This is a genomic window from Pectobacterium hainanensis, assembly GCF_046237015.1.
Classification (GTDB): Bacteria; Pseudomonadota; Gammaproteobacteria; order Enterobacterales; family Enterobacteriaceae; genus JBJYIN01.
In genome coordinates this window covers 1-57,671 of record NZ_JBJYIN010000023.1, presented here as the reverse complement: position 1 = coordinate 57,671, position 57,671 = coordinate 1, and the positions used below count along the sequence as shown (strand labels likewise).

General features: G+C 48.2%; 52 protein-coding genes, 1 tRNA gene and 1 pseudogene (1 of these 54 running past the window's edge). 24 read left to right on the top strand and 30 right to left on the bottom strand.

The window, feature by feature from the left end; genetic code table 11:
• A protein-coding gene (locus ACKPVM_RS18860) for a hypothetical protein (protein ID WP_409311339.1) crosses the window boundary here: on the bottom strand, positions 1-16 show its 5' portion. The gene continues 326 nt to the left of window position 1, outside the view; 16 of the gene's 342 nt are visible here — the first part of the coding sequence; its start codon is at positions 14-16; its stop codon lies beyond the left edge, outside the window.
• Positions 17-156: 140 nt separating this feature from the next.
• Here ACKPVM_RS18860 and ACKPVM_RS18855 point away from each other — a divergent pair, with 140 nt between their 5' ends.
• Positions 157-327 (top strand): hypothetical protein, encoded by a 171-nt coding sequence (locus tag ACKPVM_RS18855; protein ID WP_409311338.1) that lies wholly within the window; start codon positions 157-159, stop codon positions 325-327.
• A gap of 141 nt (positions 328-468) precedes the next feature.
• Here ACKPVM_RS18855 and ACKPVM_RS18850 read toward each other — a convergent pair whose 3' ends face one another.
• The 7 genes from ACKPVM_RS18850 to aspA form a co-directional block, all read right to left on the bottom strand.
• Positions 469-1,728, bottom strand: coding sequence for a tyrosine-type recombinase/integrase (locus ACKPVM_RS18850; protein WP_409311337.1), 1,260 nt, complete (start codon positions 1,726-1,728; stop codon positions 469-471).
• Between the two features lie 161 nt (positions 1,729-1,889).
• Positions 1,890-1,965, bottom strand: a tRNA-Phe gene (locus ACKPVM_RS18845).
• Positions 1,966-2,091: 126 nt separating this feature from the next.
• Positions 2,092-2,667, bottom strand: a complete 576-nt coding sequence (locus tag ACKPVM_RS18840; RefSeq protein ID WP_409311336.1) for a transcriptional regulator — start codon at positions 2,665-2,667, stop codon at positions 2,092-2,094.
• Between the two features lie 43 nt (positions 2,668-2,710).
• On the bottom strand, positions 2,711-4,441 hold the full coding sequence (locus ACKPVM_RS18835; RefSeq protein ID WP_409311335.1) for a protein-disulfide reductase DsbD: 1,731 nt from the start codon (positions 4,439-4,441) through the stop codon (positions 2,711-2,713).
• Positions 4,417-4,749 carry a divalent cation tolerance protein CutA gene (gene cutA / locus ACKPVM_RS18830; protein WP_409311334.1) on the bottom strand — a complete coding sequence of 111 codons (333 nt, stop codon included), beginning with the start codon at positions 4,747-4,749 and terminating at the stop codon, positions 4,417-4,419. The genes ACKPVM_RS18835 and cutA overlap by 25 nt, the downstream gene beginning before the upstream one ends.
• A gap of 135 nt (positions 4,750-4,884) precedes the next feature.
• A complete protein-coding gene (locus ACKPVM_RS18825; RefSeq protein WP_409311333.1) occupies positions 4,885-6,186 on the bottom strand; it encodes an anaerobic C4-dicarboxylate transporter in 1,302 nt (433 codons plus the stop codon).
• A 122-nt stretch (positions 6,187-6,308) separates the two neighbouring features.
• Entirely contained in the window at positions 6,309-7,748 is a 1,440-nt protein-coding gene (aspA, locus tag ACKPVM_RS18820; protein ID WP_409311332.1) for an aspartate ammonia-lyase, read from the bottom strand.
• A 404-nt stretch (positions 7,749-8,152) separates the two neighbouring features.
• Between aspA and ACKPVM_RS18815 the strand changes: the two genes are divergently transcribed.
• The 5 genes from ACKPVM_RS18815 (at position 8,153) to ubiA (ending at position 12,601) form a co-directional block, all read left to right on the top strand.
• A complete protein-coding gene (locus ACKPVM_RS18815; protein WP_409311331.1) occupies positions 8,153-8,623 on the top strand; it encodes an FxsA family protein in 471 nt (156 codons plus the stop codon).
• A gap of 220 nt (positions 8,624-8,843) precedes the next feature.
• Positions 8,844-9,137 (top strand): co-chaperone GroES, encoded by a 294-nt coding sequence (locus tag ACKPVM_RS18810; RefSeq protein WP_048636335.1) that lies wholly within the window; start codon positions 8,844-8,846, stop codon positions 9,135-9,137.
• 46 nt (positions 9,138-9,183) lie between these two features.
• Positions 9,184-10,836 (top strand): chaperonin GroEL, encoded by a 1,653-nt coding sequence (gene groL / locus ACKPVM_RS18805; protein WP_409311330.1) that lies wholly within the window; start codon positions 9,184-9,186, stop codon positions 10,834-10,836.
• A 354-nt stretch (positions 10,837-11,190) separates the two neighbouring features.
• Complete coding sequence (ubiC, locus tag ACKPVM_RS18800; protein ID WP_409311329.1) at positions 11,191-11,706, top strand: chorismate lyase; 516 nt, start codon at positions 11,191-11,193, stop codon at positions 11,704-11,706.
• Positions 11,707-11,737: 31 nt separating this feature from the next.
• Positions 11,738-12,601, top strand: a complete 864-nt coding sequence (gene ubiA, locus ACKPVM_RS18795; RefSeq protein ID WP_409311328.1) for a 4-hydroxybenzoate octaprenyltransferase — start codon at positions 11,738-11,740, stop codon at positions 12,599-12,601.
• 76 nt (positions 12,602-12,677) lie between these two features.
• Here ubiA and plsB read toward each other — a convergent pair whose 3' ends face one another.
• Positions 12,678-15,149 carry a glycerol-3-phosphate 1-O-acyltransferase PlsB gene (gene plsB / locus ACKPVM_RS18790; protein WP_409311327.1) on the bottom strand — a complete coding sequence of 824 codons (2,472 nt, stop codon included), beginning with the start codon at positions 15,147-15,149 and terminating at the stop codon, positions 12,678-12,680.
• A 249-nt stretch (positions 15,150-15,398) separates the two neighbouring features.
• Between plsB and ACKPVM_RS18785 the strand changes: the two genes are divergently transcribed.
• Both ACKPVM_RS18785 and lexA read left to right on the top strand, forming a co-directional pair.
• Positions 15,399-15,764, top strand: a complete 366-nt coding sequence (locus ACKPVM_RS18785; RefSeq protein WP_409311326.1) for a diacylglycerol kinase — start codon at positions 15,399-15,401, stop codon at positions 15,762-15,764.
• Positions 15,765-15,873: 109 nt separating this feature from the next.
• Positions 15,874-16,482 carry a transcriptional repressor LexA gene (gene lexA / locus ACKPVM_RS18780; protein ID WP_409311325.1) on the top strand — a complete coding sequence of 203 codons (609 nt, stop codon included), beginning with the start codon at positions 15,874-15,876 and terminating at the stop codon, positions 16,480-16,482.
• Positions 16,483-16,597: 115 nt separating this feature from the next.
• On the opposite strand, the gene zur is transcribed toward lexA, so the two are convergent.
• Both zur and ACKPVM_RS18770 read right to left on the bottom strand, forming a co-directional pair.
• The gene (gene zur, locus ACKPVM_RS18775; protein ID WP_409311348.1) at positions 16,598-17,107 is read right to left on the bottom strand and encodes a zinc uptake transcriptional repressor Zur; all 510 of its coding nucleotides are present in this window, start codon (positions 17,105-17,107) and stop codon (positions 16,598-16,600) included.
• 98 nt (positions 17,108-17,205) lie between these two features.
• Complete coding sequence (locus tag ACKPVM_RS18770; RefSeq protein WP_409311324.1) at positions 17,206-17,904, bottom strand: pirin family protein; 699 nt, start codon at positions 17,902-17,904, stop codon at positions 17,206-17,208.
• A gap of 110 nt (positions 17,905-18,014) precedes the next feature.
• On the opposite strand from ACKPVM_RS18770, the gene ACKPVM_RS18765 reads away from it, so the two are divergent.
• On the top strand, positions 18,015-18,911 hold the full coding sequence (locus ACKPVM_RS18765; RefSeq protein WP_409311323.1) for a LysR family transcriptional regulator: 897 nt from the start codon (positions 18,015-18,017) through the stop codon (positions 18,909-18,911).
• 73 nt (positions 18,912-18,984) lie between these two features.
• Here the strand turns inward: ACKPVM_RS18765 and ACKPVM_RS18760 are convergent, their stop codons facing one another.
• The 10 genes from ACKPVM_RS18760 to ACKPVM_RS18715 all read right to left on the bottom strand — a co-directional run bounded on the left by ACKPVM_RS18760 (position 18,985) and on the right by ACKPVM_RS18715 (position 26,437).
• Positions 18,985-19,974: a glutathione S-transferase family protein gene (locus ACKPVM_RS18760; RefSeq protein ID WP_409311322.1), complete on the bottom strand. Its 990-nt coding sequence runs from the start codon at positions 19,972-19,974 to the stop codon at positions 18,985-18,987.
• Positions 19,975-20,076: 102 nt separating this feature from the next.
• Complete coding sequence (locus ACKPVM_RS18755; protein WP_409311347.1) at positions 20,077-20,472, bottom strand: DoxX family protein; 396 nt, start codon at positions 20,470-20,472, stop codon at positions 20,077-20,079.
• 558 nt (positions 20,473-21,030) lie between these two features.
• Positions 21,031-21,315: a YqjK-like family protein gene (locus ACKPVM_RS18750; protein WP_409311321.1), complete on the bottom strand. Its 285-nt coding sequence runs from the start codon at positions 21,313-21,315 to the stop codon at positions 21,031-21,033.
• Entirely contained in the window at positions 21,312-21,707 is a 396-nt protein-coding gene (locus ACKPVM_RS18745) for a phage holin family protein (protein ID WP_409311320.1), read from the bottom strand. Before ACKPVM_RS18745 ends, ACKPVM_RS18750 begins: the two co-directional genes overlap by 4 nt.
• 13 nt (positions 21,708-21,720) lie before the next feature.
• The gene (locus ACKPVM_RS18740; RefSeq protein ID WP_409311319.1) at positions 21,721-22,026 is read right to left on the bottom strand and encodes an ElaB/YgaM/YqjD family protein; all 306 of its coding nucleotides are present in this window, start codon (positions 22,024-22,026) and stop codon (positions 21,721-21,723) included.
• Between the two features lie 187 nt (positions 22,027-22,213).
• A complete protein-coding gene (locus ACKPVM_RS18735; protein WP_409311318.1) occupies positions 22,214-22,591 on the bottom strand; it encodes a DUF1090 domain-containing protein in 378 nt (125 codons plus the stop codon).
• Between the two features lie 4 nt (positions 22,592-22,595).
• On the bottom strand, positions 22,596-23,006 hold the full coding sequence (mzrA, locus tag ACKPVM_RS18730; RefSeq protein ID WP_409311346.1) for an EnvZ/OmpR regulon moderator MzrA: 411 nt from the start codon (positions 23,004-23,006) through the stop codon (positions 22,596-22,598).
• A gap of 32 nt (positions 23,007-23,038) precedes the next feature.
• Positions 23,039-23,713 carry a DedA family protein gene (locus tag ACKPVM_RS18725; RefSeq protein ID WP_409311317.1) on the bottom strand — a complete coding sequence of 225 codons (675 nt, stop codon included), beginning with the start codon at positions 23,711-23,713 and terminating at the stop codon, positions 23,039-23,041.
• Between the two features lie 432 nt (positions 23,714-24,145).
• A complete protein-coding gene (gene exuR / locus ACKPVM_RS18720; protein WP_409311316.1) occupies positions 24,146-24,922 on the bottom strand; it encodes a transcriptional regulator ExuR in 777 nt (258 codons plus the stop codon).
• A gap of 210 nt (positions 24,923-25,132) precedes the next feature.
• Positions 25,133-26,437 (bottom strand): MFS transporter, encoded by a 1,305-nt coding sequence (locus ACKPVM_RS18715; RefSeq protein ID WP_409311315.1) that lies wholly within the window; start codon positions 26,435-26,437, stop codon positions 25,133-25,135.
• A gap of 545 nt (positions 26,438-26,982) precedes the next feature.
• Here ACKPVM_RS18715 and uxaC point away from each other — a divergent pair.
• From uxaC to ACKPVM_RS18695, 4 genes are all read left to right on the top strand, one after another.
• The gene (gene uxaC, locus ACKPVM_RS18710) at positions 26,983-28,392 is read left to right on the top strand and encodes a glucuronate isomerase (RefSeq protein ID WP_409311314.1); all 1,410 of its coding nucleotides are present in this window, start codon (positions 26,983-26,985) and stop codon (positions 28,390-28,392) included.
• A 117-nt stretch (positions 28,393-28,509) separates the two neighbouring features.
• Positions 28,510-29,961, top strand: coding sequence for a tagaturonate reductase (locus ACKPVM_RS18705; RefSeq protein WP_409311313.1), 1,452 nt, complete (start codon positions 28,510-28,512; stop codon positions 29,959-29,961).
• Between the two features lie 19 nt (positions 29,962-29,980).
• Complete coding sequence (locus ACKPVM_RS18700) at positions 29,981-31,471, top strand: UxaA family hydrolase (protein WP_409311312.1); 1,491 nt, start codon at positions 29,981-29,983, stop codon at positions 31,469-31,471.
• Between the two features lie 88 nt (positions 31,472-31,559).
• The gene (locus ACKPVM_RS18695) at positions 31,560-32,099 is read left to right on the top strand and encodes a YgjV family protein (RefSeq protein ID WP_409311311.1); all 540 of its coding nucleotides are present in this window, start codon (positions 31,560-31,562) and stop codon (positions 32,097-32,099) included.
• 73 nt (positions 32,100-32,172) lie between these two features.
• Here ACKPVM_RS18695 and sstT read toward each other — a convergent pair whose 3' ends face one another.
• The 3 genes from sstT to ACKPVM_RS18680 all read right to left on the bottom strand — a co-directional run bounded on the left by sstT (position 32,173) and on the right by ACKPVM_RS18680 (position 35,884).
• A complete protein-coding gene (gene sstT, locus ACKPVM_RS18690) occupies positions 32,173-33,420 on the bottom strand; it encodes a serine/threonine transporter SstT (protein WP_409311310.1) in 1,248 nt (415 codons plus the stop codon).
• A gap of 241 nt (positions 33,421-33,661) precedes the next feature.
• The gene (locus ACKPVM_RS18685) at positions 33,662-34,615 is read right to left on the bottom strand and encodes a TerC family protein (protein WP_409311309.1); all 954 of its coding nucleotides are present in this window, start codon (positions 34,613-34,615) and stop codon (positions 33,662-33,664) included.
• A 270-nt stretch (positions 34,616-34,885) separates the two neighbouring features.
• Entirely contained in the window at positions 34,886-35,884 is a 999-nt protein-coding gene (locus ACKPVM_RS18680; RefSeq protein WP_409311308.1) for a Gfo/Idh/MocA family protein, read from the bottom strand.
• Between the two features lie 185 nt (positions 35,885-36,069).
• On the opposite strand from ACKPVM_RS18680, the gene rlmG reads away from it, so the two are divergent.
• Positions 36,070-37,209 carry a 23S rRNA (guanine(1835)-N(2))-methyltransferase RlmG gene (gene rlmG / locus ACKPVM_RS18675; protein WP_409311307.1) on the top strand — a complete coding sequence of 380 codons (1,140 nt, stop codon included), beginning with the start codon at positions 36,070-36,072 and terminating at the stop codon, positions 37,207-37,209.
• A gap of 1 nt (position 37,210) precedes the next feature.
• Here the strand turns inward: rlmG and ACKPVM_RS18670 are convergent, their stop codons facing one another.
• On the bottom strand, positions 37,211-39,214 hold the full coding sequence (locus ACKPVM_RS18670) for an oxidoreductase (RefSeq protein ID WP_409311306.1): 2,004 nt from the start codon (positions 39,212-39,214) through the stop codon (positions 37,211-37,213).
• Positions 39,215-39,448: 234 nt separating this feature from the next.
• Here ACKPVM_RS18670 and ACKPVM_RS18665 point away from each other — a divergent pair, with 234 nt between their 5' ends.
• From ACKPVM_RS18665 to ACKPVM_RS18625, 9 genes are all read left to right on the top strand, one after another.
• Positions 39,449-39,745: a hypothetical protein gene (locus ACKPVM_RS18665; RefSeq protein WP_409311305.1), complete on the top strand. Its 297-nt coding sequence runs from the start codon at positions 39,449-39,451 to the stop codon at positions 39,743-39,745.
• Between the two features lie 230 nt (positions 39,746-39,975).
• Entirely contained in the window at positions 39,976-40,458 is a 483-nt protein-coding gene (gene spy / locus ACKPVM_RS18660) for an ATP-independent periplasmic protein-refolding chaperone Spy (RefSeq protein WP_409311304.1), read from the top strand.
• A 360-nt stretch (positions 40,459-40,818) separates the two neighbouring features.
• A complete protein-coding gene (locus ACKPVM_RS18655) occupies positions 40,819-42,732 on the top strand; it encodes a beta-glucoside-specific PTS transporter subunit IIABC (RefSeq protein ID WP_409311303.1) in 1,914 nt (637 codons plus the stop codon).
• A 159-nt stretch (positions 42,733-42,891) separates the two neighbouring features.
• Positions 42,892-43,734, top strand: a complete 843-nt coding sequence (gene licT, locus ACKPVM_RS18650) for a BglG family transcription antiterminator LicT (RefSeq protein WP_409311302.1) — start codon at positions 42,892-42,894, stop codon at positions 43,732-43,734.
• Positions 43,735-43,792: 58 nt separating this feature from the next.
• The gene (locus tag ACKPVM_RS18645; protein ID WP_409311301.1) at positions 43,793-45,523 is read left to right on the top strand and encodes a sulfatase family protein; all 1,731 of its coding nucleotides are present in this window, start codon (positions 43,793-43,795) and stop codon (positions 45,521-45,523) included.
• A 224-nt stretch (positions 45,524-45,747) separates the two neighbouring features.
• Positions 45,748-47,211 carry a sulfatase-like hydrolase/transferase gene (locus ACKPVM_RS18640; RefSeq protein WP_409311300.1) on the top strand — a complete coding sequence of 488 codons (1,464 nt, stop codon included), beginning with the start codon at positions 45,748-45,750 and terminating at the stop codon, positions 47,209-47,211.
• A gap of 84 nt (positions 47,212-47,295) precedes the next feature.
• A complete protein-coding gene (locus tag ACKPVM_RS18635) occupies positions 47,296-48,519 on the top strand; it encodes an anaerobic sulfatase maturase (protein WP_409311299.1) in 1,224 nt (407 codons plus the stop codon).
• 169 nt (positions 48,520-48,688) lie between these two features.
• On the top strand, positions 48,689-49,771 hold the full coding sequence (locus ACKPVM_RS18630; RefSeq protein WP_409311298.1) for a porin: 1,083 nt from the start codon (positions 48,689-48,691) through the stop codon (positions 49,769-49,771).
• 83 nt (positions 49,772-49,854) lie between these two features.
• On the top strand, positions 49,855-51,534 hold the full coding sequence (locus ACKPVM_RS18625) for a sulfatase family protein (RefSeq protein ID WP_409311297.1): 1,680 nt from the start codon (positions 49,855-49,857) through the stop codon (positions 51,532-51,534).
• A 59-nt stretch (positions 51,535-51,593) separates the two neighbouring features.
• On the opposite strand, the gene ACKPVM_RS18620 is transcribed toward ACKPVM_RS18625, so the two are convergent.
• Positions 51,594-52,982: a glycoside hydrolase family 1 protein gene (locus tag ACKPVM_RS18620; protein WP_409311296.1), complete on the bottom strand. Its 1,389-nt coding sequence runs from the start codon at positions 52,980-52,982 to the stop codon at positions 51,594-51,596.
• A gap of 324 nt (positions 52,983-53,306) precedes the next feature.
• Positions 53,307-54,071, bottom strand: a complete 765-nt coding sequence (locus tag ACKPVM_RS18615) for a type 1 glutamine amidotransferase domain-containing protein (RefSeq protein ID WP_409311295.1) — start codon at positions 54,069-54,071, stop codon at positions 53,307-53,309.
• Positions 54,072-54,246: 175 nt separating this feature from the next.
• On the opposite strand from ACKPVM_RS18615, the gene ACKPVM_RS18610 reads away from it, so the two are divergent.
• The gene (locus ACKPVM_RS18610; RefSeq protein ID WP_409311294.1) at positions 54,247-55,149 is read left to right on the top strand and encodes a LysR family transcriptional regulator; all 903 of its coding nucleotides are present in this window, start codon (positions 54,247-54,249) and stop codon (positions 55,147-55,149) included.
• A gap of 61 nt (positions 55,150-55,210) precedes the next feature.
• Here ACKPVM_RS18610 and ACKPVM_RS18605 read toward each other — a convergent pair whose 3' ends face one another.
• The 3 genes and pseudogenes from ACKPVM_RS18605 to ACKPVM_RS18595 all read right to left on the bottom strand — a co-directional run.
• Positions 55,211-55,576 (bottom strand): protease inhibitor I42 family protein, encoded by a 366-nt coding sequence (locus ACKPVM_RS18605; RefSeq protein WP_409311293.1) that lies wholly within the window; start codon positions 55,574-55,576, stop codon positions 55,211-55,213.
• Positions 55,577-55,943: 367 nt separating this feature from the next.
• Entirely contained in the window at positions 55,944-56,978 is a 1,035-nt protein-coding gene (locus tag ACKPVM_RS18600; RefSeq protein ID WP_409311292.1) for a phage integrase, read from the bottom strand.
• Positions 56,968-57,671: pseudogene (locus tag ACKPVM_RS18595) on the bottom strand (hypothetical protein); the annotation flags it as partial. The pseudogene ACKPVM_RS18595 and the gene ACKPVM_RS18600, both read right to left, overlap by 11 nt.

Below are 57,671 nucleotides of genomic sequence, written 5' to 3'. Positions count from 1 at the left end.
TATTGGTGTCAGCCATAGCATTAGTCCTCATAATGTTGTGGTCAGAGGCCCGGTTAGTGTTCCTAGCACTGCCGGGCTTCGTTCTTTACTGTTGCAAAACACCATGTAATTGCGGTGTAATTACAACTATACCATGCTATGGAATTTGTAATTACAATGTCAAGCGAAAAATCAAAAACAGACCAGTATCAAATTCGGCTGTCCCACGAGTTTCGTGCGCAGTTAGAAGAACAAGCCCATAAGGATGGCGATAAGACATTGGCGACGTGGATCAAGCGTGTTCTGCGTAAGGAAATCCAGACTCGCGGTATTGAACCAAAAGGCTGAACGGTGGTTTGAGCCAGTCGATGTAGCAAATCCTAACGTGTAAGAGACGTTTGGCCGAATGCCCGAATGATTTTACGACAACGCTCCTGACGGGTTTTCTATCACATAGAAAGCCCGTCAGGAGCCAACAAGCGCAGCGCGTTAGCCTGCTGAATGACTCCGCGCATAAATATACGGTGCGACGTAGCCGTCGCGGTTAACGTCCAGATAATCCGACCACCACTGCATCATTTCGATTCTGGCTTCCAGATGCTCCGCTTTATGCACATAGGCAGCCCGCACGCCGTTGCGCTCTTTGTGGCTCATCTGCCGCTCAATGGCATCCTTTGACCAGCGTCCGGACTCGTTCAGGGCGCTACAGGCCATGGTTCTGAAGCCGTGGCCGCAGATTTCGGTTTTGGTGTCATAGCCAATCACGCGCAATGCTTTGTTGATGGTGTTTTCACTCATCGGCTTGTTCAGGGTATGTGCGCCGGGAAAAACGAAGACCGATTCGCCAGAAATCGCCTGAATCTGTTTCAGCAGGGCGACTGCCTGCCGTGACAGCGGCACCAGATGTTCATCCTTCATTTTTGCGCCACGCTCTGAGAATCGCACGCCGTTTACCGCTTCACGTTGGGCGGGCACGCTCCAGATATGCGCTTTCAGGTTAAATTCATCCCAGCGGGCAAAGCGGAGTTCACTGGAACGCAGAAACACATGCAGATTCAGCTCCAGCGCCAGACGGGTCAGCATCCGGCCTTTGTAGTTCTCCATCTTCCCCAGCAGTTCAGGCAGGCGTTTCAGCGGTAGGGCGGGGTGATGTTGGGTCGTAACCGGGGTCACGACGCCATCTAAATCGTAAGCCGGATTGTATTTGATGGCGCCCTGCTGCACGGCGTGGCGCATGATTTTGGTCAGGTGCTGGCGTACCCGTCCGGCGACGTCATGCACGCCTTTATCGTCAATCGCCTTAACCAATTGCGCAAGATGGCGGGTTTCAACCTGCGCGATATCCATCGCGCCAATCATGGGGAAAACGTAGCGTTTCAGACAGGTGAGAATTTTATCGGCGTGCGCGTCCGACCAGAGCTTGAGGCAACTGCTGTGCCACGCCATTGTGACAGACTGAAAGGTGCGGGATTCATCAACGGCGGGGTTGTTCGCCTTGCGAAGCTGAGAAGGGCTGATGCCGGATGCCAATAGCTTACGTGCCGCATCGCGCTTTTCGCGGGCCTCTGCCAGCGTGGTTTGAGGGTAGGGGCCAAAGGCCAGACGGCTTTCTTTACCGCCGAAACGATAGCGGAAATACCATAGCTTAGCGCCGCTGGTGGATACCGTGAGGTACAGGCCTTGCGAGTCAGTGAGTTTGTAAGATTTTGCGAGAGGTTTCGCGGATCGGATTTTGCTGTCAGTTAACATGTGAGGGTCACTCCCGTTCATCGAACTGAATGACCCGCAATCTGACCCACAAATTCCCCGATACGAAGGGATAAATCAAAACGCATCGGAAAAGATTTTTACGCCAACTTATTGAATCGCAATAACATAGGGATTGATAAGGAAGCATAAAAAAGGAAAGGTGGTGCCCGGACTCGGAATCGAACCAAGGACACGAGGATTTTCAATCCTCTGCTCTACCGACTGAGCTATCCGGGCAACGGGGCGCATTAAACCGTATTGGCCGCGTGGCGTCAACGGGTTTATCAACGAAAGCGCGGAAAACCCTGCTGACTGCTGACTTTTCAGCCAAACTACGGGCTTTACCGCATTTTGTGTCTGAAATCAGGTGAGTGCGCCGTTTTTACGACACAGCGCAAAGCGTAATACATCTTCTGCCAGCCGTTGGGCGGTAGCGATGCTGGTGGCTTGATGCTTGACCAGCAGGTTGCTCAGGCAGCCTTCCAGAATCAATTCCATCTGCTGTGCCACCATTTCAGGATCGTCCGTTTCCAGCTCTTCCAGCAAATCGCGGGTATAGCGGTAAGACGCCAGCTTTTGCTGTTCCGCAATCTGGTGGATAGGGTGATTGATATCAGGAAAGAAGCTGCATGCCGCAATAAACAAGCAGCCTGGATAGCGCTGTTTATTCACCGACTCATGCAACACCTGATAGCGCGCCAGCAGTTTCTGCTCGATGGTTTTCTCGTCGTCTAAGAGAAGCTGACGCCGCCAGGTATCGACCTGCTGACTGTGGTGACGCAGGCCGTCGTACAGCAGCGCCTCCCGATCCGGCCAGAATGGCGTCAGTTCTTCTACTGGAACCCCCAGCCTCTCCGCCAGCATATCCAGTGTCGTCATGGCAAAACCGTGCTGCTCCAGTAGCGTAAGCGCATGTTCAAGTACGTCTTCCCGTTGCATTAGGTCTCCTCCAGAAGCACAACAAGCGAATTGAAAGTGTCGTTTATGGGCGGAACGTCTGCAAATGTGCCTGAAATTGTTCAGCGTTCATAAAACCGGTGACGCGCGAACCGGGGATCTCTTTCCCCTGTGCGTCAAAAAAGACGATAGTCGGTAGCCCTAAAACCTGTAGTTTTTTCAGCAGTGCGTTTTGTTCATCGCGGTTGGCGGTGACATCTGCCTGTAACAGCGTGATGCGTGACAGATGGGTTTGCACCGCTGGGTCGCTGAACGTATATTTCTCGAACTCTTTACAGGCCACACACCAGTCAGCGTAAAGATCGAGCATAACAGGCTGATGACTGTTTGCCAGCGCGTTGTTGAGATCGGCAATATTGGCGACAGGGGCAAAATTTAGTGCTGAAGTATGAGTTTGCGCCACGCTTGTTGGGGGGAATACCCAGTCTTGCAGCGGTTTGGCGCTGATCACCACACCTGCCAGCAGCAATAGCTGTACGCCGCGCATCCAGCCTTTGCTACTGCGCAGCGTCAGCATGAGAGCCCAGCCGAAGAAGGCGATACCTAGGGCGCTCCACAGGCGTATTCCCCAAGTCTCGCCGAGAATGCGCTCCAGCAGAAAAACGGGCAGTGCCAGAATAATGAAACCAAACGCTTCCTTAACGTACTGCATCCACGGGCCGCTGCGCGGTAGCAGTTTGTTGCCGAACAGCGTGACCAGAATGAGCGGTAAACCCATTCCGAGCGCGTAGAGATAGAGCGTGCCGCCACCTGCCAGCATGTTGCCACTCTGGGCGATATAAAGCAGGATGGCACTAAGCGGAGCGGTGGTGCAGGGGGAACAAATTAGCCCAGCCAATGCGCCCATGCAGAATACGCCAGTGACGGAGCCGCCTTGCTGACGGTTGCTCCATTCTGTCAGTCGGGTTTGTACCGATGACGGGAGCTGGAGTGTATACAGGCCAAACATGGACAGCGCCAGCGCAGCAAACATCACCGACAGGCCAATCAGAATGTACGGATGCTGGAGCGCGGCCTGAAAGCGTAATCCGGCGGCAGCGACAACCAACCCGAGCAGCGTGTAGGTCAGCGCCATGCCCTGAACGTAGGTCATCGACAGCAGCAGCGTGCGGCGCGGCGTCAGTTGTTCTTTTCTACCCAGCACCAAGCTGGCAATCAGCGGGTACATCGGCAGGACGCAGGGGGTAAAGGCGACGCCAATACCAATTAACAGCGCCCACCACGGGGAGAAAGGCATCGGTGTGCTCTGCGGCGTTGCCGTCTGGGCTGACGCGGTATTCGATGTATCTGTGCCCGCGTTAGCCAGCACCTGACTGAGAGGAACGATGCGCGTTTCCGGCGGATAGCAGAAACCCGCATCGGCGCAGCCTTGATAGGTGACTTTAACCGTCGCGCCGTTTTCGGCCTGTTGAATGGGAACCGTTAGCGCCAGCCGATCCCGCAGGATAAAGACTTGACCGAAGAACTCGTCGTTATGGCTTTCGCCCTGCGGCAGCTCCACCTTGCCAAGCGTGGCGCCGTTGCCTTCGATCTTGATTTGCGCACGGTACAGGTAGTAATCCGGATGGATATTCCAACGCAGGTTGAGTTGGTTCTCCTGCTGCTGAAACTCAAAAGCGAAAGCACCATCTACCGGCAAAAAGCGTGATGTCGTGCTGTTACCAAATAACTTTTGGCCGAAAGAAGAGGCGGCCACACTGGGGGGGCTAAAAGCCGTCCATAACAGGAAAATCAGCGTAAAGATGCGTTGAGCCATGTCAGATAATCGCTATCGCCCGCCACTACTGGCAATACCAGAAGCTCTGGGGTGTCATAAGGGTGGTGGTATTTCAGGTGTTCCAACAGGGATTGTTGGTGTGAAATGTCGCTTTTGATCAGCATCTGGACTTCAGACTGCTGCTCAAGTTTTCCTTCCCAAAAATAGAGTGACCTTGCGCCGGGCAATAATGTTACACAAGCAGCAAGCTGTGCTTCCAGTAGTTGTTTGGCAAGATGTTGCGCACAATCTTCGTCAGGTGCGGTACATAGTATGACGACGGCTTCGCAAGCAGAACGGTCAGACATCGTATCCTCAGGTGTCAGGTAAACAAAATTTCGAACGTACAGAAAAGACACTATACCTTGCTTTGCGATGTTAGGGGAATGATACGGTTCGCCCCAATGGCGCGAACCGTAAGGTGACCTCAGCTGATACCGTACCTATAGCAGAATATTGCCAAGGAGGAAGCCGAAAGTGACTGACAAAACAATGGCTAACACGCCGGGGATCAGGAAAGAGTGGTTGAAGACGAATTTGCCGATTCGGGTTGAGCCAGTGTCATCCATTTCTACCGCAGCCAACAGTGTTGGATAGGTAGGCAGAACGAACAAGGCAGAAACAGCGGCGAACGAAGCAACGGCGGTGACGGGTGACACGCCCAGTAGTAGTGCCGCCGGCATTAGCGCTTTTGCCGTGGCTGCCTGAGAGTAAAGCAGCGTAGCGGCAAAGAACAGTACCACAGCCAGCATCCACGGGTAATTCTGCAATAACGCCCCTGCTGTCCCCTGAATATCGGCGATATGGGCTTTAACAAACGTATCACCTAACCACGCCACACCCATGACGCACACGCAGGCACTCATACCGGATTTGAACGTGCTGGCGGAAAGTATTTGCGCGGTATCCAGTTTACAGGTGATACAGATGAGCGTCGCAATGGTCAGCATGAATACCACGATGGCTTCGTTACGTGGCAGAACCGGGTTTGAAATCAATCCGACGGTGTCACTAATTGCGGTGGCATAGAGTACGACGGCAACGATACCAACCAGAAACAGTGTTACTGAACGTTTGGCACCCGGTTTGATGTCCAGTTTTGTATTACCGCGTAGCAACGTTTCACCTTTTTTCAGACGCTCCTGATAAATTTCGTCATCTTTTAGCTCTTTGCCCAGAAAGTTGGTGACGATAGCGGTGAGCAATACTGCCGCCAGGGTGGTGGGAATGCAAATTCCCAATAGCATCAGGTAGCTGACACCGTGAGGCTCAAGAATGCCCGCTACGAAGACCACGGCGGCAGAAATTGGAGAGGCGGTGATCGCGATTTGCGAAGCCACGACGGCGATGGAAAGGGGACGTGAGGGACGAATCCCCTGTTCTTTTGCGACTTCAGCGATCACCGGGAGGGTAGAAAACGCCGTATGACCGGTTCCCGCAAGGATTGTCATGAAATAAGTGACCAATGGCGCAAGGAAAGTCACGTATTTCGGCTGTCGACGTAATAGTTTTTCTGCAAGACTGACCAGATAATCCATTCCGCCGGCAACCTGCATGGCGGCGATAGCGGCGATAACCGCCATGATGATTTCAATAACATCAAACGGGATAGCGCCGGGTTTTATCTGAAATCCTAGTGTGAGGATCAGTACACCCAGCCCACCGGCAAAACCAATGCCGATACCTCCGAGCCGTGCCCCCAGATAAATGGCAAGCAGGACGATGATTAGCTCAATGACGACCATAACAATGCTCCTTTTTAATAAAAAAATCAGGTATCAGTTTTTCTTATCTCTGTGCGAAGCATAAAACAAAGGCACGCTGTTCTTTAGAAACGGGCGTGCCTGATAAGGATGAGATCGTGAACTTAGGGCGTCTCGTTCTCATCGGTGTAACGTTTGGCCTTGTATGCCGGATGCATCAGGTTCTGGATAGAGAAAATGTCATCCAGCTCCGCTTCCGTCAGTAGACCACGCTCCAGTACGACTTCTCGTACGCTCTTGCCGGTTTCGGCACAGATCCTGCCGACAATATCGCCGTTGTGATGGCCGATAAATGGGTTCAGATAGGTGACGATACCGATAGAATTAAAGACGTAAGCCTCACAGACTTCTTTGTTGGCAGTGATGCCGTTGACACATTTTTCCAGCAGGTTGTAACAGGCGTTGGTCAGAATGTGGGTTGATTCAAACATCGCCTGACCGATAACCGGTTCCATCACGTTTAACTGTAGTTGCCCGGCCTCCGATGCCATCGTGACGCAGGTGTCATTACCGATGACTTTAAAACACACTTGATTGACAACTTCCGGCACGACTGGATTGACTTTGGCCGGCATGATTGAAGAACCTGCCTGTAATTCAGGCAAATTAATTTCATTCAAGCCCGCACGAGGTCCGGAAGAGAGCAAACGCAGGTCGTTACAGATTTTAGATAATTTCACCGCCAGGCGTTTCAGTGACGAATGCACCATCACATAAGCACCGCAGTCTGAGGTGGCTTCAATGAGATCTTCTGCCGGAATACAGGGCAAACCGCTCACCTCTGCTAATCGCTGTACCGCAAGCTGTTGGTAACCATCCGGCGTATTCAGCCGGGTGCCGATTGCGGTCGCGCCCAGATTCACTTCAAGTAGCAATTCTGCCGTGCGTAGCAGGTTTTTGTTTTCTTCTTTCAGTAACACGTTAAAAGCATGGAATTCCTGGCCCAGCGTCATCGGGACGGCGTCCTGGAGCTGGGTTCGGCCCATCTTCAAGACGAGCTCAAACTCTTTAGCTTTACGTTCAAATCCATCACCTAGCTGTGTCAGAGCATCAATTAACTTTAGAATTGATGCATAGACGGCAATACGAAAGCCAGTTGGGTAAGCGTCGTTCGTTGATTGACATTTATTCAGGTGGTCATTCGGATTTAAATATTGATATTCCCCTTTTGCATGCCCCATCAGTTCCAGACCAATATTGGCTAGCACCTCATTGGTGTTCATGTTCACTGAGGTGCCCGCACCGCCTTGATAAACATCGATCGGGAATTGATCCATGCATCTGCCGTTATTCAATACCTCATCGCAGGCTTGAATGATAACGTCAGCGATTTTCCGAGGAATGGTTTGCAGCTCTTTATTTGCCAGTGCCGCCGCTTTTTTCACCATAACCATGCCGCGAACAAATTCAGGAATGTCGCTTATCTTGTTGTTGCTAATGTAAAAATTCTCGATAGCCCGCAGGGTATGAATACCGTAATAAGCGTCGGCGGGAACTTCCCGTGTACCTAACAGGTCTTCTTCAATACGAATATTATCTGACATGAAAGCCTTCTCTTGTTTGGCTGCTGACGAGAGTTTGGTTTAACCGATTATATTACCACGAGCAACAGCTACAGAATGTTTGACCATGACTGCATCTGTTGCCGTGATGATATTCTGACCAGAAAACAAAAAATAGTAGCCTGGATCACTATCTGATCGTTCCATACGGTCTGGGTAAATGAACTGTGATAACCATCACGCGCAACTATTTTGAAACAATAAACCGTAGGGGTACTGCTTGAAAATGTGGCTCTGCGCTACCATCTCAGTAAATTATAATGTGTTATTCCGCCACGTGTGGTCATGTTTTTTTTAATAACACATTGGTTTTAAAGAAAATATTAAAAAATCAATCATTATTCCTGTTTTCAACAGGATGCGTTTTCAAAACACAGGAGAGCCGGGTGCGCTGGTTACCGTTAGTCTTAATCTTTCTTTTCACTTATGTGGAGATTTCTCTGTTTATCCAGGTGGCAGAGGTGCTTGGTGTTGCGATAACGCTATTACTGGTGGTGTTTACATCTTGTGTTGGCGTGTCGTTAGTGCGCAATCAGGGAATGAAAACCATCCTTCAAATGCAACAGAAAATGGCAGCCGGGGAAAGCCCGGCTGCGGAAATGGTGAAAAGTGTGTCATTAGTGCTGGCGGGTTTTTTACTGCTGGTGCCGGGCTTTTTTACTGATTTTCTCGGCCTGTTGCTGTTATTACCGCCGGTTCAAAAGCATCTGACACTAAAACTCATGCCGCATTTGCACATTTGGCGTCCGGGTTCTGGCTCGACATCTTCAGATGGAAATACTTTTGAAGGCGAATATCAACGTAAAGACGACACTCGCGGGAATATCGAACATCGAGATGAAAAAGACGATCGTTGACGACAAGATTGCGCCTACGGTGTAAATGTCTATCTCATTGATAAATTTTGTTTTTTAGTTTTAAATGTGCGAAAAGAAGAGACTTAACGCAAAAAAAATGTCTTCCTTCCCTTGAAGGGGTTGGAAATGTCCCCACTTAGAAGACCACAAGGCCGGATATAATGATGTGTCTGGCGTTTATCCTAAAACTGATGTGGACTTTCTCAAAGGAGAGCTATCAATGAAAATTCGTCCATTGCATGACCGCGTGATCGTCAAGCGCAAAGAAGTTGAGTCCAAATCTGCTGGCGGTATCGTTCTGACCGGCTCCGCTGCAGGTAAATCTACCCGTGGTGAAGTGCTGGCCATCGGGCATGGTCGCATCCTGGAAAATGGTGAAGTGAAACCGCTGGATGTGAAAGTAGGCGATATCGTTATTTTCAATGATGGCTATGGCGTGAAAGCGGAAAAGATCGACAACGAAGAAGTGTTGATCATGTCCGAAAGCGACATTCTGGCAATTGTTGAAGCGTAATTACGCGTAATCATTTGAACTGAACGAATTTAAGGGAAATACACCAATGGCAGCTAAAGACGTAAAATTCGGTAATGACGCTCGCGTAAAAATGTTGCGTGGCGTGAATGTACTGGCTGATGCAGTGAAGGTTACCCTGGGGCCTAAAGGCCGTAACGTTGTACTGGATAAATCCTTCGGTGCACCGACCATTACTAAAGATGGTGTTTCTGTTGCACGTGAAATCGAATTGGAAGATAAATTCGAAAACATGGGCGCACAGATGGTGAAAGAAGTTGCCTCTAAAGCGAACGACGCAGCAGGCGACGGCACCACGACAGCAACCGTACTGGCTCAGTCCATCATCACTGAAGGTTTGAAAGCCGTTGCTGCTGGCATGAACCCGATGGATCTGAAACGCGGTATCGATAAAGCAGTTATCGCTGCTGTTGAAGAATTGAAGAAACAATCTGTGCCTTGCTCTGATTTCAAAGCGATCGCTCAGGTTGGTACCATCTCTGCAAACTCAGATGACACCGTAGGTAAACTGATTGCAGAAGCGATGGAAAAAGTGGGCAAAGAAGGCGTTATTACTGTTGAGGAAGGCACTGGCCTGCAAGACGAACTTGACGTTGTTGAAGGTATGCAGTTTGACCGTGGCTACCTGTCCCCTTACTTCATCAACAAACCTGAAACGGGTTCTGTTGAATTAGAAAGCCCATTCATCCTGTTGGCCGATAAGAAAATCTCCAACATCCGCGAGTTGCTGCCTGTGTTGGAAGCAGTAGCCAAAGCCGGTAAACCACTGCTGATTATTGCAGAAGATGTTGAAGGCGAAGCGCTGGCAACGCTGGTTGTTAACACCATGCGTGGTATTGTTAAAGTGGCTGCGGTAAAAGCGCCGGGCTTCGGCGATCGCCGTAAAGCTATGCTGCAAGATATTGCGACGCTGACTGCGGGCACAGTAATTTCGGAAGAAATCGGTCTGGAACTGGAAAAAGCGACGCTGGAAGATCTGGGTCAGGCTAAACGCGTTGTTATCAATAAAGACACCACGACTATCATTGATGGCGTGGGCGATGAAGGCGCTATTCAGGGTCGTGTTACCCAGATTCGTCAGCAGATTGAAGATGCAACGTCAGACTACGACAAAGAAAAACTGCAAGAGCGTGTGGCTAAACTGGCTGGCGGCGTAGCCGTTATCAAAGTTGGCGCAGCAACTGAAGTTGAAATGAAAGAGAAGAAAGCACGTGTTGAAGATGCTCTGCATGCAACCCGCGCTGCCGTAGAAGAAGGTGTGGTTGCCGGTGGTGGTGTAGCGCTGATCCGTGCAGCAGCTTCTATTTCTGTTTCTGGCCTGAAAGGCGACAACGAAGATCAGAACGTGGGTATCAAAGTTGCGCTACGCGCAATGGAATCTCCGCTGCGCCAGATCGTCGTTAACGCTGGTGAAGAAGCATCTGTTATTGCCAACAACGTGAAAGATGGTGAAGGCAACTACGGTTACAATGCTGCAACGGAAGAATACGGTAATATGCTGGACTTCGGTATTCTGGATCCAACCAAAGTTACCCGTTCTGCTCTGCAATATGCCGCATCTATCGCTGGCCTGATGATCACCACCGAATGTATGGTGACCGATCTGCCTAAAGACGATAAAGCTGACTTAGGTGCTGCTGGTGGTATGGGCGGCATGGGCGGTATGGGTGGAATGATGTAAGGCAGCATTTTGTCATCGGATATCCCGATGGCAGTTTGATGCGTTTTGCATTTATTGATTTGTTGTTGAAAAAGCACTGTCTGGCTACCTATTGCTGGACGGTGCTTTTCTTTTTGACCTGTTCATTGTTTTCCCCTGTTTCTATGCTTTTTTACTTAATATTGTCTGTGTCTTTTTATCCTGTTGTTTTCTATTTTTCCTTTAAAATTAATGATGCTTTACCTCCGGCAAAGACCAATAAAAAGCTGAGATATTGGGGGCAATGGGTGCATAACGTGTTATTGCCAACCCATTCTGCGCTACAATGTGGGTCGTTTACTTTATTTACGAAACAACCCTGAGCGGAGTAGGGAAATGTCTGATGACGCGCCGACGCTTCTGCGCTCCATTGAATGGTTTACTGAACCACCTTTAGCCTTGCCTGAGCATATTGGAAGTTGGCTGATGGAAACAGGGTCGATGACGAAACGCTTGGAAAGCTATTGCACTCAACTGACGGTGATGTTGTGCACAGAGCGTTTTGTTACGCCGTATGAGCTCGGCGATGAATGCGATCATTTGCCCCTAAGCGAGCATTACTGGCTACGCGAGGTGGTGCTTTATGGTGACAAGCAGCCTTGGTTGTTTGGCCGAACACTTATCCCCCGACAAACGTTGGATGGTGCTGGCTCTGCTTTGAAGGATATTGGCACTGAGCCTTTAGGTCGTTACCTGTTTCGGTATGAAGGGTTAACGCGGGATTATATTCATACCGGATGCGGCGGTGGCCTGTGGGCACGGCGTTCTCGTTTGCGCCTTTCCGGTAGTCCGTTTTTGTTGACTGAACTTTTTTTACCAGGATCACCGCTTTATTCTACGGTTAGCCTGTGAAGGCTAATCGGTAATTGAGGAGATAAGTCCGTTGGAAAGAAGTATAACGACGGGAAAATGGCTGGCTTACTGTCGTTTGATGCGTATTGATAAGCCGATAGGCTCCCTGTTGCTGCTATGGCCAACGTTATGGGCCTTATGGATGGCGGGCCGTGGTATACCCGGACCGTGGATCCTGTTTGTGTTCGTCGCAGGCGTGTTTTTAATGCGAGCGGCCGGTTGTGTGATCAATGATTATGCTGACCGCCATTTTGATGGGCATGTGAAACGTACCGCTTTGCGGCCTTTGCCCAGTGGTGCAGTCAGCGAACAATCGGCCAAAGTGCTATTTGTCATTCTGGTTTTGCTAGCATTTGGTCTGGTGTTGACGTTAAACAGGATGACTATCTGGCTTTCCGTTGCCGGGCTGGCGTTAGCCTGGATATACCCTTTTATGAAGCGCGTGAGCCATTTGCCACAGTTTGTCTTAGGCGCGGCGTTTGGATGGTCCATCCCCATGGCCTATGCCGCCGTTAGTGGTGCATTACCGCTAACCTGTTGGCTGATGTTCTTGGCCTATATTTGCTGGACGGTGGCGTACGATACCCAATATGCCATGGTTGATCGAGATGACGATCTCAAGATCGGGATTAAGTCGACAGCAATTCTGTTTGGTCGATTTGATACGTTAATCATCGGCTTATTACAATTAAGTATGCTGTTACTGATGGCGGCATTGGGGTATATCACCGCATTGGGTAGCGCTTTTTATATTTCGTTATTGGTTGCCGCTGGCTTGTTTATTTACCAGCAAATATTGACCGCAGGACGGGAGCGTGAAGCCTGTTTTAAAGCTTTCCATAACAATAACTATGTTGGTATTGCGCTATTTGCTGGCGTAGTCTTCGGGTTATAAGGTGGGGTATTTCTCAATAAAACGGCGGATAAACCGCCGTTTTTGTGTGAGTAGCTGTTTTTTCGTGCCGATGCCGTTACTGCGTATCGTCTTCCACTGCTAACAATATTGGCTCGTTTTCTATCACCGCTGGTGAACTGGCGCTTTCAATGGTTAACCGGACTTCTGGCGTGATCAAATCGCCCAGAATAGTATAGATTTCCAAAATATCCCTCTGTGCCGCTTCAACGCTATCGGTGATGTAGCCTTCGTTGCGTAACGTCGCGACCAGCGTTGAGAAAACCGCTTTATCAAAGAACTCTGGTGCATTAATGCCGTGTAGCACGGATAGGCGTTGCGCCATATTCCGGCTTTCCTTCTCCAGGGTTCCCCGATTAATCTCAGGGTTCGCTCCCAGCAATGACAGGGTAATAGCGTATCGTTGCAGCGTTTCTCGCACGCCAGCGGCTAAAAGTTGTAGTGTACGGATTCGAGCTGGATTGATGACCAATGCGCCTTCCTTCGTGCACAATAACTGTTGCCGGGTTAGCTCGGATACTAAGGTGGAGATAACTTCTGGCAGTTGTTCCTTCGTGTAATGCAAAAACAGCTCAGCCTGAAGGAGCGGATATATCAGCGTGACTTGGCGAACGACTTCCTCAAGCGTGATACGGCGATGATGAATCGCCATACTGGCAATCAATGACGGCAATATCAGCAGATGCTGAATATTATTGCGGTAATAAGTCATTAGAACAGCCTGTTCACGCGGCAGAATAATGATATCGCCGATACTGTCTTTCTCGACTTCAAACTTATTCATATCCAGCGCGTGTTCCAGCAATTCATCAGCCGTTTTCTTCGGTGCGGTGATGTCTTTGTGGTAAGGAACATTACGCAATAGTTGTAGATAACAATCCAATTGCTCCTGCATTTGTTCTCTGGTCAGAGAACGCTGACGCGATGCCAGTAATGCTGTGGAACAAAGGTTCATTGCGTTTGCCGCTGCCGAATTATTGATACGAACCATAATATCGGTGGCGATGTTTTGCACTGTAGGCGTCAGCCAACTGGGGCGCTGTGCTTCAATCGGATCGATAGCATCACGCCATTGCGGCACATGCTGATTCAGATACGTCGTCAAGGGGAGCGGTTCGCCGAAGTTTACATAGCCCTGGCCCAGATTGCGTAATTTACGTAGCCCGCGAACCATCTGCATAAAGCCTTCTTTCTCTTTGGTCGCACCACGCAGTTCTTTTGCGTATGTCCCGACTTCCATGACGTGTTCATAGCCGACATAGATAGGGACTAACGTAATAGGGCGTGTACCGCCGCGTAACATGGCCTGAATGGTCATGGCCAACGTACCGGTTTTTGGCTCCAGCAAGCGACCAGTACGTGAACGACCACCTTCAACAAAATATTCTACCGAGTAACCTCGGGCAAACAGCTCGCCAAGATACTCGCGGAAAATGGTGGAATACAGTTTGTTGCCTTTGAACGTGCGGCGAATAAAAAATGCGCCAAGGCGACGGAAAATCGGCCCGGCGGGCCAGAAATTAAGGTTGATACCTGCCGCGATGTGCGGTGGAACCAGGCCCTGATGGTAGAGGACATAGGATAGCAGCAGGTAGTCCATGTGACTGCGGTGGCAGGGGACATAAACGATTTCATGTCCATCCTGCGCCAATTGGCGCACGCGTTCGGCATTATGGACGTTGATGCCTTGATAAAGACGATTCCACGTCCAACTTAATACACGATCCGATAGACGAACGGCTTCATAAGAGAAGTCTGCCGCGATCTCTTCCATTAAGGCAATGGCGTTTTGCTGTGCTCTTTCGTGGGAGACTTTTTTGCTGCGCGCTTCGTCATCCACGGCTTTTTTGATTGCCTTGGAATCAAGTAATTTATTAAACAGTTCCTGGCGTACCGGCAGACGAGGCCCTACCGCCGCTAACCGCTGACGAGAGAAATGCATTCGTGCGACGCGTGCCAGCTTATGGGCGATGGTTTTGTCGGTGCCGTGTTCTGTCGCCATATAGCGTAATGACACTGGGCTGGAGAAACGGACAAGGCTGTCGCGCCCCAGCCACAGAACGGCAAAAAATTTCTCGATACCGTTGAGCAACCGTAAATGCGGCGTGGCCTGATTTTGCCCCTCACGACCGGGTGAGCGTCCAAACATGACAGAGACCGGCACCATTTGCACGTCCAGATCGGGATTTGCGCGGTGCAGGTCCAGATAATCGTGGAACAGCTTTACCGATTCCTGTTTGGGGATGTAGTAGCGGAAAACCCGAGGGCCGTCATTGATGAATACATGACTAGGTAAGGCCACATCACCAATGATTACCGGTTGCAGAGGGTCTGGCAAACCTAGCGCCTGACACTTTGTCTGCAACGTCAGCAAATCTGCCTGAGAATTGTAAGGTAATACATAGAGAATCGGTCGTAACGGGTCTAAACCCAGTTCGGTTTCGGGATCTATGGGTATGACTTTACTTTTCACTAACAGCCTGAGCGGGAAACTCAATAATTTATAGTAAATTTTACGCCAACCTGACATAACAACTTAAAGCCTCTTGTTAGCAATGCGCCGCAAGGATACCAGAAACTACGCTGGAGATCTGTGGTGATGAGACAACGGTTAAGCGTTAAAATGCGAGCGATCTCTTATACTCGTTATCTTTCCGGTTTTGAGTGTGTTGGCTGTATGTCCTGGGCCAACATTCCGAGGCGTTCAAAATGACAATGTTTTGCCTGGCAACCCGAAGCCGATCAGGTATCTATACTATTTTTAGCAATTGGAGGATGAATGAATAAAGCAACGGGGATGACCCGGATTATCAAGGCGACCGGTTATTCTCTTAAGGGGCTTCAGCAAGCGTGGCAACATGAAGCCGCTTTTCGTCAGGAAACGGTACTGACGATCGTTGGCGTCGTTGCCGCCTGCCTGCTGCCCGTCTCTCTGGTTGAGAAACTGCTGCTTATTGGCTCAGTTGTGTTAATCATGCTGTTTGAGCTAGCAAATAGTGCGATTGAAGCGGTCGTCGATCGCATCGGTATGGAGCACCATGAGTTATCTGGTCGGGCAAAAGATATCGGTTCTGCGGCGGTATTTGTGGCCATTTTATTGGCGGCTGTCGTCTGGATCAGCATTATCTGGCAGAATTTTGCGTGAAGGTTTGCAGAAACTAATAAAAAACTGAGGTTTACCCATCTCCTGGTTCCCAAGCGAGCATGACCTGTATATACTCACAGAAAGACTGTATAAACAACCAGGGGGCGGAATGAAAGTACTAACAGCCAGACAGCAGCAGGTCTATGACCTGATCCGCGATCATATTGCGCAGACCGGTATGCCGCCTACGCGTGCGGAAATTGCCCAACAGCTAGGATTTCGTTCACCGAATGCCGCTGAAGAGCATTTAAAAGCATTAGCGCGTAAAGGTGTGATTGAAATTGTCTCTGGCGCCTCTCGCGGTATCCGCTTACTGATGGAGGACGAAACCGGTATTCCGTTGATTGGTCGTGTTGCGGCTGGTGAGCCGCTCTTAGCGCAACAGCATATAGAATGTCACTATCAGGTTGATCCCTCGATGTTCAAGCCCAGAGCGGATTTTTTGCTACGTGTGAATGGGATGTCGATGAAAGATATCGGCATTATGGATGGTGATTTACTTGCCGTACATAAGACGCAGGATGTTCATAATGGACAGGTCGTCGTCGCTCGTATCGAAGATGAAGTCACGGTAAAACGCCTGAAAAAACAGGGCAGTGTGGTGCATTTGCTGGCTGAGAATGACGCGTTTTCTCCCATCGTGGTAGATCTACGTGAACAGAGTTTTTCGATTGAAGGTTTGGCTGTCGGCGTTATTCGTAACGGTGACTGGAGCTGATTTTTCTGCTGTGAGACGCGCTAGAACGGGTTGTTTTAGTATTTGCGCGTTTTGATTCGAGGCATTTTTTGACGTTTTATGGGCACATGTCAATGTGCCCGATAGCCTTGCAGGGCTAGCGTTTCTTGATTGGAATACTATGGTCGTGATCGCACTGATCTGTCTGTTTGCATGCCGCCACTTCCTGGCAACCTTCGCAAAGACCATGAGCTTCAATAACGCTGTGGCGTAAAGTAAAGCCAGCTTGTTGCGCTAAATCACGCAGATTTTCCTCTACACCTTCGGTTTGACGTTCGGCTACCTGACCACACCGATCGCAAATGAAGAGAGCAGAGGTATGGCTATGATCTTCAATATGGTGACAAAGTACATAGCTGTTGTTTGACTCAACACGATGAATAAATCCCTGTTCCAGCAAAAAATCAAGGGCACGATAGACCGTCGGTGGTTTGGCCTGAGGTTCTGATATCCGCAGAAGATCGAGCAGATCATAGGCACTGATAGCACCAGTCTGCTCCGCCATTAAGCGTAACACTTCCAGTCGTTGTGGCGTCAGACGAACACCGCGCTGCTGACAAATCTGTTCAGCCTGGGCAAGCAGGTTGTCCTGAGTGGTTGAATGCATTGTCATATCACCCTGACGGATAGAGGAACAAGCTCATATCTTATCATGGCTGAAGAAAAACGCCGAGATAGTGAGGCGGATTGGATAAATCCTCGATATCAGGCAACCAAATCGATAAGCAAGGCTTGTAATGCGGTTTCTGCCTTTAAATTTAGTACCGTTTCCTGTTGGATAAAGGCTCCATCGCCACAGCATAGCGCCTGACGGCCCGATGATTCGTAGAGGCTCATTGAACCATTAATCGATTGTAGATAGGCCTGATTGCCTTGTAGCTTAATGGTTTTTTGCTCATTTTCTTGCAATTCTAAATGATGGATCCACACTTGCTGACGGAGTTGTAAACTACCTTGATCACCTTCTGGTGAGGCTAATAAGTGATGGCCTGTTTTATTGAGCGTGAGTCGTTGTAGCGAGCTGTTTTCCCGCGTTGGGCACGCATCCAGCCACAGTTGCATTCGAGTGAGTGGTTTACAGTTGCTGGTGTTATGTTCGCTATAGCTGACATTCGGTTGCGTTGCGAATAGCAGCACTTCCCCTTCTTTGGCGTGGACATGATGGCCATTACTATCGCGGTACTCGGCCTCGCCCTGGAGAATGATGTTTAAAATATCCACGCTGGGGTAGGTACGCGGCTGGAACGATGCTCCGGGCGTCAGGACTTCCTGATTGAGCACTCGTAACGATGCGTAACCAAGCAGCTGTGGGTCAAAATAGTGGCCGAATGAGAACGTATAGCGTGCCTGCAACCAGCCATAGTCAGCTTGACCGCATTGTTCCGCTGCTCTTTTGATGATCATGGTAATGGCCCTGAGTATTTATTTCTTAAACAAATAGTAATTGTGTGGACGCTGGATTGTTAGCTAGTTAATCTGGTGGGCATATTCAAAATTCCTGAATGAGTACGAAAATGGCTAAAGAACGAGCACTGACGCTGGAAGCCTTACGCGTTATGGACGCAATTGATCGTCGGGGAAGTTTTGCCGCTGCGGCAGATGAGTTAGGGCGAGTGCCCTCTGCTCTCAGCTATACCATGCAAAAGTTGGAAGAAGAGTTAGATGTTGTCTTATTTGATCGCTCTGGGCATCGAACGAAATTTACGAATGTTGGCCGGATGCTACTTGAGCGCGGGCGTATTTTGCTTGAAGCCGCGGATAAGCTCACTACGGATGCAGAAGCGCTGGCGCGTGGTTGGGAAACTCACCTAACGATTGTGACAGAAGCATTGATTCCCAGTCAGCGCCTATTCCCACTGCTCGATAAGTTGTCTTTAAAAGCGAATACCCAGGTGTCTATTTTGACCGAGGTGTTAGCCGGAGCCTGGGAACGTCTGGAGCAAGGGCGAGCGGATATTGTCATTGCGCCGGATATGCATTTTCGTGCCTCTTCTGAAATCAATACGCGTAAGCTGTACACCATGAAGAATATCTATGTCGCCAGCCCGGATCATCCCATCCATCAGGAAGCCGAGCCACTATCAGATGTGACACGGGTAAAATACCGCGGGATTGCTGTTGCCGATACTGCGCGGGAACGTCCAGTCTTAACAGTACAGTTATTGGATAAGCAACAGCGTCTGACTGTGAGCTCTCTGGAAGATAAACGACGTGCTTTATTAGCAGGATTGGGCGTTGCGACAATGCCATATCCCATGGTCGCCCAGGATATTGCTGAGGGGAGATTGCGTGTTGTCAGCCCAGAATATTCATTGGAAAGTCAGATTATTATGGCCTGGCGGCGAGATAGCATGGGAGAGGCTAAGTCTTGGTGTTTGCGGGAAATCCCTAAGTTGCTTAATCAGGCTTAAGGTTTGAGTGACTCGTGTTGTCGGTATTAAGGGGAAAAAGGCATGATGACTCATACCTTTTTATCCTACGAGGTTAAATCGTAAAGGTTTTATCACGCCCATGCGGGGCGGTGAGGTTTTGTTCCGGGCCGAGCGATATTATGCCGTGTGGATTGATCGTTCCGTGGCTTCGATAATAGTGGTGACGGATATGCGCCATATTGACCGTATCAGCGATGCTGGGCATCTGATAGATATCACGTAAAAAGCCGAACAGGTTTGGGTAATCGCTTAAGCGGTATTTGTCGCATTTAAAATGGGTGTGATAAACCGGATCAAAACGGATTAGCGTAGTCCACAGACGTAGATCGGCTTCTGTTAACTGTGAGCCAGTGAGGTAACGCTGTTGGGAGAGTATGGCTTCCAACCGGTTTAGTGCATCAAATACTTTCGTAGCGGCTTCATCATACGCAGATTGACTGGTCGCAAAACCTGATTTGTAGACGCCGTTATTCACGTCGTCATAAATCCAACGGTTTAGTTCATCAATCTGCGAACGTAATGCCAGCGGGTAGTAATCACCTGCTTTAGCGCCAATTTGATCAAATGCGCTGTTGAACATACGAATAATATCGGCGGATTCGTTACTGACAATGGTGTGTTGCTCGGTATCCCATAATACCGGGACGGTCACCCGCCCGCTGTAGTCAGGCTCGGCATGAAGATAGAGTTGATAGAGAAACTCGTGTTGGTAAAGGGAATCGCCAGTTGCGCCGGGAAAATCGATACCAAAGGTCCAACCCTGATCCAGCATCAAGGGATGTACGATAGAAATGGCAATATGGTTTTCCAACCCTTTCAACTGCCGCATAAGCAAGGCACGATGTGCCCAGGGACAGGCAAGGGAAACATAAAGATGATAACGGCCTGATTCAGCCTGAAAACCGCTGGTTCCTGTGCTACCGGGCTGACCATCCGCAGTGACCCAATTGCGAAAGCGTGATTCTGAACGTTTGAAATGCCCACCGGTAGATTTTGTTTCGTACCAGGTATCGTGCCATACGCCGTCAACCAGTTGCCCCATAAATCCTCCCGTTAATGAAACAATGACAGAACGACGGCAAATTTTTATTGCCGCCGTTTGTGTTTGATTATTAAGTGTAGTGCACACCGAGCATGCGCAGAGTTACCACTTTTTATTCAGTATCCGGTCAAGACTGAATGCGCCAGGGCCAGTCACTGCCAGTAGAATATAGCCACCTGCAATTGTCAGGTTTTTCATGAACATCAACTGATTTGCGCCTTCAGCGAAGTTAGTATGGAAAAGCAGTGCTGTGAGTAGCGTAAATCCTGCGGTAAACACGGCAACTGTGCGCGTTAATAAACCAAACAGAACCGCCAGCCCACCACCTAACTCCAATAAAATGGTTAAGGGAAGCAGGAAGGTGGGGACACCCATTGCCTGCATATATTGTTGTGTGCCTGCATAAGCGTCACCTAATTTTCCGTATCCTGCAAAGATAAACAGAATTGGCATTAAGATACGTGCAATCAGTAGTGCGGTGCTTTCTAAATTTTTCATCATGTCTCCAATCAATCTTGTGTATACCCGTCATACTTCAAGTTGCATGTGCGTTGGCTGCGCTACTCGGCCCGTCGTGGGCCTCGCCCTAAAGGGCCGCTGCAAGCAGCGTTCAAACCTGCCTCTGGCAGATTTGTCAGTCACCCGAATCACTTACTCAAGTAAGCTCATCGGGATTCCTTCTCTTGCCGCGTTATTCGGCCTTATGGCCTCACCCCTTCGGGGTCAGCGCAAGCGCTGTTCAAAAACGTTTTGCCGTTTTTGTCCTGAAACTTGAATTATTTTGGGTATAGAACCTTAATGACTCGTTATGTTTTGGTGATTGAGTTATGGGTGGTCTTTACCCATCCATCAACTTATGGGGGGATAATATCGTGGCGTAATATGGCGTGCCAGCGAGTATAATTGTCGGTTTCTTTCAGAAAAATTGATGTTTTTGCTGTGGCGCACACGATACCGGTCAACAACGTTGAAATACTCAAGTGATGATGTGGATTATGGTCAGAAAGAATAATAGTCAGCGCCGTATTGTTATTGCTGGTAGGCGAGTGTGTTAGGTCAACGTCGAGGGAATGTTTTGCGGAAAAGCCTAATCGTCCCCCATAGCCCCATTGCGCGTTTGCCCCAGCGAAACAAGCGGCTTGGATGACGTGCGCCGTAAAGTGCAATGAGGCTGGAACCAATGACCCAATATTTGCGCCATTGCACTAAATTGTGCCAATAACGATCGTAATGGGCGGTTGAATCCATCCACTCATGTTTTCCTGCGGAAAGATCCAACCGCTGCTGTTGTATCGTGCGTAGCAATTGTGCCTTTTCTTTGCTGCGCTGCTGTTGGCTCATTTAGATTCGTCCTCCAGCAAAGCACGATCGGTTTCCAGTTCCTTACGGGTTGCTTTAAGTAGGGTAGAACGCCGAACCTTTATGAGTGTCCAGACGCCGATAATGAGCGCAAGGCCAAGTAATAGGGTGGTAATGCATCCGAGAGCGAATAATCGATGTTGAGCATCAATCCCCAAAATAATTAACGCAATCAGTGTCATTAGACCAAACGTGGCGAAAATCAGCGTTAGCCCAGCCATGATCAACAGTTGAATCAGGTTGGTTTTTTCTTCTTCCAACTCAATAACGGCCAAACGTACACGAGTTTCCACCATACTGACAAGAATGGAAATAATACGTTGTGCAGATGCTATGGCCCCGCTTGCGGGGCCTTGTCGTTGTTTATCTGTCATGATTGCGGACTAATTAACGGCGAGAGAGCAGAACACCGAGTACAACACCCACTGCTGCACCGATACCAACACCGGTCCATGGGTTTTCACGGACATAGTCATCTGCACATCCCACGGCTTCGCGCGTCTGGTTAGCAATGCGCTCACCGGTGTCGCTCAGGCGAGATCGGGTTTCTTTCAGGGCGTTTTCTGCTTTGCTGCGTAGTTTATCCAACTCCGCTTTGGATTTATCGCTGGAGGTACTTAATACTTCTTCGAGCGTATCCGCCAATGATTTTAATTCGGCGCGTAAATATTCTGAATTTTGATCTTTAGCCATATTAAATAACCCTTAAAGTTATAACCGGAGTTTTAACTATAGCTGAGGTTTTAATTTTTGCTCATAAAATAGGGTACAGATGATTCTGATAACGTGCTGTAAATTTTGGTGATTTATCTTCACCTTCATCAGTCGTGGCGAGGCCACAAAATCATGGCGTGATTTGAGCGGCGAAAATGTTACTTTGTTATTTCCTTTCTAGTTGACGTAGTTCTTGCTCCGCTTCTGCCAGTTTTTTCTCACGCTTCAGGATCTTGTCAGCATCATCCTTTTGCCGACTCTCATTCAGTTCCTGACGGCGTTCAGCCACTTCTTGTCGCTGTTTTGCGATATTATCCTGATGTTTGGCGGCCAATCCTTCGTCGGTGCAATGGTTTTTCACTTCAGCTAATGCCCGTTCTAAGCCAGCCACGCGAGCACTGTTCCCGTGTTGACGAGCATTATCAATCTGACGTTGAATATCCTGCTCTTTTTGCAGACAGGTTCCTGGGAGGCTTTCTGCATGGGCAAGTGACATGCCAAGAATGCCGCAGGATAAAGCGATAGCCACTATTGGTGTTTTCATATCGTCACCCTAACTTGGATTGTTTTTGCGTGAGTTTTTGCTGCCAGAACGGTGTGGGCTGAACCACCTGTTGTGTGGTTATGTTGGCCTTGGGCAGTGACAGGCGCAAGACATCTCTGGCTGCAACGGTTTGTTCCGGAGAGGCAAGCCGAACAACCAGGCTATCTCTGGCTGGCGTAATGCTTTTTATCGCAATACCGCGTTCATTGAGACGCTGGTAAATATAAAACCCATCTGGTAATGCGCCCCCTTGATAGAGCGGTTTGATATGCAGCATCGCATCGTCTTGATAACGATGCGGTGATTGCGAGATCACCAGAATCGGTAATATGACTAATAACGGTAGCCGCCATATTATTTTATGGCAGAGGGGGCGTGGACGGCCATCTTGTGATTTTGAAAAACGCCCCAGCATCTTTTTAGATTTTAACCAATTGATTAGCACGGTTAATTCCCTTTTTCTGCGTTAGCCGTTCGTTTTTTACGCCACAGCACGAATAATGAGCCAAAAAGGCCGATAAAAAGCAGAACTAATGGCAACATCATGAGGAAAAACATGAGTTCGTCTTCGTATTTCAGAAATACGGGAGTTTTTCCTAAGGCAAAACCCATTGAAACCAGAATTAATACCCATAGCAATGCGCTCATCCAATTAAAGAACTGGAAACGCGCATTGTCCAGGCCTGACAAACCGGCAATGGTTGGCAGTAGCGTGCGCACAAATGCCAGAAAACGCCCAATTAATAAGGCGGATAGGCCATGACGATGGAACAATTGATGTGCGCGTTGATGATAGTGGGCGGGTAAGTGTGATAACCAGCCTTGTACGACTCGGGTATTCCCTAGCCATTTTCCCTGAATGTAGCTGACCCAACATCCCAGACTCGCTGCCGTCGTCAATAATACGATGGTAAAGGGGAAATTCATGGTGCCTTTGGCAACCAACACGCCAACCAGAATGAGTAAGCTATCGCCGGGTAGGAACGCTGCGGGTAAAAGCCCGTTTTCTAAAAAGAGAATCAAAAACAGCAATATATAAATGGTCCAGACCAATTTGGGGTCGGCTAAGATATCGAAATTCTGATGCCAGAGTGCGTTCAATAATTCTTTAATAATATCCATCCGGTATCCTAATACTACTGTATTTCATTAAATCCGGTCTGAAACGCGCCCGGTCATGATAAGGGTGAAGAATGCACTTCACCAGGTGGTACATCCCGGCGTATTGTTATGATTATTAGAGGTTATCCGAGATCTGTTCCCAAACGATATCCGCGTTAGTTTCACCGTGGATAAAACCGTTCACTGACGAATTGCTCGTTGTTAATGTGTTTTCCTATCCGAACCGATGAATTAAACGTAAGAAAAACGTGCTAACTGTAACAAAATCGGTGTGGCTGAGACAGAAAAATATCACAGCAAGGCGGTGAATTTAAGGCGGTTTAGCGGGGGAACATTGATCTTTCTGTCATATTTTACACTCACTGACAGAAATCGACGCTTTTTGACTTTTTTGCCCCTGTTTGGCGTGTCAGGGGCGATATGGTCTCGAAGTTACAGCTTGTTGGCATTGATCTGGTCGAGATGTACGACGGGATTTTCGGCAAACATATAGCGATCCACATTAAATTCAAAATCATCTGTGGTGGCTCGAAACAGCATTTGTTTCGTGTTTTCCAAATGTTGCCACATGGCCAGTTTGGCTGCGTAAGGATCTTTCCGAATCAGTGCCTTAAGGATTTGATCGTGATCTTCGCACCAGCTTTCGATCGATTTATCATCAATATGTTCGTGTAGTTTACGCCAGTACGGATTATGGATACGTTGGCTCCACATCTTTTCAACGATGGTCGCCATGGCGGAGTTTTGTGTCGCGAGGGCAACCTGCACATGAAATTTCAGATCCCACTGTGAATCACGAAAACGATCTTCCTGACGGGCAAATTCCTGAATTTCCATTAATTGCACAATATCCTGCCGGGTGACCTGCGTGGCGGCAAATTCAGCAATATTACTTTCGATAAGCTGGCGAGCCTGAAGCAGTTCAAATGGACCGGTGGTGGCGAACTCAATATCCCCACTGGGCATTAACAGATTTTTCTGCTGATTTGAAATGACATGAATGCCTGAACCTTTGCGGACTTCGACGTATCCTTCAACTTCTAGCATGATGATCGCTTCGCGCACGACGGTGCGGCTGACGCTCATTTCCTCAGAAATATAACGTTCTGCCGGTAATTTCTCGCCGACCTGATAGATGCCGCTTTCGATACGCTGCTTTAATTCTGCGGCTAACTGCTGATATAGCCGGCGGGTTTCTGTAAGTGCCATGATGCCTGCCCTTAGATAGATGACGGTCCATGTGCTATGTCAGGGCCTCAAGGTCTATCTTGTTAATCTCTGGGGGAATGATTTGTTATACCACTTAATATTAACTGCAACTCATGTCGGGGTCACAGTTATTTGTTGTGACGGTGATGACAGTGATGCGGAAGGGAATCACCCGGTGACAGATGGCACCGGGTGAAAAAGGGAAATAAATCAGTGTTGTTGTGCTTCTTTCAATGTGTCTTGGTCTGGTGGTGTGAGGTCAGCGGCCGGGCGGTCTTGCAGAACGGTCCAGATCACCACTGCGCCTAACAAATCGAAGACAGCCAGTGCAGCAAACAGCGGGCTGAAGCCCATCGTATCCGCCAACGCACCGACAACCAGAGCAAACATCGTACTTGCCATCCATGCAGCCATACCGGTTAAGCCGTTGGCGGTAGCAACTTCATTACGTCCGAATACGTCAGAAGACAGCGTGATTAATGCACCGGACAGTGACTGGTGAGCAAATCCACCAACGCACAGAAGGGCGATTGCGATATAAGGGCTAGTAAACAGACCGATCATACCTGGGCCAATCATCAGAACTGCCCCCATAGTGACGACCAACTTACGAGAAACGATCAGATTAACCTTGAAGTATTTCTGAAACAGCATCGGCATATAGCCACCCAGAATACAGCCCAGATCGGCGAACAGCATGGGCATCCAGGCAAACATGGCGATCTCTTTCAGATTAAAGCCATAAGCTTTAAACATGAACAGCGGGATCCAGGCATTGAAGGTTCCCCATGCCGGTTCTGCTAAAAAGCGCGGCAGGGCAATGCCCCAGAACTGACGATTGCGCAAGATCTGCCAGGCTGACATTTTCTTCGCATTGTTCGTTTGGTGCTGTGCTTCCTGACCATTGAGGATGTAATCACGCTCTTCATCCGTTAGCTTTTTCTGGTCTTTGGGATGTTTGTAAAAGAACAACCAGCATAGCGCCCAGATCAAGCTTAAGGCGCCGGTAATGACAAAAGCCAACTCCCAGCTATGGATCATTATGGCCCAAACTACCAGCGGCGGAGCTACCATGGCACCAATAGAAGAGCCCACGTTGAAATATCCGACGGCCACAGAACGTTCTTTGGCTGGGAACCATTCACTACTCGCTTTCAAGCCCGCAGGGATCATGGCGGCTTCGGCCATACCCACCGCGCCACGCGCTACCGCTAAACCGCCCCAACTGCTGGCTAGCGCCGTGCCCATGCAGAATACTGCCCACATGATGGCAAACATCGCATAACCGATTTTGGTACCCAACATATCAAGTACGTAACCGGCGATAGGTTGCATAATGGTATAACAAGCTGAGTAAGCCGCGATAATGTAAGAGTATTGCTGAGTGGTGATATGCAGCTGATCTTGCAGCGTTGGTGCGGCAACGGCAATCGCATTACGTGTCAGGTATCCCAGTACGGTGCCAATGGTCACCAAACCGATCATATACCAGCGTAATCCTTTGATTTTACGCATTCTAATTCTCTCCGAGTCAATAAAAACACGGCGATGCCACGATTAATGGCGTCATCGTGTGGGTAAACACGCCTGAGATGGCGGGGGAATCAGAGGTTTCTATCAAATCATTCAATGAACAATGAAACTCGTAATATCAATTGATTACGTTTTTATTGTCTATCAAGTCGGCCTGTTTTTTGATGGGCCAATCTATGGTGTGACTTCATGGACACACGCTTTTTTGTCCTGAAACAGGAAAAACCTTTCTATTTGTAAGATAGAGATTGAATCCCTGTTTAAGGCAGCGCTACAATAATTTGTCATACAACTTTAAAAGTTGAGTGATATCACAAAACCACTATTTTTATGTGGAATCGACGAACTTTCCTCATAAAGAAGCATTGGGTGGGATGTAATAGCAGAAATGCTGCGATATTGTACTGCTTGTTATATTTTTGCGATCATGACCTCACTAATGATGTGAGATATAGAACATAATTGGTGTGATATCTTTAAGTAATCAACCAATATGGTGCACAAGAAGCACGGTAAGGAAGAAAAACATGCCTCAGTTTCTCAGTGAAGATTTTCTGTTAGACAGTGAGTTTGCCCGTCGGTTGTATCATGAGTACGCCGTAGACCAGCCGATATTTGACTACCATTGCCATTTACCGCCAGAACAGATTGCGGAAAACTATCGCTTTAAGAATTTGTATGACATCTGGTTGAAGGGTGATCACTATAAGTGGCGCGCGATGCGTACCAATGGGGTACCGGAACGTCTTTGCACAGGTGATGCAAGCGATTGGCAAAAATTTGAGGCATGGGCAGCAACCGTTCCCCATACTATTGGTAATCCGTTGTATCACTGGACGCATTTGGAATTACGTCGTCCATTTGGGATCACCGGTACGCTGCTGTCTCCGTCAACGGCCAAAAACATTTGGGATCGTGGTAATGCTCTGCTGGAGCGTGATGACTTCACCGCACGTGGCATCATGCAACAGATGAACGTGAAAATGGTTGGCACGACGGACGATCCGATTGACGATCTGCGCCATCATAAAGCTATCGCACAGGATGGAAGCTTTAGCATCAAAGTGCTGCCTAGCTGGCGTCCGGATAAGGCGTTCAATATTGAATTGGAGACCTTTAACGATTATATGGCGAAACTGGGCGAGGTGTCTGATACGGACATTCGTCGTTTCAGCGATCTACAGGCTGCGTTGACCAAGCGCCTCGATCATTTTGCCGCCCACGGTTGTAAGGTTTCCGACCATGCGCTGGATGTCGTGCTTTTTGCGGAAGCCGATGAATCTACGCTGGATAGCATTCTGTCTCGTCGCCTGTCCGGTGCAGAGCTGAGCGAACATGAAGTTGCCCAGTTCAAAACAGCCGTGCTGGTCTGGTTGGGCGCGGAATATGCGCGTCGTGGTTGGGTTCAGCAGTACCATATCGGTGCGCTGCGCAACAACAACCTGCGTCAGTTCAAACTGCTGGGGCCGGATGTTGGCTTTGATTCTATCAACGATCGCCCTCTGGCGCAGGAATTGTCTCGCCTGCTCAGCAAACAGAACGAAGAAAACCTGCTGCCGAAAACCATCCTTTACTGCCTGAATCCACGCGATAACGAAGTGATTGGAACCATGGTGGGTAACTTCCAGGGTGAAGGTATGCCGGGCAAGATGCAGTTTGGTTCTGGCTGGTGGTTCAACGATCAGAAAGATGGCATGCAACGTCAGATGACGCAGCTTGCGCAGCTTGGCTTGTTAAGCCGTTTCGTTGGTATGTTGACCGATAGCCGTAGTTTCTTGTCCTACACCCGCCATGAATATTTCCGTCGCATCCTGTGCCAGATGATTGGCCGTTGGGTGGAAGATGGAGACGCGCCTGCCGATCTTCCGCTGCTGGGCGAAATGGTGAAAAACATCTGTTTTGATAACGCTAAAAACTATTTTGCCATTGAGCTGTAATACCCGTTGGCGAACCCCTCGTTGGGGTTCGCCGTGTTGATAATTTGGGGCAGGAAGGAAGGTGATCTTGTATCAACCGTGCCCGAATTGTGATCTTTGTCCTGAGGTAGCCTGTTAATGCAAACGTTAAATCGTCGTAATTTCCCCGGTCGTCAGCATCCAGATCGTGTCATTCAGTTCGGTGAAGGTAATTTTTTACGTGCTTTTATTGACTGGCAGTTGGACCTGTTAAATGAGCACACCGATTTGGATGCCGGTATTGTGGTCGTGCGCCCAATTGATACGGATTTCCCGCCTGCACTGGATACTCAGGACGGTTTGTATACCACGGTTATTCGCGGTCTGAACGAACATGGCGAAGCGGTGCGTGAGCCGCGTCTGATTCGTTCTGTGAACCGTGAAGTCAATGTTTATCGCCAGTTTGATGACTATCTGGCATTGGCTCGCGATCCTAATATTCGCTTTGTCTTTTCTAACACGACGGAAGCTGGCATTAGCTACCACGCTGAAGATAATTTTAACGATGCCCCTCCAGTCAGTTTCCCTGCGAAGCTGACCCGTCTGCTGTATGAACGTTTTAGCCATTTTGACGGCGCTGCCGACAAAGGCTGGGTCCTGTTACCTTGTGAACTGATCGATTACAACGGTGTTGCGTTAAAAGAACTGGTGCTGCGCTATGCCCAACAGTGGAAACTGACGCCAACCTTTACCACCTGGCTGAATGAGAACAATACATTTTGTTCAACGCTGGTTGACCGTATTGTTACCGGTTATCCACGCGCGGAAGTCGACGAACTGCAACAAGAGCTGGGCTATCAAGATACATTCCTGGATACCGCGGAATATTTCTACCTGTTTGTGATTCAGGGGCCACAGTGGTTAGCAGAAGAATTACGCCTGAACAAACTGGACCTGAATGTCCGCATCGTTGATGACATCAAGCCGTATAAAGAACGTAAAGTTGCCATTCTGAACGGTGCGCACACTGCGCTGGTACCTGTCGCGTTTCTGGCTGGGCTGGATACCGTCGGCGAGTCAATGAACGATGCACAGATTGGTCAATTTGTCGAAAAAACGATCGCTGAAGAGATCGTCCCGGTACTCGATTTGCCGCACGATGAGTTGATGTCTTTCGCTCAGGCGGTATTGAGCCGTTTCCGTAACCCCTTTATTCAACACCAACTGCTGTCTATTGCGCTGAATGGTATGACGAAATTCCGTACCCGCATTCTGCCGCAGTTGCTGGCCTATCGTGAACGTCAGGGAACGTTGCCGCCGCGTTTAACATTCGCGCTGGCTGCGTTAATTACGTTCTATCGTGGTGAACGCGATGGTAAGAACTATCCGTTGCAGGACGATGCACATTGGCTGGAACGTTATTCCTCGCTCTGGAGTGGCGTGAAAGATAACACGGTCAGCCTGGCTGAACTCGTGAATACCGTGTTAAGCGATTCTGAGCACTGGGAACAGGATCTTACACAGGTTCCGGGGCTGGCTGCACAGGTAACACAACAGGTGCAAACTATCGTTGAGCGCGGCATGCGATCGGCGGTGGAAGGTTATTGCTAACAGCAAAAAAGGTTTATCCATGCAAAGCATCATAAAAATTCATTCTTTGGACAATGTGGCTGTCGCGCTACGCGATTTGGAACAGGGTGAAACGGTGGCAGTGGAAGGCCATTCGATCACGCTTGTGCAGCCAGTGGCCCGTGGGCATAAATTTGCTCTGGAAGCCATCGCTCCGGGGGAGATGATTACCAAGTACGGTCTGCCAATTGGTCATGCTTTGGTTTCTATCTCATCCGGTGAGCACATCCATTCACAGAATGCGAAAACCAATCTGAGCGATCTGGATGAATATCAGTACCAGCCTGAGTTTCTTGAACTGCCGCAGCAAATGCAGGATCGGGAAGTACAACTGTATCGTCGTAAGAATGGTGATGTCGGTATCCGTAATGAGCTGTGGATCTTGCCGACGGTGGGCTGTGTTAATGGTATTGCCCGTCAAATTCAGCAGCGTTTCCTGAAAGAGACACAGGATGCGCAGGACATTGATGGTGTTTACCTGTTTAGTCACCCATTCGGCTGTTCTCAGTTAGGGCAGGATCATGAGAATACCCGTACGATGTTGCAAAATATGGTACGTCACCCCAATGCAGGGGCGGTGTTGGTCATCGGTTTGGGGTGTGAGAATAATCAGGTTGATGCTTTCCGTACCACGCTGGGAGAATATGATGCTGAGCGTGTCACCTTTATGATTTGTCAGCAGCAGGACGATGAAGTAGAGGCCGGTCTGGCGCGACTGCACGAACTTTATGATGCCATGCGTCATGACAAACGTGTGCCGGGTAAGCTGAGCGAACTGAAATTCGGTCTGGAATGTGGTGGTTCGGATGGCTTGTCGGGGATCACGGCGAATCCGTTACTGGGTCGCTTCTCCGATTACCTGATCGCTAACGGCGGGACGACGGTTCTGACCGAAGTACCGGAAATGTTTGGTGCGGAGCGTATCCTGATGAGTCGTTGCCATGATGAAGAAACGTTTGAGAAAACGGTGCACATGGTGAATGACTTCAAACAGTATTTCATCGCCCACGATCAGCCGATCTATGAGAATCCATCACCGGGTAATAAAGCCGGTGGGATTACGACTCTGGAAGAGAAATCTCTAGGTTGTACGCAAAAAGCCGGACAGAGCAAGGTCATGGATGTTCTGAAATATGGTGAGCGCTTACATACCCCAGGTCTCAATCTGCTTAGTGCGCCCGGTAATGACGCTGTCGCCACCAGTGCATTGGCGGGGGCGGGATGTCACATGGTGTTGTTCAGTACCGGTCGCGGTACGCCTTACGGCGGGTTTGTTCCGACGGTGAAGTTGGCAACGAACAGTGAGCTGGCGAAAAAGAAACCGCATTGGATCGATTTTGATGCGGGCCGTCTGATTCATGGTATGCCGATGGATGAACTATTGACGCAATTTGTCGATTTGATCGTCGATATTGCCGGTGGAAAACAGGCTAAAAATGAAGCTAATGATTTCCGAGAGTTGGCAATATTTAAAAGTGGCGTAACATTGTAAATCTTCGTCAGTAGAATTAACATAAAACGGCGTTTCATTTGAATGAACGCCGTTTTTTTATCATCGCCGTTTTCTAAGGTTAAAGGTCATGACAGCATATTGGTTTGCTCAGTCGGTGGGCGTACTGGCTTTTCTGGTCGGTATTACCATGTTTTTTAATCGTGACGATCGCAAATTCAAAGTACAGCTTTCGGCCTATAGCACCGTCATTGGGATACACTTTTTTCTGATGGGGGCAAACTCCGCAGGGGCAAGTGCTCTACTCAATTCGAGTCGCACACTGATCTCGCTGAAAACACATAATATTGCCGTGATGTTTGTGTTTATCGCGCTGACTCTGCTTTTCGGCTTATCCAATCTGAAACATGCCGTCGAGTTGCTGCCAATATTCGGAACGGTGATCAGTACCTGGGCATTATTCCGTACTTCTGGATTAACCACTCGCTGCATTATGTGGTGTGCTACCGCCTGTTGGGTGGTACACAATATTTGGCTGGGATCGATCGGCGGATCGTTGATTGAAGGCAGTTTTTTGCTGATGAACGGTTTTAACATCATTCGATTCCGACGAATGCAAAAACGAGGAATCGATCCTTTTAAAATCGAAAAGAAGCAAGCAAGTAAGTAAGAGGGTAGAAGGTAGAAGAAAGGATTCACCTTGGCAAAGGCGAAGGATAGCCCGAAGGCTATCCCATAAGCGATTACAGCATATTCAAACGTTCTTTTTCCGCCAGTTTGGCATCTTCGGCTTCACAAACCGCCGCAATAAAGATCACGTCCGTTGAGGAGTTGACCGCCGTTTCTGCGGAATCCTGCAATACACCGATAATGAAACCAACCGCAACCACCTGCATGGCGATATCGTTTGAGATACCAAACATGCTGCATGCCAGTGGGATCAGCAGCAATGAACCACCTGCCACGCCAGAGGCACCACAAGCGCAGATTGATGCCACCACGCTAAGTAGCAACGCAGTCAGTAAGTCGACATGGATACCTAGCGTGTGGGCAGCGGCTAAAGTTAACACTGTGATAGTGATGGCCGCACCTGCCATATTAATGGTTGCGCCCAATGGAATAGCGACGGAATAAGTATCCTCATCCAGATTCAATTTACGGCACAGTTCCATATTCACCGGAATATTGGCGGCGGAACTGCGGGTAAAGAAGGCGGTTACACCACTTTCTCGTAGGCAGCGTAATACCAATGGGTAAGGGTTTTTACGGGTTTTCCAATAAACAATCAGTGGGTTGACGACAAGGGCAACCAGCAGCATACCGCCGATCAATACCATCAATAGGTGCGCATATCCCCATAAAGCATCAAAGCCAGTTTCGGCTAGAGTCGAGGCGACCAGACCGAAAATCCCCAGCGGTGCAAAACGGATGACGACGCGAACAATAAAGGTTACGGCATGGGCTGCATCGGTAATTAAATTCTTAGAGGTTGCCGAACCGTGGCGAAACGCAATACCTAAGCCAACCGCCCAAGCAAGAATGCCGATATAGTTAGCATTGATGAGGGCATGAATAGGGTTAGCGACAATATTCATGAGCAACCCTTTTAACACCTCGATAATACCTGATGGCGGTGTAATGTCTGTTGCCTGCGCATTAAGTACCAGAATCGAAGGGAAAAGAATGCTTAGCACCACCGCGACGAAGGCAGCGGAAAAAGTACCGATAATATAGAGCAGTAGTATCGAACGAATATTGGTTTTTTGGCCTTGCTGATGATTGGCGATGGACGCCATGACTAACATAAGCACCAGTAGCGGCGCAACCGCTTTCAGTGCGCCAACGAACAGCGTCCCTAACAGTCCGACGGCGATAGCCGCCGGTGTGGAGATTGAGGCCAGAATGATACCGGCAACAAGCCCCAGAAGGATCTGTTGAACCAGGCTACCTTGAGTAATGTATTGCAAAAAACGTGACTTATTCTTTTCCATAAATTTGACGGTATAACCGTTTCCGCTGAGTGGTTGTGTATTACGAATGCATAACCTCTGGCATAACCGATCGCCGGGTTTTGTTCTATTCCGTAACGAAGTGTGTTTGAGCGTATCAGTATATGAAAATTTAATTATTGGAAAAGAGCTGATGGCATTTTTTATGCTTTAGCGTGGCATTTATGCAGTAAATACCACGCTGTACCGACTGAATGCGGTGCGGCGTGGTAGAAAAGACGTGTTATTGTGCGGCGCGGCGGTTAACCCAAACGTTAATCAACAAGGTAAGGATCAAAATACTGGCAACGATACCGAGCGAAATAGCGATAGGAATGTGGAAAATATCGATTAACAGCATCTTGATACCGATAAAGACCAAAATAACCGCCAGCCCATATTTCAACAGAGAGAAACGCTCAGCCACACCAGCCAGCAGGAAGTACATGGCGCGCAAACCCAAAATGGCAAAGAGGTTGGAGGTTAAAACAATAAAGGGATCGGTCGTCACGGCAAAAATGGCTGGGATACTGTCAACGGCAAAAATCACGTCACTGATTTCCACCAGAATCAGAACCAGAAAAAGCGGTGTCGCGTACAACAGCCCGTTACGACGAACAAAAAATTTGTCGTTTTCAATATTGTCGGTCATACGCAGGTGCCCACGTAGCCAACGGACCATCGGTTTATCGCCAATGGTGCTGTCATCTTCTTTTGCCAGCGCCATTTTTATACCGGTAAACAGCAGGAATGCACCGAAGACATACAGTAACCACTGGAATTGGGTAACCAGCCAACTGCCACCGAACACCATAAGCGTTCTTAGTACAATCGCACCCAGCACGCCGTAAACCAGTACGCGCCGTTGATACTGTGGTGGAACGGAAAAATAGCTGAAGAGCATTAGCCAGACAAAAACATTATCAACAGCGAGTGCTTTCTCGATCAGATAACCCGTCAGGAAAGCCAGAGATTGGGCATTGGCGACTTCACGCCCCATCGTCCCATCCAGATACCACCAAAAACCTGCGTTGAACAATAAAGAAAGCGTCACCCAAACAAGAGACCAGCCTGCTGCCTGTTTGAATGTCATCACCGTCGACCCTTTTTTCCCCTGATAGAGTAGGTCGATGGCAAGCATCACGATAACAATGATGGCAAAGCTGCCCCATAACCACGGCGTACCAATGGTGTGCATAGCAATATCCTTTGAATGAAAACGAAAACGGCCAACATCGGAAGACGTTGGCCGCTTTATCATCAAGCTGCAAATGAACCTCGCCTTCCGGCAAGGTCTCACTTACAACTTAATGTTCAAATTCATTAAGTTGCCCGGTAACCGGATGCGTTATGCACCGTAATGACGATTAACCGGCGGAAAGTTACTCCCCTTTGCTCAACAAAAGATAGGTGAAAACCTGATCCAGGTCAAATAATTATCGCCATGGTATCGTGTTCACCTTACTCGTCACTCGGCATGCCCCGACGCAATCGCATCCGCGGGGAAAACAACCCCGGTTTGTCGGCGTATTTCGGTCAGTAATTTTGCCACTGTCCGCGAACGTGTGATTGCCGCATCGTCGACATGGTTATCGGCCACGAGCGCGGCAAAACGCGCGGCTTCATACAACATGCTATTGATATGCTGTGGTTGGCTCAGATCCAACGATTTTCCGTCTCGTGGAATAAAGGTGACTTGTTGGCATTCAGACAGTTTCTCAATGACTAGCGATCCCTCTTCCCCTTGGATCTCACTGGCAATAGCAGAATTGCTGACTTTAGAGTGTATGACTGTCACGTCAAAATCACCGTAATTCATGACGAACGTACCGTGTGCGTCAACGCCGCTCTCCAGCAGGGTGGCACTGGCCTGCACCGTATCCGGCTCTCCCCATAACGCAACGGCAAAAGAGAGGCAGTAATAGCCGATATCCATAACGGAGCCGTTGGAGAACGCAGGATTGAAGGTATTCGGATTTTCTCCAGCCAGATATTTCGGATAGCGGGAGGAATATTGGCAATAGTTCAGAACCACTTTGCGCAATTTACCGACTTTGGGCAGCGCCTGCTGTACGACATTGAAATTGGGCAGGCTGGCTGTTTTGAATGCTTCAAAAAGCACGACCTGGTTTTCTCTGGCACAGGCAAACATCTGTTCAACTTCATCGCGATGGGAGGCCAGCGGTTTTTCACAGATAACATGCTTGCCATGGCTCAGGAATAGCAGCGATTGTTCGCAATGCAATGAATTAGGGCTGGCAATATAAACGGCGTCGATAAGTGTGGATTTCGCCATGTCTTCCAGCGAACTGAATAGCGTATCAACATGGTAATCGATTTGATATTGCTGCGATTTTTCTGGTGAACGTGAGTAGATGGCGGTCAATTTCATTTTGCCGGTTTCATGGGCGGCATCGACAAACTGACGGGTGATCCAACTGGTTCCTATAATAGCAAAGCGAATCATAGCGTTTGGTATCCTGCTGACATCCATGCGGGGTGATCAGATTACCATGGTGAAATAACAAGGCAACGGTGCCGTTATCTCGAACCTGAACGTGCTTTTTTCCCGTAGGCAGAGAAAAGCATTTACTGGCGTTCGATTTTAAGGGATAAACAGCGCAAATTTTATGATTCAGGAGAGGCGAACGAATGAGCCAACTCGAATTGGAAACCCGTAACCTGACGCTAGTACGTTACCCTCAGGTGGCCGACAACTCGACCTTACAGGCATGGGAAGCCGCGGATGAGTTTTTGCTGCGTGAACTGGCAGTAATGGAAACCGCCCCCGGCCCATGTCTGATTTTTAACGATGCGTTTGGTGCGCTGGCCTGTGGTTTACAGGCTCAGTCTCCGGTCAGTATCAGCGATTCTTACATGAGCCAACTGGCGACACGACACAATCTGGCATTGAACGGTTTTGACGATGCGTCAGTAGCATTACTAAGCAGCCTGGAACCCTTGCCTGCTGCGCCTGCTCTAGTGGTGATGAAAATACCCAAGACCATGGCGCTGTTAGAACACCAATTGCGTATGTTGCGTGAGGTGGTGACGCCACAGACTCGAATCATTGCCGGTGCAAAAGCGCGCGATATCCACACCTCAACACTACAGCTATTTGAGCGTATTCTGGGGCCAACAAAAACCTCCCTTGCCTGGAAAAAAGCGCGTTTAATTCACTGTGAATTCGCGGAGTTAACGGTAAGTGAACAACCACTTACAACCTCATGGAATATGGATGAGTACGGTTATCGTATCCATAATTACGCGAATGTTTTTTCTCGTAACGGGCTGGACATTGGTGCCCGCTTTTTCATGCAGCATTTGCCACAACAGATACAAGGGAAAATCGTTGATTTAGGTTGTGGGAATGGTGTTATTGGGTTGGCGGCATTAGCGGCAAATCCCGAGGCGAGCGTGAGTTTCTTTGATGAATCCTACATGGCGGTCGCATCCAGTGAAATGAACGTGGATGTTAACTGCCCACAGGACAAAGATCGCTGTGGATTTGTGGTGAATCACGGGCTGACACGCGTTGGGCGAGATACGCTACAGGCGGTATTGTGTAATCCTCCCTTTCATCAGCAACAGGCGGTAACCGATGAAATTGCCTGGCAAATGTTTGTGGATGCCCGTCGTTGCTTGACTGTCGGCGGTGAATTACGTGTTGTCGGAAATCGTCATCTGGATTACTTCCACAAATTGAAGCGCCTGTTTGGTAACTGTGAGACGATTGCCAGTAATACTAAATTTGTAGTGCTGAGAGCGGTGAAATCGTCGGCATCCCGCTAGGTTATATCGCTAACGCCAGCCGGGTGGCTTGCTCAATTGCCCGGCGTGCGTCCAACTCTTGTGCAACATCTGCTCCGCCGATCAGATGAACCTGACAACCGGCCTGTTGCAGCGGCTGGTAGAGATCGCGGCGAGGCTCCTGGCCTGCACAGACAATGATGTTGTCCACGGGAAGGCATTGAGTGGCCTGCTGATGCACAATATGCAATCCATCATCGTCAATATGCTCATAACGCACGCCACCGAGCAACGTCACGCCATGTCGAAGCAGGTTGGTTCGGTGGATCCAGCCCGTCGTTTTCCCCAAGCCTTCTCCCGGCTTACCCGCTTTGCGTTGTAACAGTATGATTTCTCGATCGCTGTGAAGAGGCTGGGATCGCGGATTTAGCAAACCACCACGATGCCTCAGTTGGCGATCGATGCCCCATTCTTCGTAAAAATCAGCCTGTTTGGGCTGGCTGAGATAATGCGCGGTATCAAATCCAATCCCACCGGCACCAATAATGGCGACTCGTTTCCCAACGGGCTTTTTATCCCGTAGTACATCCAGATAGCTCAGGACCATTGGGTGACAAATGCCTTCAATCTCTGGCGTGCGTGGCACAATACCGCATGCCAGAATGATTTCATCAAAGCCGATGAGATCGGCCACTGTCGCGGGCGTGCCTAATTTTATGGTGACGCCGAGTAAATCCAATTGGCGACGATAATACCGTAGCGTTTCATTAAACTCGTCTTTCCCTGGGATCTGGCGGGCAATATTGAATTGTCCGCCGATTTGCGAGGCAGATTCAAATAGTGTGATCTGATGTCCGCGCGTGGCGGCATTCACGGCGAATGCCATACCGGCTGGCCCTGCGCCAACAACAGCAAGCCGTTTTATCGATATTGCAGGCGTGATGGGATATTCAGTTTCATGACAGGCTCGTGGGTTCACCAGACAGGAAGTCAACTTTCCGACAAAGATCTGATCCAGACAGGCCTGATTACAACCGATGCAGGTATTGATTTCATCAGCCCGACCTTCTGCTGCCTTTTGCAATAGTGCCGAGTCGGCCAGAAAAGGGCGTGCCATCGATACCATATCGGCACAGCCGTCGAGTAACAGTTGTTCCGCGACAGCGGGATCGTTGATACGGTTGGTGGCGATGAGTGGAATCCCCACTTTTCCCATTAGTCGTTGGGTGACCCAGCCAAACGCGCCACGTGGCACGAGCGTGGCAATCGTCGGAATACGCGCTTCGTGCCAGCCGATACCTGTGTTAATGAGGGTTGCGCCCGCTTGTTCTACCGCCTGAGCCAACTGTTCAATTTCCTGCCAGCTTGAACCCTTTTCGATCAGATCGAGCATAGAAAGACGGTAAATGATGATGAATTCAGGTCCGGTTGCTTTTCTGACTGCCCGAACGATCGCTAAGGCGAAACGGCTACGGCGCTGAAAATTTCCGCCCCATTCATCGTCCCGTTGATTGGTTTGTGCCGCAAGAAATTGGTTAATCAGGTAGCCTTCCGAGCCCATAATTTCCACGCCATCATAGTCAGCTTGCTGAGCCAGTGCCGCACATTGGGCAAAATCATCAATTGTCTGTTCGATGTCTGCTGACGTCATCGCCACTGGCATAAAAGGGGTGATGGGAGCTTGTAATGCAGAGGGGGCGACAGGTTCTGGCTGGTAGCTATAGCGTCCGGCATGAAGGATCTGTAGGGCGATCTTACCGCCAGCGTCGTGAACGGCCTGAGTGATGACCTGATGATGCGGTAACTGTGACGCAGCATGTAATGTCGCACCGCCTTTTACCACCGCGCCTTTCGCATTGGGGGCAATGCCGCCCGTGACGATAAGGCCTACTCCACCGATAACTCTTTCCCGATAAAACGCCGCCAGTCTTTCCGCTCCGTTGGCATGTTCTTCCAGACCTGTATGCATTGAGCCCATCACCACTCGATTTTTTAAGGTGGTAAAGCCGAGATCGAGCGGTGAAAACAGATGAGGATAGGTTGTCATTGTTATCTCCAGCAGCAGGTGAAAAGCAGATGTTTGGCGAACTGGTCTGATGAGTAATAGCGTAAACTTAGCGTTAGTGCATGCTAATGTGAATTTTTTGTTTCGTGATTGTGATGAATATCATTTCCAATCGTGTGGAAAAATAATGGATAAAGGTAAGGATGAGTCAGATTGTTTGTTGTTGAGGCCGTGTGTCATTATAATTTGCCGAATGGTTAATCGAAGGTACCGTTCATGTGGGTTGAAGAGTTGGAAGTGCGGTTGGAAGAAGCCTTGCAGGCGTTGGAGAAAAGCGTGCAACAGCAGCAATATCAGTGGCAGAGAGAGCGGCAACAGTTGCAACAACAGCTTATTTTAGCGAATCAACGTGAGGCACAGCTTTCCTCTCAGGTTGGGCAGTTGGTCGCCCAATTGAATGCAATGGACAGTTCACCAGATCGTAACCCTCTGCTACAGAAGGTGAAAATTATCAGTGCCCATCTGGATGCGCTCGCCAAAGACGCGTCGGCTTTTAATCGCTCTCTTTCGTAAAAAACCCTTTTGTATGACGAGCCTGATGTGACGTAAAGCATCACCGATTTAACATACTCCTTTCTTTTCTTACACAATCCCATCGTACTCTCCACAATTGGTGCAAATGTGAAGTTGTTCCTTGCAGAGATTTACCCTTGTTCTAATTAACTGAAATTGCCAGACCTATACTATTCCTCGTTAGCACGACAACCGTCGTCAATCAGTTAAACCTAAATGAGGGACATATCATGCGTAAATTGACCGCAATGTTGGTGGCTTCTTCCCTGGCGTTAAGTGCTGTGGGGATCGCCCATGCGAATGAAGCACCGAAAGGCCCGGCGCCGGAACATAGAATGATGAAAGACGGTGGATTTCATCACGGCATGGGGAATGGGGCCGGTATGGAAATGATGTTCAACGGATTGAATCTGACAGAGGCGCAAAAGCAGCAGATTAAAGGTATTAAAGATGCTGCTCATGAGAACATGCGGAAAACCAGATTAGACGAGCGTCGTGAGATGCATGGGCTGATCACGGCAGATACCTTTGATGCCGCAAAAGTGCAATCCCAGTTAGATAAAGCGGATGAGGCTCGTAAAGCTCGATTCCTGAGTATGCTGGAAACGCAGAATAAGATTTATAACATTCTGACGCCTGAGCAAAAGAAACAATACAATGAAAACTTTGAAAAACACCTGACTCAGCAGCCAAAACGTGGGCCTGCGCGGTAAGTGCCTCTCTTTACCGAAGATCGTCGAACTTCCTCACGGTTTAGCGTTAAAGTGGGGAAGTTCGATGGCTTCTGCCGTTATATTGAAACCATCAACGTGAAGTGATTGGCGCGGTTATCTGAAAAATATAGTGATACTTTTCACAAAATAAAATTCATCTGTAGCTTTCTTAGCGTTGACTTGCTAAAAAGCGCGTAGAGGACGTCACCAGATTTTTCTGGGCGAGACCTGGATAAAACAGTGTTTTAGCACACTGCTTTATCCAGGTTTTTTTTTGCTTTTTTTCCAGCTGGCCAGCGGACACAAGCAAGACAGGTTGTATAAGGCAGTGCCGCCATTTACGAAACGGGAAGTGTCACTATGAATAGCAAAGTGCTAGCAGAAAGTATTCTAAGGTTGGTCGGGGGAGAGGCAAACGTTTCTACTCTGGTTCATTGTGCAACACGCTTGCGCTTTAAGATCGTTGATAATGCGAAAGTGGATCTGGCCGCATTGGAGGCATTAGACGGTGTGATTACAGTCGTCAATGGTTCCGGGCAATTACAGGTCGTAATCGGGAATCGCGTTCCTGAAGTGTATCGGGCTTTTGGGCCAATTTCTGGATTATTAGAGGAAAAGGGAAATACACAACGGTCCGCGGCAGAATCTGATAAAAACGTTTCAGTTATGGGACGGTTGATCGATTTAGTGGCAGGCATTTTTACCCCGTTATTAGGGGCAATGGCAGCAGCTGGGGTGTTAAAAGGTGTATTGGCAATTGTCATTGCGCTCGGATGGTTGAATACAAAAGAAAGTACCTACGTCATTTTACATGCCGCGTCCGACAGTCTGTTTTACTTTCTGCCAATGTTGCTGGCCATTACTTCCGCTCGTAAATTTGAAACCAATATTTTTGTCGCGGTGTCGATTGCTGGGGCGTTGGTTTACCCCACCATACAAGGGTTGTTTGATGCTGGTCAGCCTGTGACGTTCTTTGGCTTGCCTGTTGTGATGATGAAATACACAACCTCAGTGATTCCGATTATTTTCAGCGTATGGCTGATGTCGTATCTCGAACGTTTTCTGAATCGTTATATCCATGAGAGTGTGCGTAATATCCTGACGCCGTTTTTCCTTTTGGTGGTCATGGTACCGCTAACGCTGATGACTATCGGGCCTGTGGGTATTTCGGCCAGTAAGCTTATCGCGTCTTTGTTTGTCAGCATCTATGACTTTAACCCGATTATCGCGGGTGCGCTGATGGCAGCGTCATGGCAGATTTTGGTGATCTTTGGTATTCACTGGGGGTTTGTAACGGTCTTTATCAACGATCTTTCTGTGATGGGACACAGCTATCTCAAAGCGGCTTCCAGTCCGTCGATTTTCGCCCAATCCGGTGCATTACTGGGTGTGATGTTGCGCACTAAAGATAAGAAACTCAAAGCATTGGCGGGAAGTACATTTATTGCCTCGTTGTTTGGTATCACTGAACCGGGTGTGTATGGTGTGACGTTGAAGCTGAAAAAACCGTTCGTTTGTGCGGTGATAGCGGCAGCAATGGGTGGCGCGGTGGCGGGGTATGCGAAAAGCTCAGCTATCTCTATGGGCATGCCAGGGCTACTGACGCTGCCGATTTTCTACGGCGAAGGCTTTATCGGGTTCCTTATTGGGTGTGCGATCGCCTTCGTGGTCAGCCTGATATTAACCATGATTGTTGGGTTTGATGAGCCGACATCGCCTGCTGAAAAAGCATCCGTTCCCTCTCCCGAACCGACGAAGCCAGTGACACATCAGCACGTCAACCACGCATCCTCCGTCACATTGATGAAAGATGTGCCCGATACTGCGGAGCAATTAGGGTCACCAGCAAAAGGCGAATTAGTCCCGTTGGCGGAAGTCAATGACAAGGTGTTTTCTTCCGGCGTTGTCGGGCAAGGCGTTGCCATTCTTCCGCAGGAAGGGCGTATCTATTCGCCTGTAGACGGCGTCATTGCCAGCACATTTGCCAGTGGACATGCGGTGGGCATCCGTTCACAAAACGGCGCGGAAATCCTGATTCACGTCGGTATCAATACGGTGCAATTGGAAGGTAAGCATTATCAAATGCGTGTCACAGAAGGTGATGAGGTGAAAAAAGGTCAGCTGTTGCTGGAGTTCGATCTGGCTGAGATACAGAAGGCTGGCTACGATATTGTGACACCAGTGGTCGTCACAAACGCTGAGGAGTATCGCGTATTTAGCCTCAGCACAGCACGACACCAGCAGGCTGGGGACACTATCATCGCATTAGCGTAATTGTCGCGAAGGGTGAAGTATAACCAGCGTGTGATGGGGCGGCGGATGAGGATGTCGCCCCGTAATGTCTTAATACGCAGGGATGACGATGGTCAACAGGCAAGGCTATAGCCGATGTGTAGGCGGAAGCCTTGGCGAAACAACCATGCGGGCATAGTGATGAAGATAATTAGAATATTGAGCAACAATGCAGTGCTGGCGGTGATTGACAGCGGGGAAGAATGTGTCGCATTAGGACGGGGCATCGGTTTTGGCAAAAAAAATGGCGACGATGTGAATGAAGCGTTGATTGAGAGTCGTTTTCTTAAGACTAGCAGTGGACTGAATGCTTTTTTCGCCGAGATTCTGGCCGATATTCCGCCTGTTTATCTGAGTATTACCGAGCAAATTATCGCGCTTGCGCGTAGCACGTTGGATATTGAATTACAGGATACGTTATTCCTGGCGTTAAGCGACCATATCAATTTCTCGGTTAAACGTTATAAAAAAGGGATGCAGATCCATAATCAATTGTTATGGGAAATCAAACGATTATACCCTGATGCTTTTTTTGTCGGGCTACAGGCTCTCGACATTATTGAGAAGAAACTGCAAGTCCGCTTACCGGATGATGAGGCGGGATTCATTGCTCTGCACATTGTGAATGCGGCGGGAGAGAGCAATATGCAGAAAGTCATACTTAGCACCGAAATCGTTAAAGATGTGCTGAGTATTGTCAAATATGATCTGAAAATGGACTTCAATGAGCAATCAATTGATTACCAAAGATTTTTAACACATCTGAAATTCTTTACGCAACGTATCATCGAAAAGAACTTTGTCGCGCACCATGAAATATCGCTCTATGACGATATTGATAAAAAGCTGCCTCGAGCGTGGCATTGTGCGATGAAAATCGCTGATTACGTCGACATCCACTACCAATATGCCTTAACCAAAGATGAAATTGTTTTCCTGACCATACACATCGAACGTTTAAGAAAGGATAACTGTTTCCAATAATAACGTGTTTTTCCCTACAAAGATCTAGAGAGACAGCCTCTCATGGAGATGAAGAACAATGATGAAGAAAACACCTCTGGTTGCGGCTTTATTTGCCGCATGTTCTCTACCGACATTGGCCGTGGGTGCCGATTTAACCGCCCAAATATCCAGTACGCGTCCGAATGTGGTGTTGATTGTGGCAGAGGATATGAACCCTCGTTTGGGGGCATATGGTGATACGCAAGCGCGGACTCCTCATCTGGATGCATTAGCGAAAGAATCGGTTGTTTTCACTCAGGCTTTCACCATGGCTGGGGTATCGGCACCGTCACGCGCGGGACTGATCACCGGCGCATTTCAGAATACCACCGGGTTGCAGCACATGCGTACCGCTAGCCGTCCCGGCGGCGGATATCTTGGCGTTCCACCTTCTTATGTAAAAGGTTATCCAGAACTGCTGCGTCGTCATGGCTACTTTACCTATAACGATACCAAAACGGATTATCAATTTACTAAGGGTCATGCTGATGTAGGGCCGTTTTCTCTGTGGACGCGACATGGGGAATACAACAATATCGACGATCTGCACATCCAACTGGCGTGGCGTAATTATGATTTAAAAAACAAGCCATTTTTTATGAATTTCAACCCGCAAATTACGCACGAGTCGGCATTGTTTACCCCAGAAAATTATCCGGCTGGATCGGAATATTTTGTTAAACGCTGGTCTGAATTTCGTAAACAATATCACTATACGCCAACTGATCCGAACAGCCTGAAATTAGAGCCGTATTTCCAGGATACGCCGCAAACGCGACGCGAATTGGCACAACATTACGACAATATTCAGATTATGGATATTCAAGTCGGTAAATTGGTTGATGGCCTGAAAAAAGATGGGCTATGGGATAACACCATCGTTATTTTCACGGCTGATAACGGGGACGGTATCCCACGTCATAAACGTGAAGGATATGATTCAGGGACACACGTGCCGCTGATCGTTCACATTCCTGAAAAATATCGTCCGGCAGGCTGGGGAGAAAATGGCAGTGTGAATTCACGATTGATATCGTTCGAGGATTTTGCGCCGACCATACTCGGATTTGCGGGTATCAAGCAGCCAGACTATATGCGTGGCATTAATTTAGCGCAGGATTTCGCGCCACAGCGTCAATTTGTCTATGGCGTGCGTGGGCGGATGGATGAATATGACATGCGTTCCTATTTTATTCGAAACCATGATTACCAATATGTCCGTAACTTGGCAAACACGCCGGGAGGCATTGGTATCAAATTCCGTAATGCATTGGGATCAATGAAGGATCTGAACGCGGCAAATGAGCAGCATCAACTGAGTGCCGATCAACAAAGTTGGTTTGCTGAGCGTCCGGCTGAAGAGTTGTATGATCTGCAACGTGATCCTTTGCAACTGCATAATCTGGCGGCAGAACCAGCCCAGCGCCAGGTACTTGCAACACTGCGTGAAGAAATGGATCGCTGGCGTAATCGTGCTAATGACATGAACCTGGTGACGGAAGACCAGATGGTTGAGGATTTGTTGGATGAGCAGGGGAAACAACGTACAACGTTAACGCCGGTCGCGCAGTGGGATTCTGTCAGCCACAAGATCTATCTGGCTAATCGCACCCAGGATGCGTCCATTGGCTATAGCTGGGATGGCAAGGAATGGGAACTGTACACGGGAAGTATCACACCAATGAAGAGTGCGTCTGCGCTGCAATTCAAGGCGATTCGTTATGGCTGGAAAGAGAGCCCGGTAGGAACGTTGTCCGTGCAACCGTGACAATCGGTATGTGAACCGATTCACATACCTTGATGATGTTGTTTGTATGTTATCCGGAAAGGCAGTAAAACTACCTTCAGGACATGACCATGAAGCATGATGTAGATAATGTTATTCATGGGTGAAACCTGATTGGCAAGCGGCCGTAGTGTCGTTTGGCGATCAGGTTTTTTTTTGTCCTGAGAAAACTAAAACTAAAACGAAAATGGGAAGGATGGATGATGATGAAGAAACATCTCATAGCACTGTCTGTCGGTACGGTGTTGCTGTCTGGAATGACGTTATTTCAAACCGCGTCTGCAGAACAGACTAAGCCAAATGTAATTATTCTGTTCACCGATGATATGGGATGGGCGGATATGTCGGTGCAAGGAGCGAAAACACCGACGCCGCATTTGGATCGGTTGGCCGCAACAGGACAGCGCTGGACGAATTTCTACGTTTCTTCCGCACAGTGCTCGCCTAGTCGTGGGGGCCTGATGACAGGGCGTATCGAAACGAAAACGGGATTGTACGGTACGAAAATTCCAGGCGTGTTGATGGATGAAGATCCCGATGGTTTTCCTGATAGTGAAGTCAGTATGGCGCAGTCATTACAGCGTAATGGCTATAGCACAATTATGTATGGGAAATGGCATTTAGGCACTCAGGCCAATGCTTTCCCAACACGCTATGGTTTTGATGAATGGTATGGCATTCCAACCAGTAATGACCGCTTTAGTACGATGGTCGATCAGGTCGAAATTAACCGTCTGCCGCGTACCGATCCCAAACGGCGTGAGCTTCAAGGTAAAGTCGAAGAACTTAATCGAGCACCAAAGCAGGAATATTGGAATGTACCGCTTTACCATTCCTACAAGGACAATGGGAAGCAGGTTGATTATGCCGTCCCTCAAGGTTTTCAGCAGGCGAACTTCACTAAAGACGTGACCAATAAAGCGGTTCAGTACATTGCAGATAACAAAGATAAGCCTTTCTTTATGTACATGGCTTATCCGCAGACTCACGTACCGTTGTTCACATCGCCGGAATTTAAAGGGAAAGGGCATAGTCCGTATGGCGATGTCATGTTGGAAATCGATTGGTCCGTCGGACAAATTTATCAGGCGTTGGAACAGAATAAATTAGCGGAAAATACCATTGTGATTTTTAGCTCTGACAATGGGCCGTGGTTGCAGTATGACAAGGATGGTCTGTCCGGTTCAGCCATGCCGTTACGAGATGGAAAGGGAACGGCGTTTGAAGGCGGCCAACGTGTGCCTTTTATTGTGAATTGGAAATCTCACATAGCGCCGAAAGTCGTCGATGATATCGGCAGTACGCTGGATCTTCTGCCAACACTGATGAAGATCACCGGTAGTCAGCACGCACAACATGATTTAGATGGTGTCGATCTTAGTGCATCTTTCCTGCATGGGAAGGCGAGTGCGCGAACCTTTATGCCGTATTTTTTCTGGGGCCGGATGGATGCCTATCGTGACGGTGACTATAAAATCGTTTTTCGTGCGAAAAAAGCAGGCATTCCGGTGGATTTGGAGAAGCCGCTTATGTTCAACCTACGTAACGATGCTTCTGAGCAGAATGATTTATCCGCTCAGGAACCGGAACGCTATCGAGCACTGATTAAGAAAGCACAGGCGTATGAACAATCGTTGGGTGAGAAGAAACCCCCGTTGTTCGATCTGTAATATCACGCGATTTGCCGATAAGGAGATCGGCAATCACCCTGAGCATGTTGTGTCGTTAGCCAGTGAAGTTGAGGTCTGAATCGAATGAGCCAATCCATTGCCAATTTTCAGTTGATGGCTAAACCATCAGGATCCGTTTGCAATATTGATTGCTCATATTGCTTTTATTTGGAGAAAGAACATCTCTATCCGGAGCGAAAAAGCCGCTGGAAGATGGATGGCGATACGCTGGAAAACTATATACGCAAGAATATCAGTGGGCAGCAGGCGGATGTTGTTGATTTTCCGTGGCAGGGTGGAGAACCCACGTTACTGGGGATCGATTTTTTTCGTGAAGCGGTGAGGTTGCAAAATAAATACCGGGGTACAAAGCACATCAATAATTTTTTTCAGACCAACGGCACCAATATTGATGATGACTGGGCGCGTTTTCTGAAAGAGCACCAGTTTCTGGTGGGGTTGTCGATCGACGGTGACCGTATCAGTAATGATGCACATCGTGTTACCCGTGCAGGGAAAAGTACGTTTGATGATGTGATGAAAGGGCTAGATGCGCTAAAACGCCATCGGGTTGAATTTAATACGTTAACCGTGGTGAATGCGGAAAACGTCAAGCGCCCGATGGATGTGTATCAGTTCCTTAAACGCATCGGCAGTCGTTACATGCAGTTTATTCCACTGGTGGAACGTCGTGCCGCGCAGCCTGATGATAATGGATTGGTATTGATTCAGCCGGATTTCTCAGGTCAATGTAGCGTAACGGAATGGTCAGTGCCTGCTAAAGCGTATGGCCGTTTCCTGAATACTATTTTTGATCATTGGATTCAGCATGATCTGGGCAATGTATTTGTAATGAACTTCGAACAAACGCTGGCGAAAATGGCAGGACAGCTCAGTGCCTGTGTGATTAATGAAACCTGTGGCGGTAACCTGATTGTTGAAGCAAATGGTGATGTTTATTCTTGTGACCATTTTGTTTATCCAGAAAATAAACTGGGCAATATTAATCAAGATGATTTGGTATCGCTGGTTAATTCGCCACAAAATCTCGCTTTTGGAGAGAACAAACGAAAAAATATCAGTAAAGATTGCCTGACTTGTGAGGTCAAAGCAGTTTGTAATGGCGGTTGCCCAAAACATCGATTTGAAATTTCTAGCGATGGGCGTCCTAACAGAAACTATTTCTGTGATGGGTTTAAAACGCATCTATTTCACGTGTTACCGTGTATGAATATTTTGCTTTCTCAACTGGGGCAACGAGAGTCAATGAAAAAAATAAGGAGAAAAATTAAAGAAGAATTTTATTAATTTGTACCGAGACTTATATCAGGACACTGAGTAATAACAGTTCTGAATGATTTCCTGAATAATCAGGCGGTACGACTACGTCACATACCAGGGTTCTTATAATAATGTCATTTTGACATGAGAAGCCTATTTGTTCTTTTTCAATACCAATTAAGAATAGGTCATCACTATGAATAATAAAAAACTGAATCTGGGGCTTTTCTTTACCTTACTTTTAGCGTGTCAAACTGTAACAGAAGCAGCCCAACTCTATAATAAAGATGGAAATAAACTGTATCTTGATGGGCGTATTATTGCTCGTAGAATTATTAGTGAAAATGAAAATATCGACGGTGATAAAGTTCGGTTCAGAATGAACTTGCACGGAGAGACACAAATAACAGAGACGCTATATGGATATGGGCGATTCGAACACGATTTTAATGCATTTGAACCGGAGAGCGCGGCTCCGACAGATTATACACGTTATGCCTATGTTGGCTTAAGTGAGAAATATTGGGGGAGTATAAATTATGGGCGAAATAATGGTGTATTAGCTTATCCTCAATATACCACGATGATTTTCCCCGTAAACGGTGGAGGAACCTATGCACCTGATTCGTTTATGGGAAAACGAGGGACAGGGATATTAACCTGGCAAAATAATGATCTCTTTGGCGCAATTCCTGGTATGGAATTGCTGGTGCAATATCAAGGGAAAAACGAAGGCAGTCGTTCTGTCAAAACTCAGAATGGGAATGGATATGGCGTTGCACTGGGATACACGATACCGTCAACGAAATTGGAATTAAGTGCGGCATGGGCATCGTCGCAACGTACATCAAAACAACAGCAGACGATCTACGGAGAAGGTGACAGAGCCGATGGCTGGATGGTGGGGATGGCGTGGCAGCCGGAGAATTGGTATATCGGGGCGTTTTATGGTGAAACAGAAAATATGCAATTCGTTAATAATGGCCGCACCAAAATATCTGGATTTGCTGATAAAGCACAAAATTTAGAAGCGGGTATACGTTACCGTTTCCCGTTTAAGCTAAATGCGGCTGTGGGATATCGTGAATCAAAAGCCAAAGACCTCGAAGGTGTCGGCGATGCATTTCTGATAAAGAATGCGCTACTGCTGGTGTCGTATCCTTTCAATCCCAATTTCAGTTTATCTGCGGAATATAGCATCAACTTGTTAAAAGACGACAACCCTTTGGGACTTAATACGGATGATGCCACCTGGCTAACGGCGACATTTGTTTTCTGATGTAACAACATGAAGTGAAACAACTTTGCTAACGCCATCCTTTTCGCAGTGTGTGAGCAGGGTGGCATAAAAAAGGAACAAAGATGAAAAAGAATAAACTGCTGGCCGCCATTGCGCTGGCCTGTATGCAAACGGCGGGTGTACATGCTGCAACGACGGCTTCCCCTTCTGCTACGGCCCCATTAGCGGATGGAAATCAGCCCAACGTGGTTTACATCATTCTTGACGATCAGCGTTATGACGCGTTTGGTTTCCTGAACTCGGCCATTCATACGCCTAATATGGACAGTATTGCCAAAGAGGGCACCTATTTTAAAAATGCGTTTGTTACCACATCACTGTGCTCCCCCAGTCGTGCCAGTATTTTAACGGGGATGTACGTTCATAATCATGGCGTATCGGATAATAATCCTTCCGACCTCTCACACCTGAGTTATTTCCCCGAGCTGTTACGTGACAAGGGCTATCAGACCGGTTTCTTTGGTAAGTGGCATTTCGGTGGGGCGGATAAGACGGCGACAAAAGGCTTCGCTGGGTTTGATCGTTGGGTCGGACTGTTAGGACAAGGCAACTACTATCCGATTGATAATTATGGCAAACCTTCCATGCTCAATATTGATGGCAAAATGGTGCCACAGAAAGGTTATATCACGGATGAGCTGACGGATTACGCCGTAGATTGGCTGAATAAGCTGGATAAGAAAAAACCATTCATGATGTATCTGTCACATAAAGGTGTGCATTCCGATTTCCTCCCCGCCAAACGTCATCGTGGCAGCATGAAGGATGTCACTTTCCCACTGCCGGATACTTATGCCGATACGCCGGAAAATTATGCAGGCAAGCCAATGTGGGTGAAAAACCAGCGCAACAGCTGGCACGGTGTGGATTATCCCTACAACACCGATATGAACCTCCAGCAGTATCAGCGTGATTACTATGAAACGCTACGTTCGGTGGATGATAGCGTCGGGCGGGTGCGTGACTGGTTGCAGCAACAGGGATTGGATAAAAACACCATCATCATGGTGATGGGGGATAACGGTTTTATGTTCGGTGAACATGGGCTGATCGATAAACGCAACGCTTATGAAGAATCGATCCGAGTACCGCTAATTGCCTCAGGTCCAGGCTTTGCCAAAGATAAGGTGGTGGAAGACATCGTCAGAAACATCGATATCGCGCCGACCATTCTGGATGCAGCAGGGGTTAAGGCACCGAAACATTATGACGGGCAGAGCTTCTGGCAACTGGGTGTTGATGGCCACAAGGCACCTGAGCGTAAAGACTATTTCGTCTATGAATACTTCTGGGAATACAGCTTCCCACAAACGCCAACGACGTTTGCAATTCGTACACCGGAATACAAATACATCCAGTATTACGGCGTATGGGACAAGGAAGAGTTGTATGACATGAAAAACGATCGGGAAGAGAAACACAATCTGATCGATTCGACTGATGAGAAGATCGTGAATGCCAAGATCGCGCTGCGTAAGAAGCTGTATGCAGAACTGCGCGATCAGCAAGGGAAAAATGTGATCCCGTATAACCAACGCGTCGGGCAAGGGCAGGTTTACCGTCATGAAGGAACGGGCGAACAGCTTGCGCCATTCCCGCGTGAATGGCTGAAAGGGTATAACCACGAGGATATTCTTGCCGGATTTATCCCCGATCAGGTTGGTAAAGAGGCGAAGGTGAAAGCATCGAATGAGGCTGTGAAAAAGAGCGAACCGATGCTTAAAGAGATGATGGATAAATAATTTTATCCCTGATAACCAGACGGCAGCATACATTGCGCCGTCTGGTTCCCCCACTGGAACTACAACGATTCACCGTTGCTGCTGATGACGTCTTTATACCAATAGAAGCTATCTTTACGCCGCCGCTCCAGCGTGCCGTTGCCCTCATCATCACGATCGACATAAATGAAGCCATAGCGTTTTGACATCTGCGCTGTACCGGCGCTGACCAGATCGATCGGTCCCCAACTGGTGTAGCCGAGCAGTTCGACACCATCGTTAATCGCTTCACGTACCTGAATCAGATGCTGACGTAAATAATCAATGCGGTAGCTGTCATGGATACTGCCATCTTCTTCCACCGTATCACGCGCACCTAATCCATTTTCGACGATAAACAGTGGTTTTTGATAGCGATCGTACAGTTCATTCAACAGAAAACGCAGACCTTCTGGATCGATTTGCCAGCCCCATTCAGATGCCTTAAGGTGCGGGTTGGGAATCAGACGGATAATGTTGCCGCGTGAAGATTGGTATTTTTCCGGTTCGTAGGTTGCACAACCGCTCATATAGTAGCTAAAAGAGACAAAATCTACGGTGTGTCGCAAATCATTTTTGTCTTGTTCGGTGATGTCCAGTGTGATGTGATTTTCTTTAAAATAACGAGCCATCCAGGCCGGATAAGCGCCACGCGCCTGTACATCGCCAAAAAATAGCCATTCTCGATTTTTCTTTTGTGTCTCCAAAATATCTTTCGGATGGCATGTCATGGGATAACGCAGAGCACCCAGCAGCATATTGCCAATTTTTGCATCGGGGATGATATCGTGACAGGCTTTTACCGCTCGAGCGCTGGCAACAAGCTGATGATGAATGGCTTGATAAATATGTTGTTCGGATGGTTTGCCACTCAGCCCAACACCGGTAAAAGGCGAGTGCAGCGCCATGTTGATTTCATTGAAGGTTAGCCAGTACTTAACTTTATCTTTGTAACGACTAAAGACGGTACGGGCATATTTTTCGAAATGGTCAATGGTGGCGCGACTGCTCCAGCCGCCCAGTTTTTTCACCAAACCATCGGGCATTTCATAATGAGATAATGTAATGAGTGGTTGGATTTGGTATTTCGCCATTTCGTCAAATAAACGATCGTAAAATGCCAGCCCAGCTTCATTTGGCGTCTCTTCATCTCCTTCAGGATAAATGCGGGTCCAGGCGATGGAGGTTCTCAGCACCTTAAAACCCATTTCAGCAAACAACTGAATGTCCTGTGGGTACTGATGGTAGAAATCGATAGCAACGTCTTTAATACAGCTTATATTTTCGGTGCGCTCGGTGATGGGGCCATGTACGCCTTGTAGCTGAAGGTCAGAGGTAGACACGCCCTTACCCTCTTCATTCCATGCGCCTTCAACCTGATTGGCTGCCATGGAACCCCCCCATAGGAACTCTGCGGGGAATGTCTTCATCTTCGCTCTCCTCTTATTCACGGTTATTCAAATATGCCATGCTGGAAATCAACCTCTCGGCGTCGCTGTTCATCGGCCTTGGGTTGACTGGATCGCAGGCAAAAAAAAACTTGGGCAAAAGAGAGTGTTTTTTCACTCGCCTTTGCCCAAGTCTCGCCCACGTATCGCGGTAACGTCTTATTGGCACACTATACGATCCTGCATATCCGCGGCAATGTCCCCGTCTGGTTATGTGATATTGGTCACGACATCTCTGCTGACCCTATTTTACGGCGTGAGGTATTAGGCGTTTTACCGCCTAATACCTATGCTATGGCGTCGTTATTACGCTTTCGTTTGCAAAGCGTTGACAACTGCTTCGCCAAGCCCTTTAGCCGATGCTGGGTTTTGACCCGTGATCAATCTTCCATCTACGACGACCTTATTTTCAAAAATCGGTGCTTCTTCGAAGTTTGCACCATCCTTTTTCAACGCGGCTTCAAGTTCAAACGGAACGATCTTGTCGTAGTGGCGGAAGGCTTCTTCTTCTGCGGTAAATCCAGTCAGAGTACGATCTTTAATCAACAGTTGACCATTGCTGAGCTTCACATTCAGCAGACCCGCCGGGCCGTGGCAGACTGCACTGACAATTTTGTCGTTTTCGTACATCGTACGCACGATGCTGATCAGCTCAGGATTGTTGGCAAAATCCCACATCGGCCCGTGTCCACCGACAAGTAGGATCGCGGTGTATTTCGCGGGATCAACCTTGGCTAGCGGGATGGAATTAGCCAGCTTGTTCCGGTGTTCCGGGTTAGTCCAGAAGTCCAGATTTGCCTGATCTTTAAGATCGAAGCCGTCAAACGGAGGCAACCCACCTTTCGGGCTGGCAATATCGTAATCCAGTCCGGCTTTGTCGAACACTTCAACCGGGTGGGTCAGTTCTGGAAACCAGAAACCGCCAACCAGCTCCGGTGTCTTTTTATCCAGACTGGATACGACGATCAATACCTTCTCTTCTTTTAGATTGGCTTGGGCAAAAACGGGGGAGGCGGCAGCAAATACCGCAATCGCGGCGATAAGAGCAGCACAGCGCTTTATTATAGACATGACAGACTCCTTCAGCAGGTGGTGTTTGCCGACTATATCTGGGATAACCGATTGAAAATAGACGGTAATAACAGGACATATTGTTTAATAAATCGATGTAATAGCTTTGTATTGATGTGGGAAACTGTCGTAAAGTGTGCTGTATAACCAACATATGACAGGATGAGGGACCCTGATGGGGCAATCCGACAGCTTTGATGGGCTTGCCGAATTTCTGGCGATAGCGAAGCGATTGAGTATTCGCAAAGCGGCGCTCGATTTGGGAAAAACACCGGGCGCCGTGAGTTTATCGCTCCAGAGGTTGGAACATCGTCTCGGTGTGCCACTTTTCCATCGCACGACGCGCAAAATGGCGCTGACGGAAGCGGGGGAACAGCTGTTGCTGAGAGTTGGGCCTGCGGCGCACGCGATTACCGCCAGTTTTGAAGATGTTGCGCAATCGGCAAAGAAACCATCGGGGACGCTGAAACTGATCGTCGAGCGTTTGGCATTACCCCACGTCATTGAGCCATTGATACCTGCATTTCGCGCGGCGTGGCCAAATTTGAATGTCGATATCACGGTGAGTAACCGCCACGATAATTTCGTCTCTGAAGGCTACGATGCCGGCATCATGATCGGCTCATACATCGAACAGGACATGATTGCGATACGGCTTTCCCCGCCTTTTAAATGGGCGGTATTTGGTTCGCCGGACTATTTCAAAGCGCACGGCAAACCGAAAGTCACCCGTGACTTGGTTCACCACGAATGCATTCGCTTTCGCCGTCCTGAAAAAGGCGATATTTATCGGTGGGAGTTTATCGAAAATAAAGAAAGTGTCAGGATTGAGCCTGCGGGGGCGGTGACGGTTAACGATGGGGAACTGATGCGCAGCCTGGCCGTCAGGGGCGTGGGGCTGATTTACTCCTCCACGTTCCATACTTCACGTGAACTGGCAAACGGCACGTTGGAAGCGGCGTTACTCGATCTCTCGCCGGGAAACGACGGCCTTTTTCTGTATTTCTCCAGAGCCGCGAGGAATCAACCTAAACTGCGTGCGTTTATCGACGTGTGTTCGCAGGTGATTAAAACGTAAATGTATCTCTCTGAATCCTGGTGTTGTGCAAAGAACCCGTTTTTCAGAGAGCCGGAAGAAATCATTTAATCTCAACGTCGAACTTGTGCGATTTCCATGTCGATTTATCGAAGGGCTGACCATAAATCAGTTTCAGCGTCCCTTTGCCGGATGCTTTGCCAATGAAATAAAAGGTCTGTTCACCGCCACAGCCGACCATTCCCTCTTTGCAATCTTTCGACTGTTGATAGCGACTAGATACGAAGATTAGCTCATTGGGCAGGTTTTCCAGCATCCAGCTATATCCGGTTGTTGGGTTAGCTTCCAATGATAACGTGATCTCTTTGCCTGTGGTGCCGTCCAGACTGTCGGGCTTTTCGGCGGCATGTGCACCAACTGCACCAAACATTATTATGCCGCTTAATACGCGGATTAACATTTTAGTCATGCATCCCTCTCAGGTATTTATGATGAATCACACTATCTTTATAGTATAAATCCCTAAAGAATAAAGTAGAAATAGCACATTAGGAAATAGTCCGCGCTACGAGCGCGGCATTGTCAAAGGCGTGGGAGTTTGGCGAAAGTACGCCACAATGGATGATTGAGGTAGCTTGTTACAGCAATCAAGACATACAAAAAAGGAGTCACGCGATTAACGTAACTCCTTGATAAATTTGGTGGCCCCTGTTGGGTTTGAACCAACGACCAATCGATTATGAGAACCTTTATCAAACATTATAAATCAATGAGTTATTTATTTTTCAGTGAGTTAAAGGGAAAATAAAACCCAATAATGCCTAATATTGTTAAGTTCAGGCGTCACTTTTGCGACACTGTGCCAATGGATTTAGCTTTATGGCATCTTCAAAATGATCCGGTGCAAAGTGGGCGTAACGCATTGTCATCTTAATATCAGTGTGGCCGAGGATGCGTTGCAGAACTAAAATATTGCCACCATTCATCATAAAGTGGCTGGCGAATGTGTGCCGTAGAACATGGGTCATTTGGCCGTCAGGCAGTTCAATGCCAGTTCTTTCCATTGCTGAACGAAACGCATAATAGCAATTGGTGAATAGCTCTCCGCTCTTTTTGGGTAATTCTTCCGCCAATTGTTGATCGATAGGGATTGTCCGGTTTTTTTTTCCCTTAGTTTTAACAAACGTGATTTTGTTGCCTGATATCTGAGAACGGCGCAGGCTTTGCGCTTCACTCCAACGTGCACCGGTAGCCAAGCACAGCTTAACGACGATTTCTAAATCCTTAGCGCTGCTGTTCCGGCACTCAGCCAATAATCTGTCAATCTGATCGCCAGTGAGGTAGGCCATTTCGCTTTCTTCCGTGCGGAACTGACGCACGTTTTCCAGTGGGTTGGGTAGAGCCCATTCTCCTAATCGCTTTAATTCGTTAAACACAGCAAGGAAATAGGCTTGTTCCAAATTAACCGTGCGCGGGGTAACGGTGGCTAGACGGCTAGTTCTGGATAGCTGACCGTTCAGTCTTTTGGCTCGATAGGCGGTGAAAAGCTGGGCGCTAAATTCTGTGGCCAGTGGATGCCCCATACACCCAGCAGCCCATAGCATTACACTGCGGCGCTTTTCACCATCTTTCAGTGTAATTCCATGGCGTGTGAACCAAAGTTCTACCAGTTCAGTGAGTCGGCGATCTTCTTTGCCGTCAGCTAGCCAAGGGGAGGATTGCACTTGCTCTAACGTGTAACGCTCAAAGGCCAGCGCTTCGCCTTTGGTGGCAAACTTTTTACGGACGCGTTTCCCTTCCTTACCGCTGCTACGGTCTACTGTATAGAGGTCTGCGATCCAGCGTCCATCCGGTAGTTTTCTAACTGGCATTTTGATCTATCTTGGCAACGTTTTTTAACCAATCGTGGAAATGATACTTTTTACATCCATCGCTAGATAACATGGTTTTTATATTTCTGATGGCAAACATTCTGCGTTCACCTCTCATATGGCAGAATCCTTCTATATAATCCTCGCCATAACCGTTTCTTAGATATCGGTCAACATCTACGGTTCTTCGATTCGTGCCATTACTTGATGAATATGTAAACGTTGTGCTAATCGGATTGAATGTATTAATTATTTTCGGTTCTGCTGCATTTTTTCTTATTAATTTTGCGTATTCGAAAATTTCTGATAAATCCAACTTAAAAACTTTTTTGCAGAGTTCAACGAAATCATAGCGAGTTGAGCCAACTACAATTTTTGAATTAATGTCTTTTTCTCTAAATATGCTTATCTCGCCAGTCTCAGAATTCATTAAATCTAGATAGAACTCACCATCTTCACGAATTGCTAACTTAACGAAAATACCTTGTGTTTTCTCTGTTTCGGAAAACAAACGAAATGATGCAGGCTTAGTTTCACCTAACCATACTGTAGCCTCTCCATTAACCATATTGAAAAAAGCATGTTCAATACTGGCGTTTTCAGCATTGTCATTTTGAGATTCGATGGCTGAAATTGTAGGTGTAGGTGTAGGTGTAGGTGTAGGTGTAGGTGTAGGTGTAGGTGTAGGTGTAG

Bases quoted from the DNA above. Each gene is read 5' to 3' on its own strand.
- licT (WP_409311302.1), top strand. From the start codon at position 42,892: ATGAAGATAATTAGAATATTGAGCAACAATGCAGTGCTGGCGGTGATT.
- ACKPVM_RS18680 (WP_409311308.1), bottom strand. From the start codon at position 35,884: ATGATTCGCTTTGCTATTATAGGAACCAGTTGGATCACCCGTCAGTTT.
- sstT (WP_409311310.1), bottom strand. From the start codon at position 33,420: ATGGAAAAGAATAAGTCACGTTTTTTGCAATACATTACTCAAGGTAGC.
- ACKPVM_RS18850 (WP_409311337.1), bottom strand. From the start codon at position 1,728: ATGTTAACTGACAGCAAAATCCGATCCGCGAAACCTCTCGCAAAATCT.
- ACKPVM_RS18605 (WP_409311293.1), bottom strand. From the start codon at position 55,576: ATGACTAAAATGTTAATCCGCGTATTAAGCGGCATAATAATGTTTGGT.
- ACKPVM_RS18740 (WP_409311319.1), bottom strand. From the start codon at position 22,026: ATGGCTAAAGATCAAAATTCAGAATATTTACGCGCCGAATTAAAATCA.
- ACKPVM_RS18700 (WP_409311312.1), top strand. From the start codon at position 29,981: ATGCAAAGCATCATAAAAATTCATTCTTTGGACAATGTGGCTGTCGCG.
- ACKPVM_RS18785 (WP_409311326.1), top strand. From the start codon at position 15,399: ATGAATAAAGCAACGGGGATGACCCGGATTATCAAGGCGACCGGTTAT.
- groL (WP_409311330.1), top strand. From the start codon at position 9,184: ATGGCAGCTAAAGACGTAAAATTCGGTAATGACGCTCGCGTAAAAATG.
- aspA (WP_409311332.1), bottom strand. From the start codon at position 7,748: ATGTCAGATAATATTCGTATTGAAGAAGACCTGTTAGGTACACGGGAA.
- exuR (WP_409311316.1), bottom strand. From the start codon at position 24,922: ATGGCACTTACAGAAACCCGCCGGCTATATCAGCAGTTAGCCGCAGAA.
- ACKPVM_RS18665 (WP_409311305.1), top strand. From the start codon at position 39,449: ATGTGGGTTGAAGAGTTGGAAGTGCGGTTGGAAGAAGCCTTGCAGGCG.
- ACKPVM_RS18655 (WP_409311303.1), top strand. From the start codon at position 40,819: ATGAATAGCAAAGTGCTAGCAGAAAGTATTCTAAGGTTGGTCGGGGGA.
- ACKPVM_RS18695 (WP_409311311.1), top strand. From the start codon at position 31,560: ATGACAGCATATTGGTTTGCTCAGTCGGTGGGCGTACTGGCTTTTCTG.
- spy (WP_409311304.1), top strand. From the start codon at position 39,976: ATGCGTAAATTGACCGCAATGTTGGTGGCTTCTTCCCTGGCGTTAAGT.
- ACKPVM_RS18725 (WP_409311317.1), bottom strand. From the start codon at position 23,713: ATGGATATTATTAAAGAATTATTGAACGCACTCTGGCATCAGAATTTC.
- zur (WP_409311348.1), bottom strand. From the start codon at position 17,107: ATGCATTCAACCACTCAGGACAACCTGCTTGCCCAGGCTGAACAGATT.
- ACKPVM_RS18750 (WP_409311321.1), bottom strand. From the start codon at position 21,315: ATGAGCCAACAGCAGCGCAGCAAAGAAAAGGCACAATTGCTACGCACG.
- ACKPVM_RS18755 (WP_409311347.1), bottom strand. From the start codon at position 20,472: ATGAAAAATTTAGAAAGCACCGCACTACTGATTGCACGTATCTTAATG.
- ACKPVM_RS18670 (WP_409311306.1), bottom strand. From the start codon at position 39,214: ATGACAACCTATCCTCATCTGTTTTCACCGCTCGATCTCGGCTTTACC.
- ACKPVM_RS18770 (WP_409311324.1), bottom strand. From the start codon at position 17,904: ATGATCATCAAAAGAGCAGCGGAACAATGCGGTCAAGCTGACTATGGC.
- ACKPVM_RS18705 (WP_409311313.1), top strand. From the start codon at position 28,510: ATGCAAACGTTAAATCGTCGTAATTTCCCCGGTCGTCAGCATCCAGAT.
- plsB (WP_409311327.1), bottom strand. From the start codon at position 15,149: ATGTCAGGTTGGCGTAAAATTTACTATAAATTATTGAGTTTCCCGCTC.
- ACKPVM_RS18855 (WP_409311338.1), top strand. From the start codon at position 157: ATGTCAAGCGAAAAATCAAAAACAGACCAGTATCAAATTCGGCTGTCC.
- cutA (WP_409311334.1), bottom strand. From the start codon at position 4,749: ATGTCTGACCGTTCTGCTTGCGAAGCCGTCGTCATACTATGTACCGCA.
- ACKPVM_RS18835 (WP_409311335.1), bottom strand. From the start codon at position 4,441: ATGGCTCAACGCATCTTTACGCTGATTTTCCTGTTATGGACGGCTTTT.
- ACKPVM_RS18735 (WP_409311318.1), bottom strand. From the start codon at position 22,591: ATGAAAACACCAATAGTGGCTATCGCTTTATCCTGCGGCATTCTTGGC.
- mzrA (WP_409311346.1), bottom strand. From the start codon at position 23,006: ATGCTGGGGCGTTTTTCAAAATCACAAGATGGCCGTCCACGCCCCCTC.
- ACKPVM_RS18745 (WP_409311320.1), bottom strand. From the start codon at position 21,707: ATGACAGATAAACAACGACAAGGCCCCGCAAGCGGGGCCATAGCATCT.
- ACKPVM_RS18600 (WP_409311292.1), bottom strand. From the start codon at position 56,978: ATGCCAGTTAGAAAACTACCGGATGGACGCTGGATCGCAGACCTCTAT.
- ACKPVM_RS18610 (WP_409311294.1), top strand. From the start codon at position 54,247: ATGGGGCAATCCGACAGCTTTGATGGGCTTGCCGAATTTCTGGCGATA.
- ACKPVM_RS18825 (WP_409311333.1), bottom strand. From the start codon at position 6,186: ATGGTCGTCATTGAGCTAATCATCGTCCTGCTTGCCATTTATCTGGGG.
- ACKPVM_RS18765 (WP_409311323.1), top strand. From the start codon at position 18,015: ATGGCTAAAGAACGAGCACTGACGCTGGAAGCCTTACGCGTTATGGAC.
- ACKPVM_RS18635 (WP_409311299.1), top strand. From the start codon at position 47,296: ATGAGCCAATCCATTGCCAATTTTCAGTTGATGGCTAAACCATCAGGA.
- ACKPVM_RS18615 (WP_409311295.1), bottom strand. From the start codon at position 54,071: ATGTCTATAATAAAGCGCTGTGCTGCTCTTATCGCCGCGATTGCGGTA.
- ACKPVM_RS18640 (WP_409311300.1), top strand. From the start codon at position 45,748: ATGAAGAAACATCTCATAGCACTGTCTGTCGGTACGGTGTTGCTGTCT.
- ACKPVM_RS18645 (WP_409311301.1), top strand. From the start codon at position 43,793: ATGATGAAGAAAACACCTCTGGTTGCGGCTTTATTTGCCGCATGTTCT.
- ACKPVM_RS18625 (WP_409311297.1), top strand. From the start codon at position 49,855: ATGAAAAAGAATAAACTGCTGGCCGCCATTGCGCTGGCCTGTATGCAA.
- ACKPVM_RS18760 (WP_409311322.1), bottom strand. From the start codon at position 19,974: ATGGGGCAACTGGTTGACGGCGTATGGCACGATACCTGGTACGAAACA.
- ACKPVM_RS18810 (WP_048636335.1), top strand. From the start codon at position 8,844: ATGAAAATTCGTCCATTGCATGACCGCGTGATCGTCAAGCGCAAAGAA.
- ACKPVM_RS18715 (WP_409311315.1), bottom strand. From the start codon at position 26,437: ATGCGTAAAATCAAAGGATTACGCTGGTATATGATCGGTTTGGTGACC.
- ACKPVM_RS18630 (WP_409311298.1), top strand. From the start codon at position 48,689: ATGAATAATAAAAAACTGAATCTGGGGCTTTTCTTTACCTTACTTTTA.
- ACKPVM_RS18840 (WP_409311336.1), bottom strand. From the start codon at position 2,667: ATGCAACGGGAAGACGTACTTGAACATGCGCTTACGCTACTGGAGCAG.
- rlmG (WP_409311307.1), top strand. From the start codon at position 36,070: ATGAGCCAACTCGAATTGGAAACCCGTAACCTGACGCTAGTACGTTAC.
- ACKPVM_RS18620 (WP_409311296.1), bottom strand. From the start codon at position 52,982: ATGAAGACATTCCCCGCAGAGTTCCTATGGGGGGGTTCCATGGCAGCC.
- uxaC (WP_409311314.1), top strand. From the start codon at position 26,983: ATGCCTCAGTTTCTCAGTGAAGATTTTCTGTTAGACAGTGAGTTTGCC.
- ubiC (WP_409311329.1), top strand. From the start codon at position 11,191: ATGTCTGATGACGCGCCGACGCTTCTGCGCTCCATTGAATGGTTTACT.
- ACKPVM_RS18685 (WP_409311309.1), bottom strand. From the start codon at position 34,615: ATGCACACCATTGGTACGCCGTGGTTATGGGGCAGCTTTGCCATCATT.
- lexA (WP_409311325.1), top strand. From the start codon at position 15,874: ATGAAAGTACTAACAGCCAGACAGCAGCAGGTCTATGACCTGATCCGC.